The sequence below is a fragment of the Ruegeria intermedia genome (genome assembly GCF_900129345.1).
Classification (GTDB): Bacteria; Pseudomonadota; Alphaproteobacteria; order Rhodobacterales; family Rhodobacteraceae; genus Ruegeria; species Ruegeria intermedia.
This window is the reverse complement of the sequence record NZ_FQVK01000013.1, coordinates 1-54237: the sequence shown is the minus strand read 5'-3', so window position 1 is coordinate 54237 and position 54237 is coordinate 1. Positions and strand designations below refer to the sequence as shown.

Here is a 54237-nt window from a genome sequence, read left to right as displayed (position 1 = left end):
CAGGCGGGGCCGCGGGGAATCGTGCCCGAGGGGTCGCCGTTCGAGGATTTCTTTCGCGAATTCCAGGACCGCAATGGCGGCGAAGACAACCGCCCCCGCCGCAGCAATGCGCTGGGTTCGGGCTTCGTGATTTCCGAGGATGGTTTCATCGTCACCAACAACCACGTCATCGCCGAGGCGGATGAAATCCTGATCGAATTCTTCCCGGGTGACGGACAGCCAAAGAAAGAGCTGCCGGCCAAGGTCGTCGGCACCGACGAGAAGACCGACATTGCCCTGCTCAAGGTCGAGGCGTCGGGGCCGCTGAAATACGTCACCTTCGGTGACAGTGATACGGCGCGCGTCGGTGATTGGGTCATCGCGATGGGCAACCCGCTGGGGCAGGGGTTCTCGGTCTCGGCAGGGATCGTGTCGGCGCGCAATCGCGAACTCAGCGGCACCTATGACGATTACATCCAGACCGATGCAGCGATCAACCGGGGCAACTCGGGCGGGCCGCTGTTCAACATGGACGGTCAGGTGATCGGCGTGAACACCGCGATCCTGTCGCCCAACGGCGGCTCGATCGGCATCGGGTTTTCGATGGCATCGAACGTCGTGGTCAAGGTGGTCGACCAACTGCGCGAATTCGGCGAAACCCGCCGCGGTTGGCTGGGCGTGCGCATCCAGGACGTGACCGAGGACATGGCCGAGGCGATGGGGCTGGACAAGCCCGGCGGGGCGCTGATCAGCGATGTGCCGGACGGCCCCGCGAAAGAGGCGGGCCTGTTGCCGGGCGACGTGATCCTGAGCTTTGACGGAGTCGAAGTGAAGGACACGCGCGCGCTGGTGCGCCAGGTCGGGGAAACTCCGGTCGGCAAGGCGGTTCGCGTCGTGGTGATGCGCGACGGGGCGACCAAGACCGTGGTGGTCACGCTGGGCCGCCGCGAAGACGCCGAGCGGGCCGAGCAGGGCGCCGCTGACGAGTCTCAGGCGCCGGTCGAAGAGGACGCCACCGTTCTGGGCCTGACGATCGCTCCGCTGACGAATGCGCTGCGCGAGGATCTGGGGCTGGATGCGACCGCCGAAGGTCTTGTGATCATGGATGTCGACGAGGCGTCCGAGGCCTTTGACAAGGGCCTGCGGGCCGGTGACATCATCACCGAGGCCGGCCAGCAGAAGGTCAGCACCATCGCCGAGCTCGAGGCCCGTATGGACGAGGCCCGCGAGGCCGGGCGCAAGTCGCTGTTGCTGCTGGTACGGCGCGGCGGCGACCCACGTTTCGTGGCGCTGAGCCTCGAGGAGTAGGCGCGCCAAGATTGGACGGATTGGCCGGGGCTGCATGCTCCGGCCATTTTTTGTCGCAACCGAACGCAAAAAGAGCCACATTCCGGGGAGGCACATGGCTCTGGTGCAGGGACAGGCCAGTGGACAGATATCGGGGATGATACGCTGGCCCCCTACGTTAACGTCTATCGGTATAGTCTATGGTCCGTGCCCTGTATGTGATGCGGATCACATCGGCCGTGGTATTCCGAAACCTCAGATCAGATCGGATTCTGCAAGCTGTCGCAAGGCGTCGAAATCATGGATCTGTACCCCCCCGCGCGAGGCTTCGACCACGTTGTTGCGTTTCCAGGTGGCGATGGTCTTGGACACGGCCTCGCGTGTGGCGCCGACGAATTCGGCCAGTTCGCTTTGCGACAGGGCAATTCGGGCGCTGGGTAGCTCTTGCTGGTTTGCGAGGTGCAACAGCTTGCGCGCAAGGCGTACGGGCATCGGCAGGAAGACCTGCTCGTTCAGCTGCGCCCCCATCCAGCGCATCCGCAGCCCGGCCAGACGGATCATGTCCACCGCAAGGTCCGGGTGTTCACGGATCTGGTTCATCACGTCATTGCGGCGCACGCGCAGCACCCGCGACGGCTCGGCCGCCGTGATGGTGGCGGTGCGGGGGCCGCTGTCGAACAGGGCGATCTCGCCGAACACTTCGCCCGGCCGCATCAGGCTGAGCGCCAGTTTGCGGCCGCTCATGGCCAGGAACGAGACCTCGAGCATGCCTTCCATCAGCGCATAGAGCGCATCGCCCTCGTCGCCCTGTTCAAACAGCACTTCTCCTTGCGCCAGGGAAACGGGGGTTGCCAGGCTGGACAGCATGACGCGCAACCGTTCGGACGCTTCGGAAAGAAACCCGCTGTTGGGAAATGCTGTCATGGACGACACGAGGCCTCGGTCGGGAACTTGGTGGGTGGTGGTGTGTCAGCTTTCCACAGCTTGCGCGTCAAGCCAAGGATTTTGTGTGGTTTTCCGCCGATGTCGGCCCGCCGGCCGGTGTCTTAGTTCTGGTCCGGGTCGTCCATGTAGCTTTGCAGGATGCTGAATTGCAGCATCAGGAACCCCATCAAGGCGATCGGGAATCCAAAGGTTTCGATCTTGACCCACAGATCGGTGGAGAGGGTGCGCCAGACCAGTTCATTGGCCACTGCCAGCACGGCGAAACAGGCGCACAGGCGGCGCGTCAGGATCATCCAGCCTTCGTGGCGCATGGGCAGCATCTCGTCGAGAACATAGGCGAGGTAGGACTTGCCCTGCAGCAGACCGATGCCCAGCATCAGCGAGAAGAACCCGTAGACCAGCGTGGTCTTCATCTTGAAGAACCGCTCGTCGTTGAACCAGGCGGTCAGGCCACCGAAGAAGATGACCATGATGGCGGTGAAGATCTGCATCCGGCTGAGCTTGCCGGTCAGGTACCACAGGATGCCCATCGCCCCCAGCATCAGCGGAACGAAGATGATGGTGGCCACGATGAAGCCGGAATATTCGGTGCCGCCGATCGGAAAGCTGTCGTCGCGCAGGCGCAGGTAGATGAAGAAGAAAGCCAGCGGTGGTCCCAGTTCCAGCACTTGTTTCAGAAACGGATTGATCTCTTTCTTGTCTGCCATGCCTGTCGTCCTGCTGTTCACCCGCCCATTTCAACTATTACCGCGCCCAATGCAATCAATGCCATCAGGATTATGCGCCGAGGCCCCACGGTTTCTTTCAGGGCCAGCCAGCCGATCAGGGCGGCAAAGACGGTCGAGGTTTCGCGCAGTACCGCGGCTTCGCCGACCTTGTCCAGCCGGGTGGCCAGCATGATCGCTCCGAAAGACATGGGGGCGATCAGCCCGCCTGCAAGCCCCCGCAGCATCAACGGCCCGATCGCCGGGCGGTGAACCATCGCCCGCCAGCGCAGGAAGGCGTAGATCGGCATGGTCGCTCCGTCGATCATGAAGAACCAGGCCAGAAAGGTGAACGGATCGGCCGTGGCGCGGATGCCGTAGGCGTCATAGGTGGTGTAGAGCGCCACGAAGAGGCCGGTTGCAACCGCAAGGGCCAATGCGATGCCCAGGGTCTCGCGGTTGGTTTCCAGGAAGCGGAAATTGTAGGCGGCCAGCCCGAAGATGCCCGTCAGCAGCACGGCGACGCCCAGCCATTGGGTCAGCGAGAAGGTTTCTTTGAACAGAAGATAGGCGCCGATGACGGTGAACAGCGGGCCGGTGCCGCGCACCACCGGGTAGACCACGGTGTAGGACCCTTTGGTATATGCCATCGCCTGCAGCGTTTTGTAGGCGACATGGATCAGCCAGACCACGGCGAATATCGGCCACATGAAGGGCTCGGGCCAGGGCACGACGAAGAACGCAAAAGGCGCAGCCATCAGGCAATAGCAGGCGTCAATCGCCCCGCGCGACAGCCAAGGGTCGTGCCGACCCTTCTGCAGCGCGCCGAACACCGCGTGCAGGAAGGCCGCCATCAGGGCAAGGGCCAGGGCCAGCCTGTGTCCGGCCTCGGTGCCTTCGAGGGAGATCAGCCAGTCGCTCACTCTGCGGGTCTTTCGCTGGTGGAGAGGCTGGGGGTTTTCCACCCCCAGACCCCCGAGGATATTTGGGGCCAGATGAAGGTCAGTTGCTGTCGAGGCCGGTCAGGGCGGCGGCGAATTCCTCGGGGTCGAATGGGGCGAGATCGTCGATCTGTTCGCCGACGCCGATTGCGTGGATCGGCATGCCGAACTTGTCGGCCAGCGCCACCAGAACGCCGCCCTTGGCGGTGCCGTCGAGCTTGGTCATCACGAGGCCCGAGACATCGGCCAACTTGCGGAAGGTTTCCACCTGGCTGAGCGCGTTCTGGCCGGTGGTGGCATCGAGCACCAGGAGCGTGTTGTGCGGGGCGGTTTCGTCGATCTTGCGGATGACGCGGACGATCTTGGCCAGTTCCTCCATCAGGTCGGCGCGGTTCTGCAGGCGGCCGGCAGTGTCGATCATCAGCAGGTCGGCGCCGTCGGCCTGCGCCTTGGTCAGGGCGTCGAAGGCCAGCGAAGCGGGGTCGGAGCCTTCGGGCGCGGTCAGGACTGGAACTCCGGCGCGGTCGCCCCAGACCTGCAGCTGTTCCACGGCGGCGGCGCGGAAGGTGTCGCCCGCGGCGATGACCACCTTTTTGCCGGCCGCCTTGAACTGGCTGGCCAGCTTTCCGATCGTCGTGGTCTTGCCAGACCCGTTGACGCCCACCACCAGCACCACCTGCGGGCGCTTGGGGTAGAGGGGCATCGGTTTGGCGACCGGCTCCATCACGCGGGCGATTTCCTGCGCCAGCAGTTGCTTGATTTCCTGGGTCGAGAGTTTGCGGCCATAGCGCCCCTCGGCCATGTTGGCGGTGACGCGCAGGGCGGTGTCGACACCCATGTCCGACGCGATCAGCAGTTCCTCGAGCTGTTCGAGCATGTCGTCGTCCAGCGTGCGGCGCGCCACCGGCCCGGAATCGCCGCGACCGAAGAGACGCCCGATCAGGCCTTTGGATTGTGCCTGTTCCGGCAGTTCCGGCGGAGGCGGGGCGGGCGTTGGGTCGGCCGGCTCGGGTGATGGTGTCTCGACCGGCTGCGGTGTGGGCGCGGGTTCGGGGATTTCCGGAACGGGTTGCGGCTCGGGCTCGGGCTGGGGGATGACCGGGTCGGGGGTGGGGGCGGTTTCTTCGCCGCCGTCCTCGACGATTGCCTCAAGCCCCTGTTCGAGGCGGGACGAGGATTTGAACAGCCGGTCCTTGAGCTTGGTAAAAAACGCCATCTTGGTCTCCGCAGGTGTTCCCTTCACCTAATGCGGATTGGCGGCAGTTGCAAAGGGTCAGGTGAAGGCCAGGAAAAAGCCGAACTGCGCGCCCCAGTAGAGTGGCCAGACCAGATAGGGCGTCAGCCGCAGGGCCGGGTGGCCGGGCGGCAGCAGGAACCTTTCGGTCGCCAGGATCAGGTCCGAGGCGATGAAGGTCATCGCGGCCGGCAGTGCCCATCGCAGCGTTCCGGCCTCGGGCAGGGCCAGAACGGTGATGCCCATGCCCAGAATGATCGGGATATAGGCCAGGACCGGTCCGCGCAGATCACCGGCCCGAGGGGCCAGCAGCGTGGCCATCACGATGCCCAGAATGACCAGCGTCCAGGCGTATCCGGGTTTGTCCAGGATCAGGGCGGTGTCGCTTGACGGATGGGTCAGGAACAGGGCGATGTAAACCAGATGTCCGGCGGCGAACGCCCCGATGCCGGCCATGAAGGTGCCGATGGTTTCGCGCGACAGAAGGGCGTCGCCCAAGGCGCAGAGAGACAGCGCGAGGATCAGAAGCAGAGGTCCGGACTGCACCGCGGCCTCGACCGCCAACAGGGCGACGCTTGCGGTTTTCAGCGCCGTGCGCAGCAGGCTGGCCGGACGGGCCGTCAGGGCCAGGTAGGCCAGGGCACAGGCCAGCGCTGCGAGTACGAGGATGGTCATCTTTGGCCTCCGGGTTGCACCAGCACCGGCAAGTGTCGCCGCAAGCGGGGCAAATGCTCAACCCGTAACGTGGGGGCATGGCATGCGGTAGCCAAACGGGCGATGGCACAGGGCGGCGGCATCTGCCAGAATGCGACCATGTTCATGCGAACGGCGATTCTGTTTTCCGTGCTGGCCCCGTCGGTCGTGGCCCAGCCCTTGTCGGGCGCAGAATTCGATGCCTACACCCAGGGCAAGACCCTGTTTTACGGGTTCGATGGCGTTGCCTACGGGGTCGAGCGGTACCTGCCGGACCGGCGGGTGATCTGGTCATTTCTGGATGGCGACTGCAAGCAGGGCGTCTGGTACGAACAGGACGGCCAGATCTGTTTCGTCTACGAAGATCGCCCGGACCCGCAATGCTGGGTCTTTACGCAATCGGGGGGCGGGCTGGTCGCCCAGTTCGAAGGCGACCCCGAGGCAACCGAGCTGTATGAAGCGGGCGACATCGACGAAGAGATGGTCTGTCATGGCCCGGATGTCGGGGTCTGATCGCTCGGGTCTCTAGAACAGCGACCCTTGATCCGGGGCTGGCGGCTTGGACGGTTTTTTGGCGGCTGAGGCCGTTCCGGACAGCGGTGCGGTTTTCAGTTTTCCATCGGCGAACTCGATGGTCAGAGTGGCGTGTTTGCCGGCCTGTGCCTTTGTGGTGACCACGCCGCTGTCGGCATGCACAACGGCATAGCCGCGTTGAAGTGTGGCCTTGTAGCTGAGCGTCTCGCGCAACCGGTCGGTCGCATCCAGTTGCTGGCGGAGCCGGTCCACCCGCAGGGTCTGCGCGGCCGCCATGCGCTGGGCCAGTTGGTTGACTCGGTCGCGCTGCTGCTGGATGTCGCGTTGGATCGGGCGGATCGACAGGCGCGAGGACAGGTTGCGCAGCGTGTCCTGCCGCGCGGCCACGAGGTTGCGCAACGTTGACGGGCGCAGGTGCCCGGACAGTTCCACCACCTGCAGGCGGCGGTTCTGCACACCGCGTTGCAACGCAGGGGCCAGACGATCGGCAATCAGGTCCAGTCGCTGGCGCGGCCCGTCCAGCAGGGTCTCGGGGCGCGGCAGGGCGCGCGACAGATCGCGCAGGCGTTGCGCCCGGCGCTGTACCGCGTCGGTGGCCGCGCGGGACAGGCGCGCGCCCTGTTCGCCGGTCCAGGCCAGCAGTTCCATGCGCACGGGCACGGCCAGTTCGGCGGCGGCGGTGGGGGTGGGCGCGCGGCGGTCCGAGACATAGTCGATCAACGTGGTATCGGTTTCGTGCCCCACCGCCGAGATCAGCGGGATCTCGGACGCGGCGGCGGCGCGGGCCACGATTTCCTCGTTGAATCCCCACAGATCCTCGATCGAGCCGCCGCCGCGGGCGACGATGATCAGGTCGGGGCGAGGCAACGCGCCGCCGGGTGTCAGGCGGTTGAAACCCTGGATGGCGTTGGCGACCTCGGACGCGCAATTGGCGCCCTGCACGGCCACGGGCCAGATCAGAACCTTGCGCGGGAATCGGTCGCGCAGGCGGTGCAGGATGTCGCGGATCACCGCGCCCGAGGGCGAGGTGACGACGCCGATGATCCGCGGCAGAAAGGGCAGGGGCTTTTTGCGCTCGGGCGCGAACAGGCCCTCGGATTCGAGCTGTTTCTTGCGTTTTTCCAGCAGCGCCATCAGCGCGCCCTGACCGGCTACGGCCACCTCGTCGACGTTCAGGTTGTATTTCGACTGCGCGCCAAATGCGGTGAGGCGGCCCGTGACGACGACTTCGAGCCCCTCTTCCGGCACCACCGACAGGCCCGCGATCTGGCCTTTCCAGGTGGTGCAGGCCAGCACGTTCCGGTCGTCCTTGATGTCATAGTACAAGTGCCCCGAGCGCGCCTTGAACACACGCCCGACCTCGCCCCGTACGCGGATTCGGCCAAATGTGCCTTCCAGCGTGCGTTTCACCTCGCCCGAGATCTCGGACACGGTGTATTCGGGGGTATTCTGGCCGGGAATCGGATCGTCAAGCAGGTCGGACATTTCAGCGCCTTGTTTCGATTGCCCGCGCAGCTTAGAACGCCGCGCAGGCAAGGCCAAGCAGATCGGAGACTTTCATGAACATCCTCATTCTCGGCAGCGGCGGGCGCGAACACAGCCTGGCCTGGGCGGTGATGCAGAACCCCAAATGCGACCGCCTGATCGTGGCGCCGGGCAATGCCGGGATCGCGCAGATCGCCGATTGCGCGGCATTGGATATCGAGAATGGCGGCGCGGTGGTCAGCTTCGCCGAGGAAAACGCGATCGATTTCGTGATCATCGGCCCCGAGGCGCCCTTGGCCGCTGGGGTGGCCGACCGGCTGCGCGAGGCGGGCATTCTGGTGTTTGGCCCCTCGGCCGAGGCGGCGCGGCTGGAGGCCTCGAAGAGCTTCACCAAGGAAATCTGCGATGCGGCCGGTGCGCCCACTGCCGCCTATGCCCGGTTTACCGAGGCCGAGCCGGCCAAGGCCTATATCCGCCAGCAGGGTGCGCCGATCGTGGTCAAGGCCGACGGTCTGGCCGCGGGCAAGGGCGTGATCGTGGCGATGGACGAGGCGACCGCGCTGGAGGCCGTGGACGACATGTTCGGCGGCGCCTTCGGCGGGGCCGGGGCCGAGGTGGTGATCGAGGAGTTCATGGACGGTGAAGAGGCCTCGCTGTTCGTGCTGTGTGACGGTGAGAGCATCCTGTCGGTCGGCACCGCGCAGGACCACAAGCGCGTGGGCGAGGGCGATACCGGCCTGAACACTGGCGGCATGGGTGCCTATTCTCCGGCACCGGTTCTGAGCCCCGAGGTCGAGGCACGTGCGATGGATGAGATCGTGCGCCCGACGATGGCCGAGATGGCCCGGCGCGGCACGCCGTTCCAGGGGGTGCTGTATGCCGGTCTGATGATCAAGGACGGTCAGCCGAGGCTGGTGGAATACAACGTGCGCTTTGGCGACCCGGAATGTCAGGTGCTGATGATGCGGCTGGGGGCGCAGGCGCTGGACCTGATGCATGCGGCGGCCGAGGGACGACTGGGCGAGGCGCGGGTCAACTGGGCCGACGATCACGCCTTGACCGTGGTGATGGCCGCGCAGGGCTATCCTGGGGCGTATGAAAAAGGCAGCGTGATCAACGGGATGGATGACTTGCCCGAGGACGGCAACCACATGGTTTTTCACGCGGGCACCAAAGCGCAGGACGGGCTGATTGTGGCCGCAGGGGGCCGGGTTCTGAACGTGACGGCGCGTGGAGCGACACTGCACGAGGCGCGGGACAACGCTTATGCGATGGTCGAGGCCATCGATTGGCCGGGCGGCTTCTATCGCCGCGATATCGGGTGGCGGGCGCTTTGACCGCTTGAGGGCCTGCGGGGAAAGGGGGCTTTGCCCCCTCGGCCTGCGGCCTCACCCCCAGGATATTTGAGGCCAGATGAAGCGTGCGGTCAGCAGGTGAGCGCGCGTGCGAGGGAATTGTCGTCGGTCAGCGGGCCGAGGTCTCGGGTGCGCCAGCCGTCTTCGTGGTGGATGGCGATGATCCGCTGCCAGTCGGCGCTGGCGACGATCAACTCAGGCTGGCCGTCGCAGGTGCGAAGGCCGCCCGAGATGAAATCGTCGCCGATCCGGTGGTTGGTCAGGCCGGGGAGCGCGGAAATTTCCGACAGTTGGCCGCCGGCAAGGCGCCAGATTCGCAGGATTTTGGCCAAGTGGGGGCGATCAACATAGGCGATTTCGATATGTCCGTCGCCGTCGAGGTCAGCTGCGCTGACCGGGGCCAGCCAGCGGAAACGGGTGCCGATATGCGGTGTCGCCGCCATGCGGCCGTGCGGGCCGTAGATGGCAAGGCGCGCGCCGTGCTGCGCGTCGCTCTCCACCGTGATGACTTCGGGAAGCCCGTCGCCTGTGACGTCGACCACCCGCGGCGCGAGGTCTTCGAAGACGAGATGATCGGGCAACGTGAAGATGCGGCGCGTGCCGCCTGAAAGAGTGAGTTCAATCGACCCCCATTCGATCCGGTCGCCCAGAACGCCGTGGGGATAGCGGGTGGTCGGATCGGTGTAGCGGGCGGTCGCTATGGTTTCGGCGGCCAAGGCAGGACCCGCCAGCCACAGGCTCGCAACCATCAGCGCGCCGCGCACGCGGCATGGCCAAAAGCGCACCGCCGGACGCGGCGACTTGAATCCGCAGCGCATGCCGCCGGACGAGCGGGGCATGCGCCGTCGCATCAGATCTGCTTTTCCGGCATCTGCACGATCAGCCCGTCCAGTTCGTCCGTCACCTTGATCTGGCAGGTCAGGCGCGAACGGGCCGGGTCGGGCTCGTAGGCGAAATCCAGCATGTCCTCTTCCATGTCGTCCTTGGCGGGCAGTTTCTCGACCCAGTCGGGGTGGACATAGACATGGCAGGTCGAGCAGGCGCAGGCGCCGCCGCAATCGGCTTCGATGCCGGGAATGTTGTTGTCGCGGGCGCCTTCCATCACGGTCAGGCCGTTGGCGACTTCGACGGTATGCTCGGTGCCGCCGTGCTCGATGTAAGTGATCTTTGCCATTGCTCGCGTCTTCCTTTTGCGATGTTCCGCATCTTCCTAATCAAGCCATCTAGGCGTTTCCAGCCTCATTTGCGACTCGGCGTGGCGCGTCTGGACATTCCTGACAGATGTTCTATTTTTGTTCTCATGATCGTCGCCCCGGCATCCCCCACGGTTTCAGGCCAGGACTGGCCGCGCCCGCCCGCCTGCCTGCCCGCCAGCCGGCTGCAGGAACCGCCCGAGGGCGCGCGGGTGACGGTGGCGGGGCTGGTGATCCTGCGGCAGAGGCCGGGGACGGCCAAGGGGGTGATCTTCGTCACGCTCGAGGACGAGACCGGCATCGTGAACGTCATCGTCTGGCGCAAGATCTATGAACGGTTCCGCCGGGCGGTGATCTCGGGGCGGTTGCTGCGTGTCACCGGCCGGATGCAGCGGGCCCATTCGGTGACCCATGTGATCGCGGAAGAGATCGAGGACATCTCGGGGATGCTGGATCTGCTGGTGCGAGGCGATGGGCAGGCCGGCTTGCCCTGATGCCTGACCTGATGCAAACTTTTCCGTGGAGGAGTTTGTCATGGCATCCAAAGCCGAAGCGTCCACGCCGGGCAATCCGGCGCCGCAGCAGGGGACTGCGCCCAAGGTCAACAAGGTCACGGTGGATGATATCAAGGCGTCGCTGAAGGCGGGGTTTTCCGACTTTCTGGCACGCCCGGTCATGAGCGGCTTTTTCGGCCTGTTCTATGCGCTGTTCGGTATCCTGTTCGTGTGGGCCCTGGTCTGGCTGGGCGCGGTCTGGATGGTCATCCCCGCCGCGGTCGGGTTTCCGCTGGTCGCGCCCTTTGCCGCCGCCGGGCTGTATGAAATGTCGCGCCGGATGCAGAAGGGCGAAGACTTCGGCTGGCGTGACATCCTCGCCGTCATGGCCAATCAGCGCAAGCGCGAGATGGGTTGGATGGCCTTTGTCACCCTGTTCATTTGCTGGGTGTGGTTCTATCAGTTCCGGACCGTGATGGTGATCGTCCTGCAGCATTCCTCCTTCTCGGATCTGCAGGGGTTCCTGCACACCGTGTTCTTCACGCCCGAGGGCTGGATCTTTCTTGCGATCGGCACCTGCGTCGGCGCGTTTCTGTCGGCGGTGCTGTTCTCGGTGACGGTCGTCGCCATGCCCCTGCTGCTTGACCGCGAGGTCGATTTCATCACCGCCATGCTCACGTCCCTTCGGGTGGTCCGGGAAAACCCGGTGGTCATGCTGGGCTGGGCGGCGATCATCGTGGTCACCATGCTGCTGTCGCTGGTCCCGGCCTTTGTGGGCCTGATCTTTACCCTGCCGATCCTTGGGCACACCACCTGGCATCTGTATCAGCGGGCCGTGCAGCCGGTGGACGGGTGATCGTTGGGCAGTTTCGAGGCAATGCAATGAACTACGCAAGCGTGGGCCCGATTGGTGATTTCTCGAAAGGGGTGCATCTGTTGACGTGGGGAGAAAACAGCCGAAGGAAATCTTTGGCTTGCCCGTAACCAGAGGGGTTACACCCTGAAATTGACCAATCTAGGACAGCCCACGCGCAGTTGTGGGCACTTGCGGAAGAGACCAGATCAATTCAACGCCCCATGCCTTGGCCGCCGCCGCCTCATCCAAAACGGGGATGCCATAGTTCTTCGGTCTCCATTTTTCGGCATTGAAATTTTTCCACTCCGATTGTTCTTCGGCCCAACGATGCAGGTGGGTTTCACATTCATACCGGAGGTTTTCGTCCTTTGGACGTGGGTCAGTGGAAAGCACGAATGTTTCCAACCCCAGATCGCCCCAGTCTTTTGCATGGTTCGCATAAGGGCCTACGCGCCGAGCCCGAGAGCCCGAGCCTTTTTTCATGCTGCGCATCCAACTCGCAGCATTGCCGTGGCGAGCCCAAATGTTCTTTGAAATTCCAATACGAATTCCTCGAACTGGCCAGACGATCTCGCAATAAACACCATAGGCTTTGGGAAGTTTTTCGCGTGGGCTGGCTCCTTGGTGCCAATCCATGTTGAATTCGATGCCGTGAATTCTCATTGTGCAATTTGAATGCGTGTAAACGTTGCTGAGGATTAAATTTGAGTTTCACTCCAACATAGTCAATGCCTGATTTCCATTCTTATCTCTCCAATCTCTGTCACCTCTTGAACAAAACTCCCTGCGCCTCTTTGCTGCGGTGATCGCCGCGCAGTTCGGCGTGCAAGGGCTGCCCCGCCTGCACGCCGGGACGGGCGGCCATGGCCTCGAGCCACCGGGCCATGTGGGGTTTGTCCTCCAGCGTCTGCTGCTGGCCCTCCCACAGGCTGGCCCAGGGCCAGATCGCCATGTCGGCGATGGAGTAGAAGTCTCCGGCGACGTATTCGTGTTCCGCCAGCCGCCGGTCCAGCACGCCATAAAGACGGGCGACCTCGGTGCGGTAGCGGTCCTTGGCATAGGGGATGTCCTGCGGCGGGTCGAAGAAGGGCGCGTATTTCAGGAAATGATGCGCCTGTCCCGCCATCGGGCCGACGCCGCCCATCTGCCACATCAGCCATTCCTCGACCGCGATCCGCTGGCGCTCGGTATCGCCGTAGAACCGCCCGGTCTTGCGCGCAAGATACATCAGGATCGCGCCGCTTTCGAAGATCGAGACCGGCGCGCCGTCGGGGCCGTCGGGGTCGATGATGGTGGGCATCTTGTTGTTGGGGGCGATCTTGAGGAACTTCGGGTCGTACTGGTCGCCCTTGCCGATGTCGATCAGGTTAACGGTGTAGGGCAGTCCCATCTCCTCGAGCGCGATGGAGATTTTCCAGCCGTTCGGCGTGGGCCAGTAGTAAAGCTCGATCGGGTCCGCCATCGTGTCCTCCGTGGTCTGGGGATGATCTTGAGGCATTTGCGGCGAACGGCAAGGGGAAGACGGCGGTTCAGGTCTTGACGCAACGGGATACGGGACATATGGGCAACGCAGGAACCACGTGGCGATTTGTTACCGGATTGCGGGCCACGCTAAACAACACCGCTAAAAGGTCAGGATGAAAGCCCCCTTTCGCTTGACCGCGATTGGGGTTTTTTCTTTGCCCTCGGGTTCCGGGGCGGAAAGGGACGAGATGAGCGACAGCTGGAGCAAGCGCACCAAGGCCGTGCATGGTGGCATCCGCCGCAGTCAATACAAAGAGGTGAGCGAGGCGATCTTCCTGACACAGGGTTTCGTTTACGACACCGCCGAACAGGCCGAGGCGCGGTTCATCGAATCCGGGCCCGACGAGTTCATCTATGCCCGTTACGGCAACCCCACCGTGTCGATGTTCGAGCAGCGCATCGCTGCGCTGGAAGGGGCCGAGGACGCATTCGCCACCGCATCCGGCATGGCGGCGGTGAACGGGGCGCTGACCTCGATGCTCAAGGCCGGGGACCACGTGGTTTCGGCCAAGGCGCTGTTCGGGTCGTGCCTGTATATCCTGGAGAATATCCTGACCCGCTATGGTGTCGAGGTGACTTTCGTCGATGGCACCGATCTGGACCAGTGGAAGGCGGCGATTCGGCCCGACACCAAGGCGGTGTTCTTCGAATCCATGTCCAACCCGACGCTCGAGGTCATCGACATCGAGGCCGTGGCCGAGCTGGCCCACGCGGTGGGGGCCACGGTGATCGTCGACAATGTTTTCTCGACCCCGGTGTTCTCGCAAGCGATCGCGCAGGGCGCCGACGTGGTGGTCTATTCGGCGACCAAGCATATCGACGGGCAGGGCCGTGCGCTGGGCGGGGTGATCCTTGGTGGCAAGGAGTTCATCCGCGGCACGGTGGAGCCCTACCTGAAACACACCGGCGGCGCGCTGAGCCCCTTCAACGCCTGGGTCATGCTCAAGGGGCTGGAAACGTTGGCGCTGCGGGTCAATGCCCAGGCCGAGACGGCGCAAAAGCTGGCCGAAGCGCTGGAAGGCCACGAAACGCTGGAGCGGATCATGTATCCGGGTCTGAAATCTCATGCCCAGAACGCCTTGGTGCAAAGGCAACTGGGGGGCAAGGGCGGTACGGTCCTGTCGCTGGACATCAGGGGGGGCAAGGACGCGGCCTTCCGGTTCCTGAACGCGCTGACGATCCCGGTGATCTCGAACAATCTGGGCGATGCCAAGTCCATCGCAACCCATCCGGCGACGACCACGCACCAGCGGCTGAGCGATGCCCAGAAAGACGAATTGGGCATCACGCCGGGTCTGATCCGCTTTTCCGTCGGGCTCGAGGATGCCGACGATCTGCTGGCGGATATCCGGCAGGCGCTCGCGGCCGCTGCGGCCTGACGGCGCCCCGGCGAAAAGGGCGCAATCCGTTCGGAAACGGCGGTTTTGCGGTGGTTTTTTCAATCCGGGCTGCTATCTCACCCGTATCGGGTTAGACTGAGGCTTTCGCCGCGGTCAAAGATGGCCTGACGACACTGAGGATACGCAGCCGATGAACATTCATTCGCGCGACATGGACGAAAAACCGGATCGGGACGCGGCCGCCGAGGCTCTCAAGGTCCTGCGGAAATGGGCAAAAGGCGCAAGCGCGGCCGAGATCAGCCAGCTTGACCCAGCCGTGGCGCGCTTGGTGCCAGGGTTGATGCCGGACAACTACCCTTCGATGTCACGTGAATACCCCGAAGACTTCAAAGTCGACGAAGCCTACAAGGCTGCGTTGCCCGATCTCCAGAACGGCCCGTCCAGCCTGATCCGGGGTGCGAAACAGCAAATCCAGCACGTGGGCATCTCGAATTTCCGCCTGCCGATCCGCTTCCACAGCAAGAACGGTCCGGACCTGACGCTGGAAACCTCGGTCACGGGCACCGTCAGCCTGGAGGCCGAGAAAAAGGGCATCAACATGTCCCGGATCATGCGGTCCTTCTACAAACATGCCGAGCGTACGTTCAGTTTCGAGGTCATGGAAGCCGCGCTGAGCGACTATCTGACCGATCTCGACAGTTTCGACGCGCGGCTGCAGATGCGCTTTTCCTATCCCGAACGGGTCAAGAGCCTGCGATCGGGGCTGGAAGGATATCAGTATTACGACATCGCGCTTGAACTGGTCGAACAAGGCGGCGTGCGTCAGAAGATCATGCATCTCGACTATGTCTATTCCTCGACCTGTCCCTGTTCGCTGGAGCTCAGCGAACACGCCCGGTCGGTTCGGGGGCAGCTGGCGACGCCGCATTCGCAACGGTCGGTGGCGCGGGTCTCGGTCGTCGTCGACAGTGACGCCGATTGCTTGTGGTTCGAAGACCTGATCGCCTTGTGCCGCCGGGCCGTGCCTACCGAAACCCAGGTGATGGTCAAGCGCGAGGATGAGCAGGCCTTTGCCGAACTGAATGCCGCCAATCCGATTTTCGTCGAGGATGCCGCGCGTCTGTTCTGCGCGGAATTGCAGGCCAATCATCATGTGGGTGACTTCCGGGTGATCGCCAGCCATCAGGAAAGCCTGCACAGCCATGATGCGGTCTCGATCCTGACCGAAGGCCCGACTTTCGCCGCATCCAGCCTGGATCCGCGCCTGTTTTCGACGCTGTTCCACGTGGGGTGATCGGCGCAAGCTGCTGAAAAAATGCGCGGGATTTGACCGCTCAGCGCCTTTTCGCCGCATCGCAGCAGATTCTGCTGCGGCTGCGGCATTTCCGCGGTATCATTCTCTTGAATGCAGCATCGGCGCATCCGCACGGCTGGGTGCGCCATCCCGAAAGGAAGCCGAGACGTGCATCGCCTTGGACTGCACCCCGCCTCTGATCGCCCGATGGTTCGGTGCGGCAAGGGGTTTTGCCCCTCAGGTTTCCGGCTGCTTCGCATTTACAGGAGAGACATGTAATGAATCCGATTGCCCATCAGCTTGAGCTTCAAGCCGCTGCCATGCGCCTGGCGGGCCAAGTCGTGTCCAGCCAAATGAAGATTGTGGAACTTTTCGCCCGTTCAGCATTCGCGCTTCCGCAGGGCGCGCAGGCCGATGCGTCCGCAGCAAAGCCCGCCGCCCGGAAACCCGCACGCCAAACCAAACCCAAGCCGGTTGCCAGGGCAGAAAATGCCAAACCCGCGCCGAAAACCCGCACGCGGAAAGCGGCGAAGCCGGCTGTGGCTGTACGGTCGACCCCCAAGGCCGCCTCAAAGGCGCCCGTCCGGCCACCAGTGTCCAAACAGGCGGAACCTGCGCAGTCCAAGTCGGAAAAGAAACGAGCGAAACCTGCGTCGATGGTTCAGCCAGCCATGGCATCCGGACCTGCCGCCGGGACGAAGACGGCCGCGGCAACCCCATCCGCCAAGCCGGCGCCGCGCCGGACTCGAGCGCCGTCCAAGCCGCCGGCGATGCCTGAGCCAAAGGTCACAACCAAGGACTGATCGCGGGTCTTGCGCTTGACAGTTCCGGGTGGGCGCGCCAACCCTGCGCGCCATGATGGATCTTCGCCCTGTCGGATATGTGATTGGATTGCTGGTCGCCATTCTCGGGGCGACCATGGCGCTGCCCATGCTTGCCGACATCATCGAAGGCAGGGGCGAATGGACCGTTTTCTTTGAAAGCGGGATCATCACGATTCTGACAGGAACCGTTCTGGCCATGAGCTGCGCCAACGGCGTGGGCGAGGGGCTGACGATCCGTCAGACCTTTCTTCTGACCACTTCGGTCTGGATCGCGCTGCCTCTGTTCGGCGCGATCCCCTTCATCTTCGGCGCGACCGAACTGCGCTTCGTGGACGCCTATTTCGAGGCGATGTCCGGCCTGACCACCACCGGCTCGACCGTCATTTCCGGGCTGGACGACCTGCCGCGCGGATTGCTGTTGTGGCGCGGAATCCTGCAGTGGCTGGGCGGGATCGGCATCATCGTCGTCGCCATGGTGTTCCTGCCCGAGCTCAAGGTCGGCGGGATGCAGATCTTCCGCTCGGAAGGGTTCGAGACCATGGGAAAGATCCTGCCCCGCGCGCAGGAGATCGCGGGACAGATTTCTCTGATCTACGTCTTTCTGACCTTTGTCTGCGGTCTGGTCTATGCCGGGTTGGGGATGAGTTTCTTTGACGCGCTGGTGCATGCGTTGACGACGATATCGACCGGCGGGTTTTCGAACTATGACGCCTCTTTTGGCACCTTTTCGGGGCCTGCGGAATATGCGGCATCCGTTTTCATGATCCTCGCGGCGCTGCCCTTCGTGCGCTATGTGCAATTCGTGAACGGCCGGACCACCTCGTTGTGGGAGGACAGCCAGATCCGCGTTTTCCTGGCCACGATTGCCGTGCTGGTGGTGGTGATGGCGGTGTTCCTGACTTCGGTCTTTCCGCATCATTGGGAACAGGCGGTGCGCGAGTCGCTGTTCAACATCACCTCGATCATTTCTGGCACCGGCTATGCCAGCGTCGACTACATGGCCTGGGGCAGTTTTCCGATCATGATGTTCTTCATGATCGGGCTGATCGGCGGATGTGCGGGCTCGACCGCCTGTTCGATCAAGGTGTTCCGGTATCAGCTGCTGTTTGCCTCGATCAAGGCGCAGATTCAGCGCATCCGGTCACCGCATGGGGTGTTCATCCCCAAATATGACGGCCGCCCGATCAGCCGCGACGTGCTGACCTCGGTCATGAGCTTTTTCATGTTCTTCGCCCTGTCGCTGGGCGGGCTGTCATGGGCACTGGCGCTGACCGGGTTGGATTTCATCACCGCCGTCTCGGGCGCGGCCACGGCGCTGGCCAATGTCGGCCCCGGACTGGGCGATCAGATCGGCCCGGCCGGAAACTTTGCCGGGCTGAACGACACGGCCAAGTGGCTGCTGACCTTCGGCATGCTGACCGGGCGGCTGGAATTGATGGCCGTCTATGTCCTGTTCACCATAAGGTTCTGGAGGGGCTGATGAAAAGATCACTGGGCGCGCAGATTTCCCACATGCTCAGGGATCGGGGGGTCGAGGTCATCTTCGGCATTCCCGGCGTGCACAATCAGGAAATGTATCGCGGGATCGAAGAGGCGGGCATTGCCCATATCCTTGCCCGGCACGAACAGGGTGCCGGCTTCATGGCTGACGGCTATGCGCGTGCCACGGGCAAGCCGGGCGTGGCCTATGTGATCACCGGTCCGGGCCTGTGCAATATCCTGACACCGATGGGGCAGGGGTATACGGATTCGGTGCCGATGCTGGTTCTGTCCTCGTGCCTGGACGAAGCCCAGGCCCGGCGAGGCCAGTTGCACCAGATGAAGGATCAGCGCGCCGCCGCGGGCTGCGTGGCCGACTGGTCGTGCCAGGCCAACGACGCGCAAGCGGCCTATGGTCTGATCGAACGCGCCTTCGAGGAATTCGCGCTGCAGCGTCCGCGTCCCAAGCATATCCAGGTGCCGATCGGCCGGCTCGAGGCCGAGGCCGACCCCGCGCCGTTTCCCAACCAGGACGCGCAGCGGATGCGTGCGCTGGCGCCCGACATCGCCCCGGTCCTGTCGCTGCTGAACATCGCGCGCCGGCCTTTGTTCATTTTGGGGGGCGGTGCGCGGTCGAACCTGTGGCGCCAGATCCTGACCAATCTGGGCGCGGCCTGTTTCACCACCTATGCCGGCCGGGGGCTGGTCGGCACGGGATACGCGCTGGATTTCGGCGCCATGTTGCCGCGTCCGGGCAGCGCCGAGGTCATCGGGTCCGCCGATCTGGTGATTGCGGTCGGGGCCGAGTTGGGAGAGGTGGATCTGTGGCGCGATGATCTGGGCCACAAGGCAACGCTGGTGCGGGTCGATCTGGACCCCGAGGTGCTGTCGGATCGCCACCGGGCCGCGGTCAAGCTGCAGGCCGATGCCGAGAGCTTTGCGCAGGCCCTTTGGGCCGCCACCGAGGCCGCCAAGCCCGCAACCGGCTGGAGCCCCGACGAGGTGGCCGAGGCGCGTGCGCGCTGGCGGGCCGAGGTCGATGCCGAGCGCCCGGGTATCGTGCCCGTGGCCGATGCCCTGCGCGCGGCGATGCCGGCCGACACGATGATCTATTCCGACATGACCCAGTTCGCCTATGCGGCGAAAGAGGTCTGGGACATGGCCTTCCCGCGCCACTGGCATCATCCGACCGGGTTCGGAACCCTGGGCTATGCCTTGCCGGCGGGGATCGGCGGTGCGGTGGCGCGGCGCGGCAAGCCGACCGCGGTGATCGCGGGGGACTATGGCTTTCACTACACGATGCAGGAACTGGGCGTTGCGGTGGAACTGGGCCTGTCGCTGCCGATCATCCTGTGGGACAACGGCAAGCTGAAAGAGATCGAGGACAGCATGGTCAGCAGCCAGATTGCCCCCAACGCCGTGGTGGCGCGCAACCCCGATTTCTGCAAGTTGGCCGAGGCGTTCGGTGCCTTGTCGGCGGCACTGGCGTCATTGTCCGACATGCAGGATGCGGTGCGGGCGGCCTTTGACGCGCCGCGGCCCACGCTGATTCATGTGACGCCCGATATCCTGAACGGTTGACCGCAAAGGGCGCCGCATGAAATTGCGGCGCCCTCGGTCGGTTCACAAGGCCTGGATCAGTCCCAGCAATTCACCAGAACCGTCATGCCGGTCGCGCGTCGGTTCAGCTCGTCCGGCGAGACCTGTCCGGTTTCCTGCGCGGGCTGTGCCGTGGCGCCTGCTTTTGACAACAGGTCATGCAGGCGCGCGGCCGCGGCGGCCAGGCTGACATCGCGGGGCAGGGTGCGGCCTTCGGTCCGGGTGGGCAGCAACAGGCCCACCACATTGCCGTGATCGTCAAAGACCGGCCCGCCGGCGTCCCCCGGTTGCGCCGCAAGGCTCAGGCGGGTCACGCCGGACTCGCCGTTCAGGCCGCGCAGGTCGGCGACCTTGCCAAATGTCAGCGTCGGGGCACCCAGCGCGCCTTCATAGGAATACCCGGCGACGGCCACCTCGGACTGCAGTCGCGGCGGCGCGTCGTTCAGGGCTGCCACGGCCATCGGCGCCAGATCGCGTGCCGGTCGCAGAACCGCCACGCCCAGGTCGGGATCGCTGTGGGCCAGTTCCAGGTCCTGATCATCATCCAGAGTGATGCGGCCGCAGTTCTGGACGGCCTCGGCCACGGTCAGGACCAGCCCGCTGGGGTCGGCAAAGAAGCCCGACCGCGACAGGCGCGGCTTGCGGATGCGCAGGCCTGACATCAAATCGACGCTCTGGCTGGCCGTCACACCGGCGGACGAGTCCAGCACCGCGTCCAGCGGGGCAAAGCCGTTGGTCATGGCGGACAGAACGCGCGACCGGCGGGCCTCGTCCCCCTCGGGCCAGACTAGGGTGAAACCCTTGATTCGGCCATCCTTCAACTCGGCCTGGGTATGGGACACGATCCCGTTGCCGCGGCCTTCGATCGAGAAGCGGTTGCCACGGATCTCGCGCGGGCCGTTGAGCGGGACGATTTCCAGCGACTGCATCACCTCGTAGAGGGCGCGCAGCGTGTTCCTGTCGCCCTCCTGGCTGATCAACAACACGCGGGCGTCCAGATCGCCCGTGGGGTTGAAATGGGCGAACGGCGCCTCGTACCGGTCAAAGGCCACGACACCCAGCGGCAGGTCCATCGAGATCCCGGCGCGGTCATCGACATGGCGCTGCATGCCGACGCTGATGAGCGGCGCATCGTAGTCATCCATCAGCACCTTGCGCTGTGCGGTGGTCAGAACGCCGGTGGGCTCGAACCCGTTGAACCGCTGCCAGTCGGCCATCGACCGGCGAGTGCCCTGTCCGAATGCGCCGTCGATCGTGGCGTTGTAGAATCCGGCGGCCTGCAGGGCGGTCTGCAGGTCCTTGCGCTCCTGCGCGCTCAGTCGCCGTTCGGATTGCAGAGCCTGGGCGCGGGTTTCGTCCGACGCTTGCAGGGTCAGGCCGGCCTGAGGCTGTTCGGGTTCGGGCTGGACGGGGGCCGTGATGGCGCCCCGGTTCAGGACATTCGCGCCGATGGGCCAGAATTGCTGTCCCAGCGCGGTGGAAAAGGTGATGAAACTGTCCGACGGGATCTGACGCTCGGCGCGATAGACGCGCAGAACCTGTTCGGCATCCGCACGCAGATAGGGGCCGATCACGATGGCGTACCAGCCGCTGTTCAGGCGAAACCCGTTCACGTCGGGCAGGGCGCCGGCATAGGCCTGGGCGCGTTCCTGCGCCTCGCGCAGCGAGGGCTGCGCCTCGATCTGAACCCAGACGCCGGGGTCGGCGCCTTGCTGAGCGATCGCGGCCCGCAGGCCGAAAGAAATCGTGAAAAGAAATGCAACTAGAATACGTGTCATTTTCTGCCCGTTTGTGCGGTGTCCTGGCTGTGGAACAGATTACGCGATTCACGCCGGCGAAAGCCATGGCCCGGCCACGGGGAATTTCCAGTGTGGCGGCACAGTGACAGCCAGCGGCCATTGGCCCGTTGACGCCCTCTGGCCCCTTGCATAGGAAGGGCCAAACCGACCGGAACCGGGCACATCCGCGCCCAAAGGGAATGTCATGACCGAACCGTCCAGCGCACCACGTTCATTTCAGGAAATCATCCTGCGGCTTCAAAACTACTGGGCCTCGAAGGGCTGCGCCATTCTGCAGCCCTATGACATGGAGGTCGGAGCCGGCACCTTCCACCCTGCAACCACCTTGCGCGCACTGGGCGCCAAGCCTTGGGCCGCGGCCTATGTGCAGCCCTCGCGCCGCCCGACCGACGGCCGCTATGGCGAAAACCCCAACCGTCTGCAGCATTATTACCAGTACCAGGTGCTGATCAAACCCAGCCCGCCGGACCTGCAAGAGCTGTATCTGGGCAGCCTTCAGGCCATCGGCATCGACATGGACCTGCACGACATCCGGTTCGTCGAGGATGACTGGGAAAGCCCGACATTGGGCGCATGGGGCCTGGGCTGGGAGGTCTGGTGCGACGGCATGGAAGTCAGCCAGTTCACCTATTTCCAGCAGGTCGGCGGCCATGACTGTGCGCCGGTCTCGGGCGAATTGACCTATGGGCTGGAGCGTCTGGCGATGTATGTGCTGGGCATCGACCACGTGATGGACATGCCCTTCAACGATCCGCAATCGCCGATCCCGCTGACCTATGGCGACATCTTCAAGCAGACCGAGGAAGAATACGCCCGCTGGAATTTCGACGTGGCCAATACCGAGGTTCTGCTGCGCCATTTCGAGGAGGCCGAGGCCGAATGCGCCGCGATCCTGAGCCAGGAGCATGTGGACCCCAAGACGGGCAAGCGCATCATCATGGCGCATCCCGCCTATGACCAGTGCATCAAGGCCAGCCATATCTTCAACCTGCTGGACGCGCGCGGCGTGATCTCGGTGACGGAACGGCAGGCCTATATCGGGCGGGTGCGGGCGCTGGCCAAGCAATGTGCCGATGCCTTCGTGCAGACCGAGGCGGCCGGGTACCAGGCCTGATGGGCCGCTCAGGCCAATCCCGGCAGCAGGGCCTTCAGGCCGTCCGCGATCATGCCGACCGCGATGGCCGACAGGATCATGCCCATCAGGCGGCTCATGATGACGCGGGCGTTGTCCGACAGGCGCCGGCCAAGGGCCGCGGCATTCCAGAAGGTGACCAGCAACAGCAGCGTCACGCCCGAAAACACCCCGGCATAAAGCATGGCATCGGCAACGTTGCCGACATGATGGGCAAACAGGATGACCGTGGTGATGGTGCCCGGCCCCACGAGAATGGGAAAGGTCAGCGGATAGAAGGCGACGGTCTCGGGCGCAGGATAGGCCTGTTTTTCGCTGTCCGTCCCATGATGCGCGCTGGTTTCGCCGCCGTTCAGCATGTTCAGCCCGAACAGCAGAACCACAAGGCCGCCGGCGACCCGCAGATCATTGACGCTGATCCCGAACAACCCCAGAATCTGATTGCCGAGAATGGCGAAAAGCCCCCCGAGAACAAGGCAGTACAAGGCGGTCTTGACCGCAACCTTGCGCTGGTCGCCCAGATCCAGACCCTCGGTCACGCTCAGAAAAACGGGCAGGTTGGTGATCGGGTTCATGATCGCGAACAGCGCGCCGAAAAATCCGGTGGCCAGTGTCAGATCCATGCAAACTGCCCTATGATATCAGGTTCCGGTTCCGACCTTGTCTCATTTTCTTACGACTTGAAAGACGCTGCGTGAACAGGAGGCGCGATCTATGACCGGAAAGCTGCTGGCAATTCTCATTGTGGTCTGCGCGGTGGTCGCGGGCGCGGCCATGTATTACCTGCAGGTCTATGGGTATTATTACACCGTCACGCCGACCCCCGGCCGGGATGTCGTTCTGACCGACCGGCAAAGCGGCGCGACGGTGCCCATTTCCTATGACGGGTTTCAAGCCATCGACGCCGACAGCTCTCCGATCCGGTACCGCGCCTGTTTCACGACCGATCTGACACCGGACCAACTGGCCCAGCAGTTCGAACCCGCCCAAAAGGCCGAGCCGCTGACGGCGCCTGCCTGGTTCGACTGCTACGACGCCGAGGCGCTGGGCAATGCGCTGGAAAGCGGCACGGCCCGCGCGTTCATCGGGGTCAAGAACATCCACTATGGTGTGGACAGGGTGGTTGCGGTCACCCGGGACGGGCGCGGCTTTGCCTGGCACGTCCTGAACAACTGCGGCGAAAAGGCCTATGACGGCACCGTGATCGGCGAGGAATGTCCGCCGCGCTCCGAAAACTGAGGCCCGCGGTGGAATTTACCCTGGATATCCCCGGTTTCATGGCGGCAACGCTGGGCTTTGCGGTCTACCTGATGGGCGCCGAGATCAACGCCCGCGCCGAGGCCCTGCGCCGGTTCAACATCCCCGAACCCGTGACCGGAGGCCTGTTGGCCTCGCTGGTGGTTCTGGCGCTGTATCTGCTGTTCGGGATCGAACTGGAATTCGACCTGACCGCGCGGGATCTCCTGCTGGTGCTGTTCTTTGCCGGGATCGGCCTGAATGCCCGGCTGTCCGACCTGATCGCGGGCGGAAAGCCTCTGGTGCTGCTGCTGATCCTGACGTTGCTGACGATCGTGGCGCAGGACCTGATCGGCGCGGCGGGGGCGGCGGCCTTCGGCTATCCGGCGCAGTCCGGCGTTCTGTTTGGGTCGGCCGCGCTGATCGGCGGCCATGGCACCGCCATCGCCTGGGCGCCCGAGGTCGCGCAGGTGACCGGGCTTGAGGGCGCGACCGAACTGGGCGTGGCTGTCGCGACTCTGGGCCTGGTCCTGGCCGCGCTGGTCGGTGGCCCCATCGCGCGTCTGTTGATCGAGGGGCGCGACCTGTCGCCAAACCGCCCGGACGAGGAACACACGATCGGCGTGCCCGACGCGCCGTCCGAGGTCTCTGCGAAGATCGACCACCTGACGGTGATGCGGGTGCTGCTGTACCTGAACATGGCCATCATCGCTGGCTATGCTCTGTCTCAGGCGATCCTGGCCGCGGGTTTGAAACTGCCGCTATTCGTGCCGTGCCTGATCATGGGCATCGTGATCGGCAACCTGCGCCCTCTGCTGGCCCCGCGCGCCGCGCCGGTGTCGCGCACGCCGTCGCTGGCGCTGATCTCGGAATTCGCGCTGGGCGCGTTTCTGGCGATGTCTTTGATGAGCCTGCAACTTTGGACCATCGCCGATCTGGGCCTGTCCATCGTGGTGATCATGACGGCGCAGACGTTGTTTGCGGCGGCCTTCGTGATCTGGGTTCTGTTCCCGGTCATGGGCGCCAACTACCGCGCGGCCGTGCTGGCGGCGGGGTTCGGCGGCTTCGCGCTGGGCGCGACACCGACCGCAATTGCCAATATGACCGCCGTAACCAAGCGATACGGGCCTTCGCCTATTGCCTTTATCGTGCTCCCCCTTGTATCCGCATTCTTCGTGGATATCGCCAATGCCATCGTCATCCAGACGATCGTCAATTTCTAAGGATCGAAAATGCCCGACCTGCTGATCGAACTGTTTTCCGAGGAAATCCCCGCGCGCATGCAGACCCGCGCCGGCGAGGATCTGAAAAAACGGATCACCGACGGTCTGGTCGAGGCCGGTCTGACCTATGCCCATGCCCACGCCCTGACCACGCCGCGGCGCCTGACACTGGCGGTCGAGGGGCTGCTGGCCGAAAGCCCCACCATCCGCGAGGAGCGCAAGGGCCCCAAGGTCGGCGCGCCGGACACGGCCATCGAGGGGTTCCTGCGTGGCGCAGGGATCAGCCGCGACCAACTCGAGGAACGCGACACGCCCAAAGGCGCGGTCTATTTCGCCACGATCGAGAAACCGGGCCGTCCGGCGGCCGAGATCGTGGCCGAGGTTCTGGCCGACACGATCCGCAACTTCCCCTGGCCGAAATCCATGCGCTGGGGCAGTGGGGCCTTGCGCTGGGTGCGGCCGCTGCATTCGATTTTGTGCATCCTCAGCGATGAATCCGGCGCGCAGGTCGTGCCGATGGAGATCGACGGGATCACCGCCGGCGACACCACCGAGGGCCACCGCTTTATGGCGCCGGGCCGGTTTGCCGTGACCGGGTTCGAGGATTACGCCGCCAAGCTGAAACGCGCCTTTGTCGTGCTGTCGGCCGAGGAACGCGCCGAGCACATCTGGAACGATGCGCAGAACCTGGCCTTTGCCGCCGGTCTGGAGGTGGTCGAGGACAAGGGCCTGCTGGCCGAGGTGGCCGGGCTGGTCGAATGGCCCGTGGTGCTGATGGGGCAGATCGACGACGAATTCCTCGACCTGCCGCCCGAGGTGCTGCAGACCTCGATGAAAGAGCACCAGAAATTCTTCTCGGTCCGCAATCCCGCAACGGGGCGGATCGAACGGTTCGTCACCGTGGCCAACCGCGAGACCACCGACAATGGCGCGACCATTCTGGCCGGGAACCAGAAGGTTCTGTCGGCGCGTCTGGCCGATGCGAAATTCTTCTGGGAGAACGACCTGCGCGTCGCCAAATCGGACATCACGCAATGGACCCGCGCGCTGGAGAACGTGACATTCCACAACAAGCTGGGCACCCAGGCGCAGCGAATCGACCGCATCGCCGCACTGGTCCGCGAACTGGCCCCGGTGACGGGCGCCGACTCGGACCAGGCCGAGAAGGCCGCGCGACTGGCCAAGGCCGATCTAAGCTCGGAAATGGTCTATGAATTCCCGGAACTTCAGGGGCTTATGGGGCGGTATTACATCGAAGCCGCCGGCGAAGACGCCGCCGTGGCCGCCGTGGCGCAAGAGCATTACTCGCCGCTGGGCCCGTCGGATGACGTGCCCACCGCACCGTTGTCGGTGACGGTGGCGCTGGCCGACAAGCTGGACACGTTGACCGGGTTCTGGGCGATCGACGAAAAGCCCACCGGTTCGAAAGACCCGTTCGCGCTGCGCCGCGCGGCGTTGGGGGTGATCCGGTTGATCCTGAACAATGACCTGCGGCTGAAGCTGGGCGGCATTCTGAACGCACAGCTCGTCCGGGCCGAGGTCGCCTCGAACGACGCGGTGCATGACGAGCATGTCGCGGATCTGCTGGAAGAAATCGCCCAGCACGGGGTCTTTGGCGCGGCGTTCCGGGTTGTGAAAGAGAAGCTGGCCGGAAAACGCCTGTCCGATATTCTGCACATGGAACGGAAGGTGCCGGAAGCCACCCAGGATCTGTTGAACTTCTTCCACGACCGGCTCAAGGTGTTCTTGCGCGACGAGGGCATCCGCCATGACGTGATCGATGCCTGCATCGCGATGGACGGCAATGATGACATCAACCTGCTGGTCAAACGCGCCCGCGCGTTGAATGCGGTGATCGCGACCGAAGATGGCGAAAACCTGGTGCAGGGGTTCAAGCGCGCCAACAACATCCTGACCCAGGCCGAGGAAAAGGACGGGGTCGAATACTCCTTCGGGGCGGATCCGAAATTCGCCGAAACCGACAGCGAAAAGGCCCTGTTCGCCGCGCTGGACGAGGCGCAGGCCAAGATCGCGCCGGCGCTTGCGGCCGAGGATTTCCCGGCGGCGATGGCGGCGATGGCCGCGCTGCGCGGGCCGATCGACGCGTTCTTCGAGGACGTTCAGGTCAATGCCGACAACCCGGTTCTGCGCCGCAACCGTCTGAATCTGCTGAGCCAGATCCGCCAGATCTGTTCCAGCGTCGCGGACCTGACAAAGATCGAAGGCTGAGTCCAACGGGCGCGCCGCGGCGCGCCCACTCGGCCCTTGCGTGACCGGCACAGGCGCTTATGCTGCGGTGAAACCAAAAGGTGCCGCAGTGCAGAATAATCCGCATACAACGCTTGTCACACCCGATGCGCCCATCGCCGCGAATACGCATGGCGGGCGGGCGAAATGCCTGCAACGCCTGGTGCGGCTGGACCTGCCGGTGCCGCGCACCGTGGCGCTGTCTTTCGACGCCGTCCAGCGGATCGCCGATGGCGAGCTGCCCGACATTTCGGCGGTGCTGGAACAGTTCGATTCCTCGGCCCTGCTGTGCGTCCGGCCCAGTTCCGAGGACCCCGACTGGGGCGGGCCGGGCGCGGTGCTGAACATCGGCATGAACGACGCGCGCTATGTCGAGCTGTCCGACAAGATGGGGGCCGAGGCCGCCGCCGCCCTGTATCTGCGGTTCGTGCAAAGCTATGCGATCCACGTCGCCCGGCTGGATCCGGATGTGTTCGACGACATCGAAGGGGACGGCCGCAGCGGGCTGCGCCAGACCCTGCGCGCCTACGAGGACGAGACCGACGAGGAATTCCCGCAGGACCGGGGCGAGCAGCTGATCGGGGTGCTGCGCTCGATGGCGCGGGCGTGGGACGGCACCTCGGCGCGGTTGCTGCGTCAGGCCAAGGGGGCGCCGGCCGATGCCGGGCTGGGCCTGGTGATCCAGGAGATGATTCCGGGGGTCGGGCAGGGCGAGTGCGGCTCGGGCGTTCTGCAGCTGGTGGACCCCACGACGGGCCTGCCGCAGATCACGGGCCGCTATCTGAGCCAGAGCCAGGGCCGCGACGCGCTGGGCGAAGGTGTTTCGGCGCTGTATCTGGAAAAAGACCCTCGCGGACCGTCGCTCGAGGATGTGGCGCCGCAAGCCTTTGCCGACCTCAAGGCCCATGCCGCGTTGATGCGGAAGAAACTGCGTGAGGAAATGCAGGTCGAATTCGTGATCGAAAACGGCACGGTGCATATCCTGGACGGTGTGCGCGTGCCGCGCAGCGCCCGCGCCGCGATGCGCATCGCCGTGCGGCTGGCCGAAGACGGAATCATCCCCCCGCAAGAGGCGGTGATGCGGATCGATCCGCATTCTCTCAACGAGTTGCTGCACCGGCAGGTCCATCCCGAGGCCGAGCGCGATGTGCTCACCACCGGGATTGGGGCCAGCCCGGGGGCGGCCAGTGGGCGGATCGTGTTCACCTCGGCCGAGGCACAGGCCAGCGCCGCGCGGGGCGAGCCCTGCATCCTGGTGCGCCGCGAAACCTCGCCCGAGGATGTGCGGGGCATGCATGCGGCCGTGGCCGTTTTGACCGAAAAGGGCGGGATGACCAGCCACGCCGCCGTGATTGGCCGCGGTCTGGGGCTGCCCTGCATCGTCGGTGCGTCCGAGATGCGGTTCCAGACCAAGAAAAAACAACTGGTGGCGCCGGACGGCCGCGTGTTCAAGACCGGCGACATTCTGACCATCGACGGCACGTCCGGGCAGGTGCTGGCGGGCCAGCCGGCGATGCTCGAGCCTGCGCTGGACGACTGTTTCCAGACCCTGATGGGCTGGGCCGATGCCGAACGCGACATCGCCATCCGCGCCAATGCCGACACGCCTGCGGATGCGCAGGTCGCGCGTCGGTTCCAGGCCGAAGGGATCGGCCTGTGCCGGACCGAGCACATGTTCTTCGAGCCCGGTCGTCTGATCGTGATGCGCGAGATGATCTTTGCCGAGACGCCCGCCGGGCGCGCGGCGGTGCTGGAACGCCTGTTGCCGATGCAGCGCGACGACTTCGTTCAGCTTTTCGAGATCATGGAAGGGCAGCCCGTCTGCATCCGCCTGTTCGACCCGCCGCTGCACGAATTCCTGCCCACCACCCGCAGCGGCCAGCGTGAACTGGCCGAGGCGCTGGACCTGCCGGTTTCGGATGTCGAGCGCCGGGTCGAGGCGATGAGCGAATACAACCCCATGCTGGGCCTGCGCGGCGTCCGCCTTGGCGTGACGGTGCCCGAAATCTATGACATGCAGGCCCGCGCGATTTTCGAGGCGACGCTCGAGGCCAGCAAGAACGGCGCCCCGGTGGTGCCCGAGGTGATGATCCCGCTGGTGTCGGCCAAGCGCGAGGTCGAGCTGGTCAAGGCCCGCATCGACTCGGTGGCCGCGGCCGTCGCGGCCGAGCGGGGTCAGGATTTCGAGTACCGCCTGGGCGTGATGGTCGAAACGCCGCGCGCCTGCCTGCGCGCCGAAGAGATCGCGCCCCATGTGTCGTTCCTGAGCTTTGGCACCAACGACCTGACCCAGATGACCTATGGCCTGTCGCGGGACGATGCCGGACGGTTCATGTCGGCCTATGTCCAGCAAGGCGTGTTTTCCGAGGATCCGTTTCATGTCCTGGATGCCGACGGGGTGGGAGAGCTGCTGAAACTGGGCGCGGAACGCGGGCGTGCGGCCCGGCCGGATGTGACGCTGTCGGTCTGCGGTGAACATGGCGGCAACCCCGAATCAATCGCCCTGTGCCGGGACCTGGGTTTCGACTACGTGTCCTGCTCTCCGTTCCGGGTTCCGGTCGCTCGGCTGGCTTCCGCTCAGTTGGCGATTGCGTCAAAACTTGGGGGTTGACAGTCGGCTTGGGCCCTAAGAATAGTGGGTTTGGGATGGTGTTCGGCCCGATCCGTTCGGGCTGCGCAGGCGGGAAATTTCCTGCTGCTCTATCGCATATGGACCTTCGCCCCCTTTTGGGCTAAACCCCCGGTCGCGCCCGCCGGGGGAGGGTTTGGCGCGTGAAGTGCCTGTGCGAGGTTATCTGATGATACGTTTCATACTGGCTGTTGCCATTTCGGCGGCAACCGTGCTGCCGAGCGCGTCTGTTGCCGATCGGGACGGTACCGATGGTGCCAAGCGCGAACTGGTGACCCGCAACGAGTTGCCGGGCCAGAGTTTCCGCGACTATTTCAAGCTGTTTCAGCCCAGAAAAAAGTCTGCGCCCGTCGAGGTGAAATACTCGAAGGCGTGGTTGGATCAACTGCCCGAGGCGACCGGTGGCGAAGATCTGAAATGCCTGGCCGAGGCCTTGTATTTCGAGGCTCGCGGCGAAAGCGTGCGGGGCCAATTCGCCGTGGCCGAGGTGATCATGAACCGGGTTGAGAGCAGCCGCTTTCCCGACACGGTGTGCGGCGTCATCCGGCAGGGTACGGGCAAGAAGTATCAATGTCAGTTCACCTATACTTGCGACGGCCACAAGGAAGTGATCCGGGAAAAGAAAGCCTATGAGCGCGTTTCCAAGGTGGCCCGTCTGGTTCTGGACGGCGCCGGAAAACCGCTGACGTCCGGGGCCACGCATTACCACACAACGGCGGTTCGCCCGTCCTGGGCGCGGGTCTACAAAGAAACCGCACGGATCGGGGTTCACATCTTCTACCGTCACAATTACCGCACGGCGAGCAACTAGCGCGCATTGACGCACCCGCGCGGGATTCTTGGTGGCGCGGGGGTGAGGGCAGGCTATGTCGCGGGAAAGGAGACCCGCAATGAAACCAAGCCGCCGAGACCTTCTGAAATCCGCCGCTGCGCTTGCGGCTTCTCCGACATAGGCCTTGGCTGCTCCGACGACACCGCCTTTGCGCACGCCATGCACCTGCATGGCCACAACTTTCGGCTGATCTTGTCGGACGGAAGTCTTGGCCCGTGGCGCGACACGGTTCTGGTCGAACGGGGCGAAACCCGCGAGATCGCGCGGGTCACCGACAACCCGGGCAACTGGTTGCTGCATTGCCGCATGCTGGACCATGCCATGTCTGGTAAGATGAGCTGGTACCGCGTCACCTGACGCCGCTTTCGGCGGCTGGAATGGCGTTTGTTTGAGTGCTATAGCCGCGCCCAACGAATAATTTGGGCAAATCTGTCCAAGCTGCCCGAAAAGGCCCGTGCCATGAGTTCTGAAATCCGTCTTGCCTTTGCGCACCCGTCGGAGCGGTCCGAAGCGACCGCGCCACGCGGACCGCTGGATCGCATTTCGCTGCGCGATCACATCGTCGAGGTCGAGATCGGTGCATTTCAGGCCGAACGGGGCACTACCCAGCGTATCTGCTTCAACATCGTGGTCGAGGTGCGCCCGCTGACCGAGCAGATCGATGATGACGTCGACCGCATCCTGTCCTACGACCGGGTGACCGAGGCCATCGCCTATGAGCTGGCGGCCGAGCGTCTGAACCTTCTGGAAACGCTGGCCGAACGGGTCGCCGAGCGGATTCTGCTTGAGCCTCAGGCGGTAAGGGCTTTTGTCCGCATCGAAAAATTGGACCGGGGCCCCGGCGCATTGGGGGTCGAGATCGTACGTGGCAAGGATGCAGTCCACCACGATGTCATCGAGGAAGAGCGCCCCCATCCCAGGCTGGTCTTTCTGTCGAACGCGGCGATTGCCTCGGACAACCTGTCGGGCTGGATCGACCAGTTGGAGAGCCGGCAGCGGCCTCTGATCCTGTGCGTGGGCGCCTCGGATCTGCCGGTGCCGCAGACCGGGCACGCCATGACCCAGCGCCGGATCGACCTGCTGGCGATCGAGCAGAACGCCTGGGTGCTGGCCGCGCGTGATCATCGCTGTGTCGTCGTCTCGACCCGGACCGAGTTGGACTGGGCCATGAAGAACGGGCAGATCTGTGTCTGGGCACCGTCCAAGATCGTTCTGGATGCGGTCGATGGGCCTTCGGCGGCGCCCTCGGATGCGGTCGTGCTGGCCGCCTGGTTCGCCGCCACGTTCGAGGCCAGCGAAATGCTGGTGATCGGTGGACAACTGCCCGAGGCGCCCAAAACACCGCTGCGTGCGGTCCCGGTGGAGCAGGCGCAACTGTGACCCGCTATTACCGCCCACTGGTGCAACACGGGCCTGTGCGCCCGGACGGGGCCTTGCCGCTGGCCGGGCAGAGCCTGTGGTTCACCCATGCCGAATGTCTGCAGCGTGACGCGACCCCCCGGGTCGTTGCGGTCGCCGATATCCCTGAAACGTGGCTCGACCGGCTGACGCAACCGCGCGCCGCGATTGCCGGGTTGGACATGACGCAGCCGCAGATCATGGGCATCCTGAACGCCACGCCCGACAGCTTTTCCGACGGTGGCAAGCACAACACGCCTGATGCCGCGTGTGCAGCGGCCCGGGAAATGGTCGCGCACGGTGCGACCATTCTGGACATCGGCGGTGAATCCACGCGCCCCGGTGCGGATTTCGTGCCCGAGGACGAAGAGATCGCGCGCACCCAGCCCTTGATCCGCGCGATCCGGGCCGAAACACCGGCGCTGATCTCGATCGACACGCGCAAATCCTCTGTGGCCAGGGCCGCGGCCGAGGCCGGGGCGGGGCTGATCAACGATGTTTCGGGCTTTACATACGATCCCGCACTTGGCGCTTTCTGCGCCGAGATCAACGCGCCGGTCTGCGTGATGCACATGCAGGGCGATCCGGCCACGATGCAGGACAACCCGACCTATGACGACGTTCTGCTGGACGTCTACGATTTCCTGTCCGGGCAGGTGGCCTGGCTGGAAGGCCTCGGGCTGGATCGGGGCCGGATCATCGTCGATCCGGGCATCGGGTTCGGCAAGACCGAGGAGCACAACCTGACCCTGTTGCGCAGTCTCAGCCTGTTTCACGGGTTGGGCTGCCCGATCCTACTGGGCGTGTCGCGCAAGGGTTTCATCGGCCGGATCGGCAAGGAGCCGCGCAAGGATGCCCGCGCGCCGGGATCAATCGCCGTGGCGTTGGCCGGATTGTCGCAAGGTGTGCAGATCATCCGGGTGCATGACGTGGCCGAGACCGCTCAGGCCTTGCGTCTGTGGGCCGCTGTCCGGTAATCGGGTCGCAGGCAGGACCAACCGGAGAAAGCAGAAATGCGCAAGCTGTTCGGAACCGACGGGGTGCGGGGCACCGCGAACACCTATCCCATGACGGCCGAGATGGCGTTGCGGATCGGCGCGGCGGTAGGGCGGTACTTTCGCCGCGACCGTACCGGCGTTCACCGGGTGGTGATCGGCAAGGATACGCGCCTGTCGGGCTATATGCTGGAAAGCGCGCTGACGGCGGGGCTGACCTCGACCGGCATGAACGTGCTGCTGCTGGGGCCGGTGCCGACACCGGCGGTCGGGCTGATGACCCGGTCGATGCGGGCCGATCTGGGCGTGATGATTTCGGCCAGCCACAACCCGGCCGAGGACAACGGGATCAAGTTCTTCGGCCCCGATGGGTTCAAACTGTCCGATCAGGCCGAACTTGAGATCGAAGAGTTGATCGAAGCGGGTGTCGAACCCGCGCAGGCGCAGAATATCGGTCGCGCCCGGCGTGTCGATGACGCGCGGTTCCGCTATGGCGAGCGGGTCAAGTCATCTCTGCCGCGCAATCTGCGGCTGGACGGGCTGAAGGTGGTGATCGACTGCGCCAATGGCGCCGCGCACCGGACCGCACCCGAGGTGCTGTGGGAACTGGGGGCCGAGGTGATCCCGGTGGGAACCGCGCCCGACGGCAAGAACATCAACCTGGGTTGCGGCTCGACCCAGCCGCGCGTTGCGGCCGAGGCCGTCGTGGCGCATGGGGCGGATGTGGGCATTTGCCTTGATGGTGACGCCGACCGGGTGGTGATCGTGGATGAGACCGGGCAGGTCGCCGATGGTGATCAACTCATGGCCCTTCTGGCCACCGCCTGGGCCTCTTCCGAACGGCTGAAAGGCGGCGCGCTTGTTGCGACCGTCATGTCGAACCTGGGGCTCGAGCGGTTCCTGGGCGCGCGCGGGCTGCGGCTGGAACGGACGGCGGTCGGTGACCGCTATGTGGTCGAGCGTATGCGGGAAGGCGGGTTCAACCTTGGCGGCGAGCAATCCGGCCATATCGTCATGAGCGACTATGCCACCACCGGCGATGGCCTGATGGCGGGGCTGCATTTCCTGGCCGAGATGGTGAATTCGGGGCGCAAAGCCTCGGATCTGGCGCAGCAGTTCGAGACGGTGCCGCAACTGTTGAAGAACGTGCGCTATGGTGAGGGGCAGGCCCCGCTGGAAACGGACACGGTCAAGGCCGCGATCGCCGATGCCGAGGCGCGGCTGAACGGGCAGGGGCGGTTGCTGATCCGCAAGTCGGGCACCGAGCCCCTGATCCGCGTGATGGCGGAATGCGAGGACGACGCCCTTTTGACGCAGGTCGTTGATGGGATCGTGGCCGAAGTCGAAGCCGCCGCGCGTCAGTAGCCCAACAGCATCTTGCGCAGACTGAACCATTGGCTGATGGCCATTCCGGTCAGGATCAGCGCCAACGCGATGTAGAACCGCAGCGGCAGTGCCTCGGACAGGATCCACGCGCCGAAGATCATCGACCAGATCGGAACCTGGTAATTCACCAGCGTCATGAAGACCGACCCGGCGCTGCGAATGATCGACACGCGTAGCAGGGTCGCAAAGGCCGTTGGCACAAGCCCCAGCACGATCAGCGCCAGCGTGGGGCGCAGGCCCTGTGGGGAGGGCACGCCCTCGGTCGTCAGCATGATCGGCAGCAGGATCGCCGCGCCCACCGCCAATGTCAGCGCGGCCAGAACCACCGGGTCGATCGGCGGGCAGCGGCGGGTCAGGATCGACGCCACCGAGTAGCATAACGCCGCCCCGATGCAGGCCAGTTGGGCCAGCGGCTCGGCCCCGCTGCCCAGTTGCGCAAGCCCCGGGCCGATAAGCACCAGCGCTCCGGTGAAGCCCAACGATACCCCCACGAAACGACGAGCGTTCAGGGGTTCATCCGAGAAGAAATGCGCCAGCGGAAGAACCATCAGCGGAATCGCCGCCATGGACAGCCCGGCAAAGGCCGAGGGTACATATTGCTGCCCCCAGCTGAGCAGCACGAAAGGCAGCGCGGTGGACAGGATGCCGATCAGGATCACCGACCACGCCAGACCTGGTGTCAGGCTGGGGATACTCCGCCCGGACAGCCCCATCAAGGCCAGCAGCATCACCGCGCCCAGCGTCGTTCGCGCCGTGGCCACCGTGATCGGGCCATAGCCTTCCAACGCCATCGCGACGACCATGAAGGTGCCGCCCCAGATCAGGCCCAGGGCTATGACGCCGCTCCAGTCGCGTATGTCGGGTTGAGGCACCATCCGTGCGCGTTCATCCGTTCTGCATGAAAAGGGCGGCCACCGGGGCCGCCCTTGGGTCCAAGCCGTTCGGGGCTCAGTTCTTTTCCTGATCGACCAGCTTGCCGGCCGAGATCCAGGGCATCATGCCCCGCAGCTTTTTACCGACTTCTTCGATCTGGTGTTCGTCGTTGGCCCGGCGCGAAGCCTTGATCGTGGGCTGACCGACCTGGTTTTCCAGCATGAAGTCGCGAACGAACTTGCCCTGCTGGATGTCGTTCAGAACCTCTTTCATCGCCTTCTTGGTCTGCTCATAGGGCAGGATGCGGGGGCCGGTGACGTATTGACCGTATTCCGCGGTGTTCGAGATCGAGTAGTCCATGTTGGCGATGCCGCCTTCATAGATCAGATCCACGATCAGCTTCACCTCGTGCAGACACTCGAAATAGGCCATCTCGGGCGCATAGCCGGCCTCGACCAGGGTTTCAAAGCCGCAGCGGATCAGTTCGACCAGACCGCCGCACAGAACGGCCTGCTCGCCGAACAGGTCGGTTTCGCATTCCTCGCGGAAGCTGGTCTCGATGATGCCCGAACGGCCGCCGCCAATGGCCGAGCAATAGGACAGCGCGGTTTCCAGCGCCTTGCCGGTCGCGTCGGTGTGAACGGCCACCAGGCAGGGCACGCCGCCGCCCTTGACGTATTCGCCGCGCACGGTGTGGCCGGGGCCCTTGGGGGCCATCATGATGACGTCCACGCCCTCTTTCGGCTCGATCAGGCCGAAATGCACGTTCAGGCCGTGGGCAAAGGCGATGGCCGCGCCGGGCTTGATGTTGTCATGCACATATTTCTTGTAGGTCTCGGCCTGAAGCTCGTCGGGCATGGTGAACATGATGACGTCGCACCAGGCCGCGGCCTCGGCGATGCCCATCACCTGCAGGCCTTCGGCTTCGGCTTTCTTGGCCGAGGGCGAGCCTTCGCGCAGGGCGACGACCAGGTTCTTGGCGCCCGAGTCGCGCAGGTTCAGCGCGTGGGCGTGGCCTTGGGAGCCATAGCCCAGGATGGCCACTTTCTTGTCCTTGATCAGGTTGATGTCGCAATCGCGATCGTAGTAGACGCGCATTTTGCCGGTCCTTTCTGTTTCGATTGCTGCGTTTCTATCTGCGGCGATTGCTATTGGCGAGAGCATTGGAGTTGAGTATTTGGGAAAAACGTGAAGACTAATTCGTAAGAATGAAGAAAAGTGAAAAATTCATGCTGGACGACATAGATCGCCGCATCCTGCGCCATTTCCAGGCCGACCCAAGCCTGAGCACCGCCGAACTGGCCGAGCGCTGCCGGATCAGCAACGGCGTCTGCTGGCGCCGGATCGAAAAGATGCAGGCCGCCGGGATCATTCAGGGGCAGGAGGCCGTGATCGACTGGGCCGCCATGGGCTATGCGGTCGAGGTGTCGTTGCGGGTGACGCTGGACAAGACCCAGCCGCGCGCCTTCGACGAATTCACCGAAGCCGCCCGCAAGGTGCCCGAGGTGATCGAGATCCAGACCTTTCTGGGCCGGGTCGATGTCCGTCTGTCCGTCATCGCGCGGGACATGGCGCATTATCAACAGGTCTATCGCGACCGAATCCTGACCCTGCCGCATATCGCCGATATCGAGGCCCTGATGCACATAGCGCGGGTCAAGCGGGACGAGGTGCTGCCGGTATGATCCAACTGGATGAACTGGACCGCAAACTGCTGCGCGCCCTCGCGCAGGACGCCACGCAGAGCGCAGGGGCGCTGGGGCGCCGGTTCGGGCTGTCGCAACCCGCCACCTGGCGCCGGATCCGGCGGCTGGAACAGGCGGGCGTCATCAAGGGGCGCCGGCTGCGCCTGAACGCCGAGGCGCTGGGGTTCGGCGTCATCGTATTTCTGGGCGTCAAGCTGGCGCGCAAAGGCCAGGTCAGCCTCGAGGACTTCGAACGCGCCGTCAGCGCCATCCCCGAGGTGCAGACCGTGGAACACGTTCTGGGCCTGTATGATTATCGGCTGCGCGTGGTGGCGCGTGACCTAGCGGATTTCGAGCGCGTTCTGCGCCGCCGCATCATGACGCTGCCCGGGGCCGGGGATGTCGAAGCCAACGTGCTTCTGAGCGAAGAACGTCGGCCGGGGCCAATCGGCTAGGTTTCAGTACCGGGTGCGGATGCAGTATCCGGGGTGGAAGGTCATGCGGGCAAAGGACAATGGCACCCCGTCCTTCCAGGTGGTCCGCTCCAGTTGCATCATCGCCGCTGCGGTCGTTGTGCCCATGTAATCAGTCAGGCTGCTGTCGGCGGAAATGGCGCTGAAGGCGATTTCGGCAACCGAAAACGGCGCGGCGTCCAGCAACCATTCATGCGGCGATGTCTGCTCCAGGTCGGCCGTTTCGATCTCGGGGACGGCGGCGATGTTGACCCACCGTTCTTCGTGCTGAAAGGGGCGGTTGTCCGCATAGTGCATGCAGACCACATGCAGGACCCGCGCATCCGCCTGCAGGCGGAGCTGAGAGCTGAGCCAACCGGGGCTGGGCTCCACATTCCGTTCCACAAGCGAATAGCGGTAGGCGGCATTCTGGTCTTCCACGACCTGCCGGACCAGAGACAGCTCGAGCTTGGCCTGTTTGCTGGGCAGTTTCTTGACCCGGGTTCCACTTTTGCGTTTGCGTTCGACAAAGCCCTGTTCGGCAAGTTCGCGCAGCGCCCGGTTCACGGTTGCCCGCGCGCAGTTGAATTCCTCGGCCAGTTGGGTCTCGGTCGGCAGCAATGTGCCTTGTGGCCAGACACGGGTTTCGATCCGCCTTTTGACTTCGTCACGAACAAACTGAAAACTTATGCGTTTGTGAGCATTCACTGTCTGGAAATTCCTGTTCAGGTTCCGGCTGAGCGTATCTGTTCAGAAACACGCCAGAGTGTAAAGATCACCTGACACTGGTTGGCGTCATTTTTGCCGTTCTGGCCGATCCTGCCGCACACAAAAGTGTCAAAGTGACATTTACCTTGCGTCAATCGTTGATAACGACCAGCGTATCCCCATAGTTTGCTTCTTGTTTCGAAAAAATCAAAACTGGAAAGGAACCTCCATGCCCGCAGTGTTGGAAGCCGTCGATCCGCAAGGGCTCGAGGAGTTTTCGGTCGTGTTCACCGATCGTTCTCTCAACCACATGTCGCAGGCGTTCCAGCAGGTGATGCGCGACATTTCAGGGATGCTGCGCGAGGTCTATGGCGCGGATGGCGTGGCCGTGGTGCCGGGTGGCGGAACCTATGCGATGGAGGCCGTGGCCCGTCAGTTCGCCCGCGGAGCCAACGTGCTGGTGGTGCGCAACGGCTGGTTCTCGTATCGCTGGAGCCAGATCATCGAAACCGGGGGGCTGACGGCCTCGGCCACCGTGTTGAAGGCCCGCCCAACCGGAAATTCCAGCCCGTCGCCCTTTGCGCCCGCGCCGATCGACGAGGTGGTTGAAACCATTCGCAGCCAGCGACCCGGCGTGGTGTTCGCGCCGCATGTGGAAACCTCGGCCGGGGTCATTCTGCCGGATGACTATGTCACCGCGATGGCCGCCGCCGCGCACGAGGTCGGCGCGCTGATGGTGCTCGACTGCATCGCCTCGGGCTGTGCCTGGATCGACATGAAGGCCACCGGCGTGGACGTTCTGATCTCGGCCCCACAAAAGGGTTGGAGCGCCTCGCCCTGTGCCGGTCTGGTCATGCTGTCCGACCGCGCCGAGGCACGGCTGGCCGAGACCACCTCGGACAGTTTCGCGCTGGACCTGAAGAAATGGCGCCAGATCATGCAGGCCTATGAGGGCGGCGGCCATGCCTATCACGCCACCATGCCCACCGATGCGCTGCGGGCGTTCCGCGATACGATGCAGGAGACCCGTGACTATGGGTTCGACAAGCTGCGCGATGCGCAATGGCGGCTGGGCAATGCGGTGCGGGCGATGCTGCGCGACAAGGGGGTCGTTTCGGTCGCGGCCGAAGGTTTTGGCGCGCCGGGGGTGGTGGTCAGCTATACCGACGACCCCGAGGTGCAGAACGGCAAGAAATTCGCCGCGCTGGGCATGCAGATCGCCGCCGGCGTGCCGCTGCAATGTGACGAGCCCGAAGGGTTCAGCACCTTCCGTCTGGGCCTGTTCGGGCTGGACAAGCTGTATGATGTCGATGGCACGGTGGCCCGGCTGAAGCGGGTGCTGGATCAGGTGCTGTAGGCCGGTATGGGCCTCAGCGCACGCCGAGGCCCATCTGCATCAACGTCTTGCGCACCACCGGCATCGAATAGAGCGCGTTCAGCCCCACAGCGCGCGCATCGCGCAACGGCCGTGCCTCGACCATCGAGGCGCGGTTCAGCAGGTCGATCCCCTTGACGCGCAGTTCGATCTCGGCATGGCGGGCCTTGTGATAGGCCTCCAGCATCTGGGCATCTCCCAGACCCTCGGGTCGGGCCTGGGCCAGGTCCAGCAGGCTGCGCAGATCCCCCAATGACATGTTCAGCCCCTGTGCGCCGATCGGGGGCACCACATGGGCGGCCTCGGCCATCAGGGCCACGCGCTGGGCCGACAGGCGCTCGGCCGATTGGCTGATGATCGGCCAGATCGTCCGGCGCGAGGCCAGTTTCAGCGGTCCGAACAGGCCGCAGGACCGCTCGGTCATCGCGGCCTCGAACTCGGCCTCGGGCAGGTTCAGCAAGTCGACCGCGCGCGGGCCGCGCTCCATCCACACGATCGCCGACGAGGGCTGGCCCTGCCAGTCGGGCAGGGGGACCAGAGTGAACGGCCCGCCGGACCGGTGGATCTCGGTCGAGACGTTTTCATGGGCAATCGGATGCGTCACCGCAAAGGCCAGTGCTTTCTGCCCGTACCGCGTGGTGTGGACCTTGATCCCCGCAGCCTCGCGCATGGGCGAGTTGCGGCCGTCGGCGGCGATCACCAGCTTGGTGCGGATGCGGGTGCCGTCGGACAGGCCGACACGCGCCTCGGCGGTGCGGGTGAACAGGCTGACGGTGCCGGTGCCGGGGCGGAAATCGACATTCGGCAGTTCGTGCAGCCGGGCCACCATCTCGCGCCGCAGCAGCCAGTTGGGCAGGTTCCAGCCAAAGGGTTGATCCGAGATATCGGCGGCGTTGAAATCGCGCACCACGCGCGGCTCGGGGATGTCGCCGCCTGCGTCCACGATGCGCATGATCTGCAGCGGCGCGGCGTGGGGTTCCAGCCGGTCCCACAACCCGCAGTGCTGCAGAAGGCCGTGCGCCGGTTGCAGAAACGCGGTGGTGCGCAGGTCGGATCCGTCGGCGTCTCGGTCGGTGACGGGCGGGGTCGGGTCCACGCAGATCACGTCGAACCCCGCGGCGCCAAATACGGCCGCCGCGGTCAAACCGGCGATGCCGCCGCCGGAAATCAGGATGTCACAACTGTCGGTCATCGCGTCACTCTCCGTTGCCTGCGGACCCTAGTGCGGTTCTGGGGCCTGCGCCAAGTGACATCCTGTCCCGTGGTCTAGCCGCGTGAAATCAGGACCAGAATCAGGAACATCACCGGCACCATCGCCAGGGCCGGCAGATACAGGCCCGGCAGGCCGAACAACAGGGCCGAACAGCCCCACATGCTGACCAGCGCCGCAGCGGTATAGCCCAGATCCTCGGGCTTGCCATTGGCCGCATCGCGGGCCAGCCAGCCAAACAGGGGAATTGCAAAAAGCAGGCGCTGCCAAAAGGGCAGGCGGCCGGGCATCTCGATCGCGGTCATCGGGGTCTCCGTTTCTGTTCGTCGCTGGGCCTGATGTAGGAATGATTTAGCACCTGCAGAATGCGCGGATCGTCGCAGTTTCGGGCTGCGCGCAGGCGCATTTCGTCGCAGCCTCGGGTGGTTCAGATCAGGCGTGCGAGAAAGGCGGTCAGGTCATCGGTGTGGTGGTGGATGTGATCCGCGTCATGCGGATCGGGGGCGACATGCACCGTGCGCATGCCCATGTCATGCGGGGCCTTCAGGTTGCGCGGCTCGTCCTCGAACATGGCGGCGCGGTCGGGGCGGATGCCGTCGCGGGCAAAGACCGTTTCGAACGCGGCCTTGTCCGGTTTGGGCCGATACCCCGCATGTTCGACCCCATAGATCGCGTCGAACAAACCGTCCAACCCGCGTGAGGCCAGAACCCGCTCGGCATAAGGCGCGCTGCCGTTGGTGTAGACGATGCGCCGCCCGGGCAGGGCCCCGACATGCGCGGCCAGCGCGGGGTCGGGCTCCATGTGGCTCAGGTCGACCTGATGAACCGCGTGCAGATAGGGCTCGGGGTCCAGATCATGTTCAGCCATCAGTCCGGCCAGCGTGGTGCCGTGTTCGCGCCAATAGTGCTGGCGCAGCCGGTCGGCCTCGGCCCGGTCGACGCGCAGGGCTTCGACCACGTATTCGGTCATCAGCACCTCGATCTGATCGAACAGGCGCATGTGCGGCGGATACAGGGTGTTGTCCAGATCGAACACCCATTGAGTGACATGTGAAAACGCAGCCTTGACCATGGGCTTGGGTTTAGGCCGCGGCCACCCGGTTTTCAATGGCGCACTTGATTGCGGACCCATGGCCCGGATAGACATGTCCGAACGAGGAGAGACAGCACCCGATGAACCAGACGAAACAGCCGCAGACCGATGCCTACAACCTGATCCTCGAAGCCATCGACGTGGGGGTGTACAAGCCCGGCGACCGGCTGGTGGAAAGCGAACTGGCCGAGCGGTTCGGCGTGTCGCGCACCCCGATCCGCGAGGCGTTGCAGCGGCTCGAGACGCAGTCGCTGCTGGAGCGTGACGGGCGGTCGCTGATCGTGGCCTCGCTGGACCACAACCAGATGGCCGAGCTCTATGTCGTGCGGCGTGAGTTGGAAGGGCTGGCGGCCCGGCTGGCCGCGCGGCATGCGACCGAAGAAGAAATCAAGGTGTTGCAGGACATGGTCGCGGCCGACGATGCGCTTGTGGATGACCCGGTCGCCCTGTCGCGCGCCAATCGGCGGTTCCACGAGCAGATCCATCTGGCCTCGCACAACCGTTACCTCGTGCAGCAGCTGGACCTTGTGCACCGCACGATGGCGCTGATGGCCACCACGTCGCTGGCGGCGCAAGGTCGGGGCGAAATCGCCCAGAACGAGCACAAGGCGATCGTGGACGCCATCGCGGCCCGCGACGAGGAGGCCGCGGACCGGGCGCTGAAAGAGCATATCTCGGTCGCGTTCATGACCCGTCTGAAACAGGACGCAATCCGGCGCGAAAAGTAGGCTCGGGCAGGGTTTCCTCGACCGCCTGGCCATGTTGGGTCTTGTCCCAGAAGAACGGGTTGGCCGCCAGTTCCCACAACGCCTTGTAGGCGGCTATCACGCCCAGCGGATAGTACAGCGCCATGGTCGGTACCCATGGGATCAGAAACCGGCGGCCGCCCGCGACCACGCCCAGTGTGCCGACGATGATGTTAGCGGCCTCGGCGGTCAGGAACAGATAGACGCAACCGCGCAGGATTTCCGGCGCTACGACTCCCTGGAAAGGATGCGGCCACCCGGCCGTGGCCAGCCAGAAGGCCCAGAGCACCGGTGCAAGCAGAAATTGCCCGACCGTGCCCAGAAAAAAGGCCTGAACGCCGAAGAACCGCCACGCCCCTAGGTCGCGCAGCAGCCGCGCCGGAGACCGCATGTGCACCAGGTAGGTGACCATGAAGCCCTTGAGCCAGCGCGAGCGTTGTTTCACCCAAGGCCAGGCGCGGAAATTCGCTTCCTCATAGGTGGCGGTATCCACGATCTCGGTGCGATAACCGGCGCGGGTCAGGCGCAGGCCGAGATCCGCGTCCTCGGTGACGTTGTGTGCGTCCCAACCGCCAAGCTCGATCAGCTTGTCGCGGCGGAAGAAGAACGTCGTTCCTCCCAACGGTACGACCAGCCCCAGCCGCGCGATGCCGGGCAGGATCACCCGGAACCAGCCGCTGTATTCGATGGTGAAGCAGCGGGCTCGCCAGTTGGTGCGGGGGTTGTAGAAATCCAGTGCGCCCTGCAGGCAGACCACGTCCTCGGGCACCTGTGCGAAATGGCGAACCACGGTCTCGAGCTGGTCCGGCGCGGGGGCGTCTTCGGCATCCCAGACGCCCACGATCTCGCCCCGACAGAAATCCAGCGCATAATTCATTGCGCGGGGCTTGGTGGTCAGATCGCCCAGGGCCGGCACCTCGAGCGTGCGCATCCAGCTTGGCAGATCGGCTTTTTCCAGCGCTGCGCGCGTGACGCCATCCTTCTCCTCCAGCACGAGGACGACATCCAGAAGCGCCTTGGGGTATGTCAGACGTTGAAGACGCTGGACCAGGGCGCCAGCGATTTCCCGTTCCTTGTACAATGGAACCATGATCGAAACGCTGGGAAGCCGGGCGGGCGTTTCCAACGGTTCGGTCTGGCGCGTCCTGCGTGGGGCGATATAGGCCGCCAAGCCAGCCAGACGCAGGACCAGAAACAAGGTTAGCGTACCGACCGCGGCCCAGAACAGCAGCGAAAGACCAAGCTGCGGAATGGCGGCAAGCCCGGCGACGGCCGCCAGAAACGCAACAGCCGGCTTGAACCGCGAACCGAGATTCCATCCACGGCAACTCTGGCTCAGCGGGGCGCGGGTTTCTGCAGCCTGGGCCAGCTGCGTCTTGTACCGGTCCGCGATCGCCTTGTCGATCTGGTCCGTCTGGGCCAGGACCGGCAGCACCGTTTGCGCGCAGTCGCGCAGGCGATCGGCCACCATGTCGAACCGGTCGGGGCGGGCGGTGGCCACCAGAAGGATCGGCCCGACCCGCATCCACGGAACGACGTTTTGTTCGATCCAAAAGTCCACCGGGCGCAGGGCGCACAGCTCGGCGGGCGGTGGAGCGGTCTCGAGATCGGCGAACTGCAACTGGCGTTGATGCCCCAGCGCGCACAGAACATCTTTGCGCGTGGCCCAGTTTTCGCTGACGAGAATCTCGCCCAACGGTGCGTTCTGCCGCTGTTGCGCTTGCAACGCCGCGTCCAGTTGTTGGGGCGTGATCGTTCCCGCATCGACCAAACAGGCGCCAAGAGGCTTGCACGGATCCGATCCCGCCACTGCGGTGGCGGGCCCCTGATCCGAAAAACTCAGCTCAACCATAGTGATACTCTGCCCGAAGTCACTCGGGCAGAGTTGCTCAATCAAGGTTAATCTCGGGTTAACGGCTGCGCATATCGCGGCCGGCGAGGGTTAAGCGTGCGCTTTTTTGTCCGCCATGGCCTGCGCGAACCGTTCGAACAGGTAGAAACTGTCCTGCGGGCCGGGGGACGCCTCGGGATGGTACTGAACCGAATAGACGGGACGGTCGGTCATGCGGATGCCGCAGTTTGATCCGTCGAACAGGGACCGGTGGGTTTCGATCACGCCTTCGGGCAGCGATTGCGCGTCCACGGCGAACCCGTGGTTCATCGATGTGATCTCGACCTTGCCGGTTTCCAGATCCTTGACCGGGTGGTTCGCGCCATGGTGGCCGTGGTTCATCTTGACCGTTCGGCCGCCCAGCGCCAGCGCCAACATCTGGTGGCCGAGGCAGATCCCGAAGACCGGAAGGTCTGTGGTGTCGAGAATTTCGCGGATCATCGGCACCGCGTATTCCCCCGTGGCGGCCGGATCGCCCGGACCGTTGGACAGGAACACGCCGTCGGGGTCATGGGCCAGAACTTCGGCCGCGGTGGCGGTTGCGGGCAGAACAGTGACGTCGCATCCGGCCGAGGCCAGACAGCGCAGGATGTTCCGTTTGGCGCCGTAATCCAGGGCGACGACCTTGTGCGCGGGGGCCTGTTGCCGCTGATAGCCGTCGGGCCAGGCCCAGCGCATCTCGTCCCAGCGGTAGCTTTGGGCGCAGGTCACCTCCTTGGCCAGGTCCATGCCTTCCAGCCCGGCAAAACCGCGCGCCGCGGCGATCAGCGATTCGATGTCGAAATTGCCGTCGGGGTTGTGGGCCAGGGCCACATGCGGGGCGCCCTGCTGACGGATCGCACGGGTCAGCCGGCGGGTATCGACCCCACCGATGGCGATCCGGCCACGGCGGGCCAGCCAGTCGGTCAGCCGTTCGGCCGAGCGCCAGTTCGACGGCTCGGTCGGGTCCCATTTCACGACCATGCCCGCCGCCACCGGATCGGCGGTTTCGTCATCTTCGGGATTGACGCCGACATTGCCGATATGCGGGAAGGTGAAGGTCACGATCTGCCCGGCATAGGACGGGTCGGTCATGATCTCCTGATAGCCGGTCATCGCGGTGTTGAAACACAGCTCGGCCACGGTCTGGCCGGTGGCGCCGAACCCGGTTCCGAAGAAGAGCGTTCCGTCGGCCAGTGCCAGACATGCGGTGGGCTTGGACGTGGCGTTGTGGGCCATGGCGCGACTCTCCTTTTGGGTAAATCGGCGCATAACTAAGGGGGTTGGTGCCTCGGGTCAACCCTGTTCGATTTTCGGGCTTTCGTTGTTTTTCAAATACTTAACAAAAGTTTAAGGGTGTTGTGTCGTGAAAACTGTTTGGATATGTTCGGGGTTCCGTTGCCATGGGGATGAATTGAGCAGATGGATATGCGAACGCGGATCACCACCGCCCTGAAGCAAGCAATGAAAGACAAGGACACCGAGCGCCTGTCGACCCTGCGGCTGATCAACGCCGCCATCAAGGATCGCGACATTGCCAAGCGCGCCGAGGTCAACGAAGAGGCCACCGGCTGCGGCGATGCGGATGTGCTTGAGATCCTTGGAAAAATGAGCAAGCAGCGCAAAGAGAGCGCCCGCGCCTACGAGGAGGGCGGCCGCCTCGACCTGGCTGAACGCGAACTGCGCGAGGTCGAGGTGATCGAGGAGTTCCTGCCCAAGCAGCTGGATGACGACGAGGTCGCGGCCGCGATTCAGGCGGCAATCAGCGCGACCGGAGCCGGTTCGATCCGCGACATGGGCAAGGTGATGGGCGCGCTGAAGTCGCGCTATGCCGGCCGGATGGATTTCGGCAAGGTCGGGCCGCTGGTCAAAGACCACCTGTGCAGCGCGTCGAACGGCGGCTGAGGCTGTTTCAGCCGACTGTCGGATCGCGCAAGCGTTTCACCAGATCGTCATAGAGGGAAACGCGTTCGTCCTCGGACAGGAAGGCGCCGATTTCGACGACGCGGCCTTCGCCCGCCAGGGTGACATAATTCGGCACCGGCCCGCCAACCGGGTGAATCTCGGGGCGGGCCCAGTATCGGTTGCACTGCCATTCCTGCCGGGGCGCGCGCGGGGCAAGGCGCACCAGATGGGCCTGGGTATCGGACAGGGTCAGAACCTCGTGAACGCTGCGGGCGCGGTAATTGGCCTCGAACGCCAGCCACAGCCCGGCCACGGTCAGCAGCAGAAACGGCAGCAGCCCCCACAGAAGAACCGACCCCAGAACGGCCAGCAGGGGGATCAGGCCGAACAGAAAGACCGCCAGAACGACCGCCATCGCCCCACGCGGCGGCAACGAATTGTGCGGCCACAGGCGCAGGCGCTGCTCGGCATCGGAAGTGTTTTCCCAGTGATACGGCATCACGACAAAAAATAGCGGCCTTGCCCGTGTTGTCGATGGGCAATTTCACACGACATGCCCGACCCGCGCCCACGAGAGCGCGTCTTCCAGCCGGTCGTCGCCCCAGAACACTTCGCCGCCGACGACAAAGCTTGGGGCGCCGAAAATGCCCAGGCGGATGGCAGTGTCGGTTTCGGCCTTCAGCGCGGCCTCGGCCCGCGGGGTGCGGGCGCGGGCCAGTACCGGCATCGGGTCCTGCTGACAGCGGAACAGGGCCTCGGAGATGGCCTGCTCGCTGCCGGCCTCGACCCCCTCTTCGAACCAGATCCGGTACAGGGCCTGGGTAAAGCCCTTGCCCCAGCCCTCGGACATGCCCAGCAGCGCGACCTGATTGGCCAGCTCGAGATCCGAGATCGGATAGGGCGCGGGCAGGCGGGCATGGATGTGGTACTTGGACGCCCGGCGCTGGATGTCGCGCCACATATAGGCCGATTTCACGGGTTTGCCGGCAAAGGGGATGTTGCGCTGTTCGGACATCACGGCCCGCACGTTGAACGGGCGCCATGTGACCGTCGCGCTGTTTTCCTCGCACCACGCGTCCAGGCGCATGATGGTCAGAAAACTGTAGGTGCTGCCGATCGAGTACCAGAAATCAATATCGGGCATGGCATCCCCCGAGGTTGCCGCAGGTGTCGGGCTGGGGTCCAGAGTACCCGATTTTTGCCGATCTGGCGATGGCGACCATGCCGCCAAAGAAAAACCCCGCCGTAAAGGCGGGGTTTCGTTTCTTGAAACCGGGATCAGTGCGCGTGGCTCTTGTCCCAGTCTTCCGGCTTGGGCAGCTGCTCGAACGTGTGTTCGGGCGGCGGCGAGGGCAGGGTCCATTCCAGCGTATCCGCGTATTCGTTCCACGGGTTCGGACGCGTTTCCTTGGCGCCACGCAGCAGCGCGTAGATCACGATGCCGAAGAACAGCAGGAACGAAGCGAACGAGATGAACGCACCGATCGACGACACGAAGTTCCACTGAGCGAAAGCTTCGGGGTAGTCGATGTAGCGGCGCGGCATGCCCTGACGGCCCAGGAAGTGCTGCGGGAAGAAGGTCAGGTTGGCGCCGATGAAGAACAGCCAGAAGTGAACCTTGCCCCAGAACTCGGAATACTGACGGCCCGTCATCTTCGAGAAGTAGAAGTAGATACCGGCGAAGATCGCGAAGACAGCACCCAGCGACATCACGTAGTGGAAGTGTGCCACCACATAGTAGGTGTCGTGGTAGGCGCGGTCGATGCCGGCCTGCGACAGAACCACACCGGTCACACCGCCGACGGTGAACAGGAACAGGAAGCCGAAGGCGAACAGCATCGGCGTCTTGAACTCGATCGAGCCGCCCCACATGGTGGCGATCCACGAGAACACCTTGACCCCCGTCGGAACCGCGATGACCATCGTGGCCAGCATGAAATAGGCCTGCTGACGCAGTGACATGCCGACGGTGTACATGTGGTGCGCCCACACGACGAAGCCCAGCACGCCGATTGCGATGATCGCCCAGACCATCGGCAGATAGCCGAAGATCGGCTTGCGCGAGAAGGTGGCGATCACGTGGCTGATGATGCCGAAACCGGGCAGGATCACGATGTACACTTCGGGGTGACCGAAGAACCACAGGATGTGCTGGTACAGAACGGGGTCGCCGCCACCGGCCGGGTCAAAGAAGGTGAAGCCGAAGTTGCGATCCATCAGCAGCATGGTGATTGCGCCCGCCAGAACCGGCAGCGACAGCAGAATCAGCCACGAGGTGACGAAGATCGACCAGCTGAACAGCGGCACCTTGAACAGGGTCATGCCCGGGGCGCGCATGTTCAGGAAGGTGGTGATCATGTTGATCGCGCCGAGGATCGAGGAGGCGCCCGATACGTGCACGGCAAAGATCGCCAGGTCCATGGACATGCCGCCTTCGGTCGTCGACAGCGGCGGGTACAGAACCCAGCCCACGCCCGAGCCGGCCTGGTCGTTGCCGCCGGGGGCCAGCAGCGAGGCGATGCCCAGCGAGGTACCGGCGACGTACAGCCAGAAGGACAGGTTGTTCATCCGCGGGAACGCCATGTCCGGCGCACCGATCTGCAACGGCATGAAATAGTTGCCGAAACCGCCGAACAGCGCGGGGATGACCACGAAGAACATCATCAGAACACCGTGATAGGTGATCATCACGTTCCAAAGGTGCCCGTTCGGGGTACAGGGATCGGCCATGAAACCTTCCAGGCACATGTACTGAACGCCCGGATGCATCAGTTCAAGCCGCATGTAGACGGTCATCATGACCGAGATCAGCCCGGCAAAGGCCGAGAAGATCAGGTAAAGGATCCCGATATCCTTGTGGTTGGTCGACATGAACCACCGGGTAAAGAACCCGCGCTGGTCTTCATGATCGTGACCATGAATGGCTGCGTCTGCCATTTAGGTGCCTCCTGTTGCAAATAGACCGCGCAGCCGGACCTCTCCGGCGCGCGGGATTCCTGCTGGTTTTAGAATGCAAGGGGGCGGCCTTCAATGGCCGAGTTTGATCTGGATCAAGATTAATTGTCGCGGGGCAGGAGGTCACCCACGCGAAATCGGCCCTGATGCGGTGGTATTTGGGGATGACCGGGCGAATTGCAAGAACTGGGGCTGCCCAAGGGCGGATTCACGCCTTGACCCGCCGCGGGCTTGGCCGCAGAACAGCACGCAGCGCCTTTGCCGGAGACCTGTCATGACCGCTTATGATCCCGAAAATATCTTTGCCAAGATCCTGCGGGGCGAGATCCCCTCGACCCGTGTGTACGAAGATGACGAAACGCTGGCTTTCATGGACATCATGCCGCGTGGCGACGGGCATCTGCTGGTGATCCCCAAGACCCCCTGCCGCAACATCCTTGACGCCACCCCCGAACAGCTGGCCGCAGTCATGGCCACCGTGCAGAAACTGGCGCGCGCCGTCATGAAAGCCTTTGATGCCGACGGAGTGACCGTCCAGCAATTCAACGAGGCCGCAGGCGGGCAGGAGGTGTTCCACCTGCATTTCCATGTTCTGCCGCGCCGCGAAGGCCTGCCCCTGCGGCCGCCGGGCAAGATGGGCGACCTGGACGAAATCGCCGCGCATGCCGAACGGATCCGGGCGGCGCTGGACTGATCCGGCGCTCAGTGCGGCCCTGAACAGTCGTCATGCGCGCCAAAGGCGTGCAGAACCGCGCAGACATGATCGTGCTGCCCGTCACAGGCGGTGGCGATCCGGGCCAGCTCGGACTCCAGCCGTTGCAGCTTGCCGATGCGTTCCCGCAGATCATGCAACTGCCGCCGTGCGATCTCGTGCGCCCGGTTCAGGTCGTCGCCCTGCGCGCCCTCGAGCGACAGCAGCGCCTCGACATCGGCCAGCGGCAGTCCAAGGTCGCGCGTGTGGCGGATGAACCGCAGGCGGTCCAGCGCCGCCTGGTCATAGCGCCGCTGATTGCCCGCCGTGCGCTCGGGTTGCGGCAGCAGGCCCTTGTCTTCGTAGAACCGGATGGTGGGCACCTTGACGCCCGTACGGCGCGACAGCTCTCCGATCGTGTACATTTTCGAGAAAACACCCCTTGAACCTCTAGCCACTAGAGGAATTAGGTGTTGGTCGTGACCCAGACAAGGACCGGATTCCATGGCGCATGAACACGACCACGGGCATCATCATCACCAGATCGACCCAAGCACGGGGGATGCGCGGGTGGCCTGGGCCATCGCCGTCAACATGGCCTTGACGCTGGCACAGATCGTCGGCGGCATTCTGTCGGGGTCGCTGGCGCTGATCGCCGATGCGCTGCACAACTTCTCGGACGCGGTCGCCCTGATCATCGCGTTCTTCGCGCGCAGGATCGCGCGCCGCCCGTCAGACCCCCGCATGAGTTTCGGCTATGGTCGGGCCGAGGTGGTGGCGACTCTGGTCAACTATACTACGCTGGTCGTGCTGGCCATCTACCTGATGTACGAAGGCGTGATGCGCATCGTTCAGCCCGAGCCGATCGACGGCTGGATCGTGGTCTGGATCGCGGTGCTGGCCTTGATCGTCGATGCGGTCACCGCGCTTTTGACCTTTTCGATGGCCAAGGCCAGCATGAACATACGGGCGGCGTTTCTGCACAACCTTGCCGATGCGCTGGGTTCGGTGGCGGTGATCGTGGCCGGCAGCGCCGTGATCCTGTTCGGCTGGACCTGGGTCGACCCGGCCGTGACGATCGTGATCGCGTTTTACATCCTGTGGCACGTCAGGGCGGAAATCACCGGCGCGATCCGCGTTCTGATGTTGGGCGCGCCGCCCGGGCTGGACCCCGAGCAGGTCGCCGCCGCCATCGAGCAGGCCGAGGGCGTCGACAGCGTGCACCATGTCCATCTGTGGAGCATGCAGGAGCGCGAGCCGGCCCTGACCGCGCATCTGGTCATCGCGGCCGACGCCTGGCCCGCGGCCGAGCGCATCCGCGTCGCGGTCGGGCAGGTCTTGCAGGACCGCTTTGCCATCGGCCACACGACGCTCGAGATGGAACGGGCCGGGCAGGGGTGCAAGGCCCCGGCGCGGTTCGGGCATGATTGAAGGGTCGGCCTGAAACGAGAATTGCCGTTCCGATTTGGGGTCGGAACGGCAGACTCGTAACCAAACACTTGATCGATTTTCGCGGGCTGGCCGCGATCACCGGTTAACATACCACTCACTCTTGAACGGTCTCTTCATAATACCTCAGACTGAGGCCGTAGTGTGAACCTAAAATGGTGTTTGGGTTAATTAACCCTGATTTTTAGACACATTTTGGAAAAAGCCGCCTGCTTTGCGAAACAGCGGCTGGGTGGCGACGGCATTGTTGTTACCTTGCGTCACTATCCGACAAGCCTGTGTCGGGAATCACCTGGCGGGCGCGGCCCCGAAAACCTCGTCGAAGGTCTTGCGCAAGGCGACATCAACATCGGCCATCGTTACGGGCAGCCCCAGATCCACAAGCGATGTCACGCCATATTCGCGGATGCCGCAGGGCACGATGCCCGAAAAATGCTCCAGGTCCGGTTCGACATTGATCGAGACCCCGTGGAAACTGATCCATTTGCGCAGGCGGATTCCGATGGCCGCGATCTTGTCCTCGGCCGGTTTTCCTGACGCGGTCAGGGGCTTGTCCTTGCGCGGCACCCAAACGCCGACGCGGCCCTCGCGGATCTCGCCGTGGACGTTGAACTCGGCCAAGGCGGCGATCACCCAGGCCTCCAGCTGCTTGACAAAGCGGCGCACGTCGCGCCCCCGCCTGCCCACATCCAGCATGACATAGACCACCCGCTGGCCGGGCCCGTGATAGGTGTATTCGCCCCCGCGCTTGCTGGGATAGACCGGAAAACGGTCGGGGTCCGTCAGGTCTTCGGGCTTGGCCGAAGTGCCGGCGGTGTACAGCGGCGGGTGTTCCAGCAGCCAGATGCACTCGTCCGCCTGTCCGGCGGCGATTTCGGCCACGCGCGCCTCCATGAAGGCGACGGCGGCGTCATAGTCGGTCAGCCCGTCTGTGATCTTCCATTCCATGCGTGCCTCTTACCCCGGTTCCCGGCGAAGGGAAAGCGTCAGGCGGCCTCGGACAGGCAGCGTCGCAGCACCTGGGCGTAGGTGTCCGGGCCTTGCGCGCCGGTCAGCAGGTATTTCCCGCCGAAGACCATGGCGGGAACGCCGCTGATGCCGTGGCTTGTCCAGAATTGCTGTTTCTGACGGACGGGCCCCGCATGCGCGCCCGAGGCCAGCGCCGCCCGTGCCGCATCGCCATCCAGCCCGACGGCCCGGGCCGCGTCCACCAGAACCTCGGTGTCCGAGACATCCCTCTGATCGGTGAAATAGGCGGTGAACAATGCCAGCTTCAGCGGGTGCTGGCGCCCTTGCTCTTCGGCCCAGTCCAGCAGCTGGTGAGCGGCAAAGGTGTTCACGATGCGGCTCTCATCGGTGAAATTGAAGGCAAAGCCCAGATCGGCGCCCAGCGCCGTCAGCTGCGCGCGCGCCTGCTGGCTTTGCTCGACGGTGGTGCCGTATTTTTCGATGATGTGTTCGCGCAGGTTCTGGCCCTCGGGCCCCATCGCCGGGTTCAGCTCGAACGGATGCCAGCGCAACCGGGCTTGGACGCCCTCGCGCGTCAGGGCCTGATCCAGTTGCAGAAATCCGACGATGCACCAGGGGCACACGACGTCCGACACGATGTCGATCTGTAGAGTGGGGCGAGGGTCGGGCGAAGTCATGGCAAGCTCCTGTCGGGCTGGGCGTCGGTTTCCAGAAGTCACAGATATGGTCGAAGCAGAGGATTTCCAATGCGGTCGTTTTTGCCTCTTCACATCCATTTGCCAAACGTCTATACGCCGCTCTACCAAGTCATTGGCAGTGCGGTCGTGGCGGAATTGGTAGACGCGCAGCGTTGAGGTCGCTGTGGGGTAACTCCCGTGGAAGTTCGAGTCTTCTCGACCGCACCAAGTCCTTTATTTCAAACAGGTTTCTTCGCCGAATGTAACGGCAAAAGGAGCCTTTTGAGATGGATGTAACGGTACCCAAGGGCCTCTTTAAGAGGGGCAAAGGATACGCCGTAAGAGTCGCTATCCCGACCGAATATCAAGCGATCATCGGCAAGAAAGAGATCGTCAGGGGTCTTGGAACACAGGATCTTGCTGAGGCTTTGGTCAGACGAAAACAGGTCATGCAGGAAATCCTTTCCTCTATCGGAGAGGGGGAAACACCTGAACCGGTGACACCAAAGACGAACAAGAAACCTTCCCCGCTCGAAGGCGCAACCATTCGGGACACAGCCCACCGCTGGCTTGCTGAGGCAGACGGTATCAAGAACTCGACCAAGGCGAGGTACCGTCAGCACCTTGAGGGCTTCGAGGCATACGCGGGTAATCTCGAAGTCACCCAAATCAACAGAGGGCTTGCTCTGGCCTTCATGGATCATCTCAAGCGGACACCCTCGGAACGAACCGGGGATGTCTGAAGTCAGCGCCAATGGGACAGTTTAGGGGTTTGAGCAACGGAGGATTTCTGGTTCATCGAAGCCATCAAGGAGCGAAGATGAACAAGAAATCCGGAACAAGCAAGGATGCCGCTGACAAGCTGGTCAGAGGCATCAAGCGGAAGACCCGTAAACAGTATTCAGCGGAAGAGAAGATCAGGATTGTCCTGGCTGGCCTGCG

The 54237-nt window shown here is 64.0% G+C and carries 55 protein-coding genes, 1 tRNA gene and 1 riboswitch (1 of these 57 only partly in view); of the genes, 30 read left to right on the top strand and 26 right to left on the bottom strand.

The genetic code is table 11. The features are described 5' to 3' along the window. Window positions 1-1287, top strand: the 3' portion of a protein-coding gene (locus F3H26_RS10805; RefSeq protein WP_223162482.1) for a DegQ family serine endoprotease. The gene continues 153 nt to the left of window position 1, outside the view; only the last 1287 of its 1440 coding nucleotides appear in the window; its start codon lies off the left edge, out of view; its stop codon occupies window positions 1285-1287. Between the two features lie 234 nt (window positions 1288-1521). On the opposite strand, the gene F3H26_RS10800 is transcribed toward F3H26_RS10805, so the two are convergent. The 5 genes from F3H26_RS10800 to F3H26_RS10780 form a co-directional block, all read right to left on the bottom strand. Continuing rightward, entirely contained in the window at window positions 1522-2190 is a 669-nt protein-coding gene (locus F3H26_RS10800) for a Crp/Fnr family transcriptional regulator (protein WP_149776066.1), read from the bottom strand. A gap of 122 nt (window positions 2191-2312) precedes the next feature. Continuing rightward, window positions 2313-2918 carry an inner membrane-spanning protein YciB gene (locus F3H26_RS10795; RefSeq protein ID WP_149776065.1) on the bottom strand — a complete coding sequence of 202 codons (606 nt, stop codon included), beginning with the start codon at window positions 2916-2918 and terminating at the stop codon, window positions 2313-2315. Between the two features lie 17 nt (window positions 2919-2935). After that, the gene (locus F3H26_RS10790; RefSeq protein ID WP_149776064.1) at window positions 2936-3838 is read right to left on the bottom strand and encodes an EamA family transporter; all 903 of its coding nucleotides are present in this window, start codon (window positions 3836-3838) and stop codon (window positions 2936-2938) included. A 79-nt stretch (window positions 3839-3917) separates the two neighbouring features. After that, complete coding sequence (gene ftsY / locus F3H26_RS10785; RefSeq protein WP_149776063.1) at window positions 3918-5072, bottom strand: signal recognition particle-docking protein FtsY; 1155 nt, start codon at window positions 5070-5072, stop codon at window positions 3918-3920. A 57-nt stretch (window positions 5073-5129) separates the two neighbouring features. Further along, entirely contained in the window at window positions 5130-5765 is a 636-nt protein-coding gene (locus F3H26_RS10780; RefSeq protein WP_149776062.1) for a lysoplasmalogenase, read from the bottom strand. A 138-nt stretch (window positions 5766-5903) separates the two neighbouring features. Between F3H26_RS10780 and F3H26_RS10775 the strand changes: the two genes are divergently transcribed. Further along, window positions 5904-6296 carry a hypothetical protein gene (locus F3H26_RS10775; RefSeq protein ID WP_149776061.1) on the top strand — a complete coding sequence of 131 codons (393 nt, stop codon included), beginning with the start codon at window positions 5904-5906 and terminating at the stop codon, window positions 6294-6296. A 12-nt stretch (window positions 6297-6308) separates the two neighbouring features. Here the strand turns inward: F3H26_RS10775 and xseA are convergent, their stop codons facing one another. Next, complete coding sequence (gene xseA, locus F3H26_RS10770; RefSeq protein ID WP_149776060.1) at window positions 6309-7802, bottom strand: exodeoxyribonuclease VII large subunit; 1494 nt, start codon at window positions 7800-7802, stop codon at window positions 6309-6311. Window positions 7803-7876: 74 nt separating this feature from the next. Here xseA and purD point away from each other — a divergent pair, with 74 nt between their 5' ends. After that, entirely contained in the window at window positions 7877-9139 is a 1263-nt protein-coding gene (gene purD / locus F3H26_RS10765; protein WP_149776059.1) for a phosphoribosylamine--glycine ligase, read from the top strand. A gap of 89 nt (window positions 9140-9228) precedes the next feature. Here purD and F3H26_RS10760 read toward each other — a convergent pair whose 3' ends face one another. Further along, entirely contained in the window at window positions 9229-9975 is a 747-nt protein-coding gene (locus F3H26_RS10760; RefSeq protein ID WP_394349772.1) for an FG-GAP repeat domain-containing protein, read from the bottom strand. A 32-nt stretch (window positions 9976-10007) separates the two neighbouring features. After that, complete coding sequence (locus F3H26_RS10755) at window positions 10008-10331, bottom strand: 2Fe-2S iron-sulfur cluster-binding protein (RefSeq protein ID WP_149776058.1); 324 nt, start codon at window positions 10329-10331, stop codon at window positions 10008-10010. Window positions 10332-10457: 126 nt separating this feature from the next. Here F3H26_RS10755 and F3H26_RS10750 point away from each other — a divergent pair, with 126 nt between their 5' ends. Beyond that, window positions 10458-10844, top strand: a complete 387-nt coding sequence (locus tag F3H26_RS10750) for an OB-fold nucleic acid binding domain-containing protein (RefSeq protein WP_149776057.1) — start codon at window positions 10458-10460, stop codon at window positions 10842-10844. Between the two features lie 40 nt (window positions 10845-10884). Continuing rightward, window positions 10885-11700, top strand: a complete 816-nt coding sequence (locus tag F3H26_RS10745; RefSeq protein ID WP_149776056.1) for a DUF2189 domain-containing protein — start codon at window positions 10885-10887, stop codon at window positions 11698-11700. Window positions 11701-11859: 159 nt separating this feature from the next. Here F3H26_RS10745 and F3H26_RS10740 read toward each other — a convergent pair whose 3' ends face one another. Both F3H26_RS10740 and F3H26_RS10735 read right to left on the bottom strand, forming a co-directional pair. After that, window positions 11860-12336 (bottom strand): hypothetical protein, encoded by a 477-nt coding sequence (locus F3H26_RS10740; protein ID WP_188127745.1) that lies wholly within the window; start codon window positions 12334-12336, stop codon window positions 11860-11862. Between the two features lie 127 nt (window positions 12337-12463). Continuing rightward, window positions 12464-13162 (bottom strand): glutathione S-transferase N-terminal domain-containing protein, encoded by a 699-nt coding sequence (locus F3H26_RS10735; protein ID WP_149776054.1) that lies wholly within the window; start codon window positions 13160-13162, stop codon window positions 12464-12466. A 108-nt stretch (window positions 13163-13270) separates the two neighbouring features. Further along, window positions 13271-13348, top strand: a riboswitch (SAM riboswitch). A 64-nt stretch (window positions 13349-13412) separates the two neighbouring features. On the opposite strand from F3H26_RS10735, the gene metZ reads away from it, so the two are divergent. From metZ to F3H26_RS10710, 5 genes are all read left to right on the top strand, one after another. Then, a complete protein-coding gene (gene metZ / locus F3H26_RS10730) occupies window positions 13413-14603 on the top strand; it encodes an O-succinylhomoserine sulfhydrylase (protein WP_149776053.1) in 1191 nt (396 codons plus the stop codon). 151 nt (window positions 14604-14754) lie between these two features. After that, window positions 14755-15858 (top strand): GTP cyclohydrolase FolE2, encoded by a 1104-nt coding sequence (gene folE2, locus F3H26_RS10725; protein ID WP_149776052.1) that lies wholly within the window; start codon window positions 14755-14757, stop codon window positions 15856-15858. 278 nt (window positions 15859-16136) lie between these two features. Further along, the gene (locus F3H26_RS10720; RefSeq protein ID WP_149776051.1) at window positions 16137-16661 is read left to right on the top strand and encodes a hypothetical protein; all 525 of its coding nucleotides are present in this window, start codon (window positions 16137-16139) and stop codon (window positions 16659-16661) included. 52 nt (window positions 16662-16713) lie between these two features. Then, the gene (locus tag F3H26_RS10715) at window positions 16714-18162 is read left to right on the top strand and encodes a TrkH family potassium uptake protein (protein ID WP_149776126.1); all 1449 of its coding nucleotides are present in this window, start codon (window positions 16714-16716) and stop codon (window positions 18160-18162) included. After that, on the top strand, window positions 18162-19742 hold the full coding sequence (locus F3H26_RS10710) for a thiamine pyrophosphate-binding protein (RefSeq protein ID WP_149776050.1): 1581 nt from the start codon (window positions 18162-18164) through the stop codon (window positions 19740-19742). Before F3H26_RS10715 ends, F3H26_RS10710 begins: the two co-directional genes overlap by 1 nt. A gap of 56 nt (window positions 19743-19798) precedes the next feature. Here F3H26_RS10710 and F3H26_RS10705 read toward each other — a convergent pair whose 3' ends face one another. After that, window positions 19799-21538: a serine protease gene (locus tag F3H26_RS10705; RefSeq protein WP_149776049.1), complete on the bottom strand. Its 1740-nt coding sequence runs from the start codon at window positions 21536-21538 to the stop codon at window positions 19799-19801. A gap of 205 nt (window positions 21539-21743) precedes the next feature. Between F3H26_RS10705 and F3H26_RS10700 the strand changes: the two genes are divergently transcribed. Next, window positions 21744-22673, top strand: coding sequence for a glycine--tRNA ligase subunit alpha (locus F3H26_RS10700; protein WP_005982253.1), 930 nt, complete (start codon window positions 21744-21746; stop codon window positions 22671-22673). Between the two features lie 8 nt (window positions 22674-22681). Here the strand turns inward: F3H26_RS10700 and F3H26_RS10695 are convergent, their stop codons facing one another. Continuing rightward, on the bottom strand, window positions 22682-23314 hold the full coding sequence (locus tag F3H26_RS10695) for a MarC family protein (RefSeq protein ID WP_149776048.1): 633 nt from the start codon (window positions 23312-23314) through the stop codon (window positions 22682-22684). A gap of 91 nt (window positions 23315-23405) precedes the next feature. Here F3H26_RS10695 and F3H26_RS10690 point away from each other — a divergent pair, with 91 nt between their 5' ends. The 10 genes from F3H26_RS10690 to glmM all read left to right on the top strand — a co-directional run bounded on the left by F3H26_RS10690 (window position 23406) and on the right by glmM (window position 34616). Further along, on the top strand, window positions 23406-23930 hold the full coding sequence (locus F3H26_RS10690; protein ID WP_149776047.1) for a DUF6446 family protein: 525 nt from the start codon (window positions 23406-23408) through the stop codon (window positions 23928-23930). A 38-nt stretch (window positions 23931-23968) separates the two neighbouring features. Beyond that, on the top strand, window positions 23969-25150 hold the full coding sequence (gene gltS, locus F3H26_RS10685; protein WP_394349771.1) for a sodium/glutamate symporter: 1182 nt from the start codon (window positions 23969-23971) through the stop codon (window positions 25148-25150). A gap of 9 nt (window positions 25151-25159) precedes the next feature. Continuing rightward, window positions 25160-27379 (top strand): glycine--tRNA ligase subunit beta, encoded by a 2220-nt coding sequence (glyS, locus tag F3H26_RS10680; RefSeq protein WP_149776045.1) that lies wholly within the window; start codon window positions 25160-25162, stop codon window positions 27377-27379. A 67-nt stretch (window positions 27380-27446) separates the two neighbouring features. Beyond that, entirely contained in the window at window positions 27447-30008 is a 2562-nt protein-coding gene (locus F3H26_RS10675; RefSeq protein ID WP_149776044.1) for a putative PEP-binding protein, read from the top strand. 187 nt (window positions 30009-30195) lie between these two features. After that, window positions 30196-30837 (top strand): cell wall hydrolase, encoded by a 642-nt coding sequence (locus F3H26_RS10670; protein ID WP_188127744.1) that lies wholly within the window; start codon window positions 30196-30198, stop codon window positions 30835-30837. A 55-nt stretch (window positions 30838-30892) separates the two neighbouring features. Continuing rightward, window positions 30893-30979 carry a twin-arginine translocation signal domain-containing protein gene (locus F3H26_RS19995; protein WP_149776124.1) on the top strand — a complete coding sequence of 29 codons (87 nt, stop codon included), beginning with the start codon at window positions 30893-30895 and terminating at the stop codon, window positions 30977-30979. After that, on the top strand, window positions 30946-31215 hold the full coding sequence (locus F3H26_RS10660) for a multicopper oxidase domain-containing protein (RefSeq protein WP_394349770.1): 270 nt from the start codon (window positions 30946-30948) through the stop codon (window positions 31213-31215). Before F3H26_RS19995 ends, F3H26_RS10660 begins: the two co-directional genes overlap by 34 nt. 102 nt (window positions 31216-31317) lie before the next feature. Next, on the top strand, window positions 31318-32238 hold the full coding sequence (locus F3H26_RS10655) for a dihydroneopterin aldolase (protein WP_149776043.1): 921 nt from the start codon (window positions 31318-31320) through the stop codon (window positions 32236-32238). After that, on the top strand, window positions 32235-33233 hold the full coding sequence (gene folP, locus F3H26_RS10650) for a dihydropteroate synthase (protein ID WP_149776042.1): 999 nt from the start codon (window positions 32235-32237) through the stop codon (window positions 33231-33233). The genes F3H26_RS10655 and folP overlap by 4 nt, the downstream gene beginning before the upstream one ends. A gap of 36 nt (window positions 33234-33269) precedes the next feature. Then, window positions 33270-34616, top strand: coding sequence for a phosphoglucosamine mutase (glmM, locus tag F3H26_RS10645; RefSeq protein ID WP_149776041.1), 1347 nt, complete (start codon window positions 33270-33272; stop codon window positions 34614-34616). Here glmM and F3H26_RS10640 read toward each other — a convergent pair. Beyond that, the gene (locus F3H26_RS10640; protein WP_149776040.1) at window positions 34610-35512 is read right to left on the bottom strand and encodes a DMT family transporter; all 903 of its coding nucleotides are present in this window, start codon (window positions 35510-35512) and stop codon (window positions 34610-34612) included. The genes glmM and F3H26_RS10640 overlap by 7 nt on opposite strands. A gap of 73 nt (window positions 35513-35585) precedes the next feature. Beyond that, window positions 35586-36608, bottom strand: coding sequence for a ketol-acid reductoisomerase (ilvC, locus tag F3H26_RS10635; RefSeq protein ID WP_149776039.1), 1023 nt, complete (start codon window positions 36606-36608; stop codon window positions 35586-35588). A 131-nt stretch (window positions 36609-36739) separates the two neighbouring features. On the opposite strand from ilvC, the gene F3H26_RS10630 reads away from it, so the two are divergent. Next, window positions 36740-37195, top strand: a complete 456-nt coding sequence (locus F3H26_RS10630; protein ID WP_149776038.1) for an Lrp/AsnC family transcriptional regulator — start codon at window positions 36740-36742, stop codon at window positions 37193-37195. After that, window positions 37192-37650, top strand: a complete 459-nt coding sequence (locus F3H26_RS10625; RefSeq protein ID WP_149776037.1) for an Lrp/AsnC family transcriptional regulator — start codon at window positions 37192-37194, stop codon at window positions 37648-37650. Before F3H26_RS10630 ends, F3H26_RS10625 begins: the two co-directional genes overlap by 4 nt. A 3-nt stretch (window positions 37651-37653) precedes the next feature. Here the strand turns inward: F3H26_RS10625 and F3H26_RS10620 are convergent, their stop codons facing one another. Further along, a complete protein-coding gene (locus F3H26_RS10620; RefSeq protein ID WP_316635381.1) occupies window positions 37654-38268 on the bottom strand; it encodes a UTRA domain-containing protein in 615 nt (204 codons plus the stop codon). 316 nt (window positions 38269-38584) lie between these two features. Here F3H26_RS10620 and F3H26_RS10615 point away from each other — a divergent pair, with 316 nt between their 5' ends. After that, on the top strand, window positions 38585-39712 hold the full coding sequence (locus F3H26_RS10615; RefSeq protein ID WP_149776035.1) for an aminotransferase class V-fold PLP-dependent enzyme: 1128 nt from the start codon (window positions 38585-38587) through the stop codon (window positions 39710-39712). Window positions 39713-39725: 13 nt separating this feature from the next. Here F3H26_RS10615 and F3H26_RS10610 read toward each other — a convergent pair whose 3' ends face one another. The 3 genes from F3H26_RS10610 to F3H26_RS10600 form a co-directional block, all read right to left on the bottom strand. Then, complete coding sequence (locus F3H26_RS10610; RefSeq protein ID WP_149776034.1) at window positions 39726-40922, bottom strand: UbiH/UbiF family hydroxylase; 1197 nt, start codon at window positions 40920-40922, stop codon at window positions 39726-39728. A 74-nt stretch (window positions 40923-40996) separates the two neighbouring features. Next, window positions 40997-41245: a hypothetical protein gene (locus F3H26_RS10605; RefSeq protein ID WP_149776033.1), complete on the bottom strand. Its 249-nt coding sequence runs from the start codon at window positions 41243-41245 to the stop codon at window positions 40997-40999. Window positions 41246-41367: 122 nt separating this feature from the next. Beyond that, window positions 41368-42012 carry a pyrimidine 5'-nucleotidase gene (locus F3H26_RS10600; protein WP_149776032.1) on the bottom strand — a complete coding sequence of 215 codons (645 nt, stop codon included), beginning with the start codon at window positions 42010-42012 and terminating at the stop codon, window positions 41368-41370. Between the two features lie 101 nt (window positions 42013-42113). Between F3H26_RS10600 and F3H26_RS10595 the strand changes: the two genes are divergently transcribed. Continuing rightward, window positions 42114-42761, top strand: coding sequence for a GntR family transcriptional regulator (locus F3H26_RS10595; RefSeq protein ID WP_149776031.1), 648 nt, complete (start codon window positions 42114-42116; stop codon window positions 42759-42761). Here F3H26_RS10595 and F3H26_RS10590 read toward each other — a convergent pair. Further along, window positions 42718-44475, bottom strand: coding sequence for a glycosyltransferase family 2 protein (locus tag F3H26_RS10590; protein WP_316635375.1), 1758 nt, complete (start codon window positions 44473-44475; stop codon window positions 42718-42720). The two genes, F3H26_RS10595 and F3H26_RS10590, sit on opposite strands and share 44 nt — an antisense overlap. 246 nt (window positions 44476-44721) lie before the next feature. Next, window positions 44722-45888 carry a glutamine-hydrolyzing carbamoyl-phosphate synthase small subunit gene (gene carA, locus F3H26_RS10585; RefSeq protein WP_149776029.1) on the bottom strand — a complete coding sequence of 389 codons (1167 nt, stop codon included), beginning with the start codon at window positions 45886-45888 and terminating at the stop codon, window positions 44722-44724. Between the two features lie 183 nt (window positions 45889-46071). Here carA and F3H26_RS10580 point away from each other — a divergent pair, with 183 nt between their 5' ends. Beyond that, window positions 46072-46554 carry a GatB/YqeY domain-containing protein gene (locus F3H26_RS10580; RefSeq protein ID WP_149776028.1) on the top strand — a complete coding sequence of 161 codons (483 nt, stop codon included), beginning with the start codon at window positions 46072-46074 and terminating at the stop codon, window positions 46552-46554. Window positions 46555-46561: 7 nt separating this feature from the next. Here the strand turns inward: F3H26_RS10580 and F3H26_RS10575 are convergent, their stop codons facing one another. From F3H26_RS10575 to ctaD, 3 genes are all read right to left on the bottom strand, one after another. After that, window positions 46562-47053 carry a DUF2244 domain-containing protein gene (locus F3H26_RS10575; RefSeq protein ID WP_149776027.1) on the bottom strand — a complete coding sequence of 164 codons (492 nt, stop codon included), beginning with the start codon at window positions 47051-47053 and terminating at the stop codon, window positions 46562-46564. Between the two features lie 45 nt (window positions 47054-47098). Beyond that, on the bottom strand, window positions 47099-47698 hold the full coding sequence (locus F3H26_RS10570; RefSeq protein WP_149776026.1) for a 2-hydroxychromene-2-carboxylate isomerase: 600 nt from the start codon (window positions 47696-47698) through the stop codon (window positions 47099-47101). A 134-nt stretch (window positions 47699-47832) separates the two neighbouring features. After that, on the bottom strand, window positions 47833-49491 hold the full coding sequence (ctaD, locus tag F3H26_RS10565; protein WP_149776025.1) for a cytochrome c oxidase subunit I: 1659 nt from the start codon (window positions 49489-49491) through the stop codon (window positions 47833-47835). A 292-nt stretch (window positions 49492-49783) separates the two neighbouring features. On the opposite strand from ctaD, the gene F3H26_RS10560 reads away from it, so the two are divergent. Beyond that, on the top strand, window positions 49784-50203 hold the full coding sequence (locus F3H26_RS10560; RefSeq protein WP_149776024.1) for an HIT family protein: 420 nt from the start codon (window positions 49784-49786) through the stop codon (window positions 50201-50203). An 8-nt stretch (window positions 50204-50211) separates the two neighbouring features. On the opposite strand, the gene F3H26_RS10555 is transcribed toward F3H26_RS10560, so the two are convergent. After that, complete coding sequence (locus F3H26_RS10555) at window positions 50212-50625, bottom strand: MerR family transcriptional regulator (protein WP_149776023.1); 414 nt, start codon at window positions 50623-50625, stop codon at window positions 50212-50214. 79 nt (window positions 50626-50704) lie between these two features. Between F3H26_RS10555 and F3H26_RS10550 the strand changes: the two genes are divergently transcribed. Then, window positions 50705-51631 carry a cation diffusion facilitator family transporter gene (locus tag F3H26_RS10550; protein ID WP_149776022.1) on the top strand — a complete coding sequence of 309 codons (927 nt, stop codon included), beginning with the start codon at window positions 50705-50707 and terminating at the stop codon, window positions 51629-51631. 306 nt (window positions 51632-51937) lie between these two features. On the opposite strand, the gene lipB is transcribed toward F3H26_RS10550, so the two are convergent. Then, complete coding sequence (gene lipB, locus F3H26_RS10545; protein WP_149776021.1) at window positions 51938-52597, bottom strand: lipoyl(octanoyl) transferase LipB; 660 nt, start codon at window positions 52595-52597, stop codon at window positions 51938-51940. Between the two features lie 38 nt (window positions 52598-52635). After that, window positions 52636-53295 carry a DsbA family oxidoreductase gene (locus F3H26_RS10540; protein WP_149776020.1) on the bottom strand — a complete coding sequence of 220 codons (660 nt, stop codon included), beginning with the start codon at window positions 53293-53295 and terminating at the stop codon, window positions 52636-52638. A gap of 141 nt (window positions 53296-53436) precedes the next feature. Between F3H26_RS10540 and F3H26_RS10535 the strand changes: the two genes are divergently transcribed. Both F3H26_RS10535 and F3H26_RS10530 read left to right on the top strand, forming a co-directional pair. Next, a tRNA-Leu gene (locus tag F3H26_RS10535) sits at window positions 53437-53523 on the top strand. Between the two features lie 59 nt (window positions 53524-53582). Further along, window positions 53583-54038 (top strand): DUF6538 domain-containing protein, encoded by a 456-nt coding sequence (locus F3H26_RS10530; protein ID WP_149776019.1) that lies wholly within the window; start codon window positions 53583-53585, stop codon window positions 54036-54038. Window positions 54039-54237 lie beyond the last annotated feature (199 nt).

Excerpts from the sequence above, each read along its gene's own strand:
- F3H26_RS10625 (WP_149776037.1), top strand. The coding sequence starts at position 37,192 with ATGATCCAACTGGATGAACTGGACCGCAAACTGCTGCGCGCCCTCGCG.
- F3H26_RS10580 (WP_149776028.1), top strand. The coding sequence starts at position 46,072 with ATGGATATGCGAACGCGGATCACCACCGCCCTGAAGCAAGCAATGAAA.
- F3H26_RS10735 (WP_149776054.1), bottom strand. The coding sequence starts at position 13,162 with ATGGCGGACCCGATCGAGCTTTACTACTGGCCCACGCCGAACGGCTGG.
- glmM (WP_149776041.1), top strand. The coding sequence starts at position 33,270 with ATGCGCAAGCTGTTCGGAACCGACGGGGTGCGGGGCACCGCGAACACC.
- purD (WP_149776059.1), top strand. The coding sequence starts at position 7,877 with ATGAACATCCTCATTCTCGGCAGCGGCGGGCGCGAACACAGCCTGGCC.
- carA (WP_149776029.1), bottom strand. The coding sequence starts at position 45,888 with ATGGCCCACAACGCCACGTCCAAGCCCACCGCATGTCTGGCACTGGCC.
- F3H26_RS10600 (WP_149776032.1), bottom strand. The coding sequence starts at position 42,012 with ATGGTCAAGGCTGCGTTTTCACATGTCACTCAATGGGTGTTCGATCTG.
- F3H26_RS10670 (WP_188127744.1), top strand. The coding sequence starts at position 30,196 with ATGATACGTTTCATACTGGCTGTTGCCATTTCGGCGGCAACCGTGCTG.
- lipB (WP_149776021.1), bottom strand. The coding sequence starts at position 52,597 with ATGGAATGGAAGATCACAGACGGGCTGACCGACTATGACGCCGCCGTC.
- F3H26_RS10760 (WP_394349772.1), bottom strand. The coding sequence starts at position 9,975 with ATGCGCTGCGGATTCAAGTCGCCGCGTCCGGCGGTGCGCTTTTGGCCA.
- F3H26_RS10610 (WP_149776034.1), bottom strand. The coding sequence starts at position 40,922 with ATGACCGACAGTTGTGACATCCTGATTTCCGGCGGCGGCATCGCCGGT.
- F3H26_RS10640 (WP_149776040.1), bottom strand. The coding sequence starts at position 35,512 with ATGGTGCCTCAACCCGACATACGCGACTGGAGCGGCGTCATAGCCCTG.
- F3H26_RS10795 (WP_149776065.1), bottom strand. The coding sequence starts at position 2,918 with ATGGCAGACAAGAAAGAGATCAATCCGTTTCTGAAACAAGTGCTGGAA.
- F3H26_RS10800 (WP_149776066.1), bottom strand. The coding sequence starts at position 2,190 with ATGACAGCATTTCCCAACAGCGGGTTTCTTTCCGAAGCGTCCGAACGG.
- F3H26_RS10690 (WP_149776047.1), top strand. The coding sequence starts at position 23,406 with ATGACCGGAAAGCTGCTGGCAATTCTCATTGTGGTCTGCGCGGTGGTC.
- F3H26_RS10740 (WP_188127745.1), bottom strand. The coding sequence starts at position 12,336 with ATGGATTGGCACCAAGGAGCCAGCCCACGCGAAAAACTTCCCAAAGCC.
- F3H26_RS10540 (WP_149776020.1), bottom strand. The coding sequence starts at position 53,295 with ATGACTTCGCCCGACCCTCGCCCCACTCTACAGATCGACATCGTGTCG.
- F3H26_RS10705 (WP_149776049.1), bottom strand. The coding sequence starts at position 21,538 with ATGACACGTATTCTAGTTGCATTTCTTTTCACGATTTCTTTCGGCCTG.
- xseA (WP_149776060.1), bottom strand. The coding sequence starts at position 7,802 with ATGTCCGACCTGCTTGACGATCCGATTCCCGGCCAGAATACCCCCGAA.
- F3H26_RS10615 (WP_149776035.1), top strand. The coding sequence starts at position 38,585 with ATGCCCGCAGTGTTGGAAGCCGTCGATCCGCAAGGGCTCGAGGAGTTT.
- F3H26_RS10755 (WP_149776058.1), bottom strand. The coding sequence starts at position 10,331 with ATGGCAAAGATCACTTACATCGAGCACGGCGGCACCGAGCATACCGTC.
- F3H26_RS10530 (WP_149776019.1), top strand. The coding sequence starts at position 53,583 with ATGGATGTAACGGTACCCAAGGGCCTCTTTAAGAGGGGCAAAGGATAC.
- F3H26_RS10605 (WP_149776033.1), bottom strand. The coding sequence starts at position 41,245 with ATGACCGCGATCGAGATGCCCGGCCGCCTGCCCTTTTGGCAGCGCCTG.
- F3H26_RS10595 (WP_149776031.1), top strand. The coding sequence starts at position 42,114 with ATGAACCAGACGAAACAGCCGCAGACCGATGCCTACAACCTGATCCTC.
- F3H26_RS10550 (WP_149776022.1), top strand. The coding sequence starts at position 50,705 with ATGGCGCATGAACACGACCACGGGCATCATCATCACCAGATCGACCCA.
- F3H26_RS10570 (WP_149776026.1), bottom strand. The coding sequence starts at position 47,698 with ATGCCCGATATTGATTTCTGGTACTCGATCGGCAGCACCTACAGTTTT.
- F3H26_RS10710 (WP_149776050.1), top strand. The coding sequence starts at position 18,162 with ATGAAAAGATCACTGGGCGCGCAGATTTCCCACATGCTCAGGGATCGG.
- F3H26_RS10750 (WP_149776057.1), top strand. The coding sequence starts at position 10,458 with ATGATCGTCGCCCCGGCATCCCCCACGGTTTCAGGCCAGGACTGGCCG.
- F3H26_RS10745 (WP_149776056.1), top strand. The coding sequence starts at position 10,885 with ATGGCATCCAAAGCCGAAGCGTCCACGCCGGGCAATCCGGCGCCGCAG.
- F3H26_RS10715 (WP_149776126.1), top strand. The coding sequence starts at position 16,714 with ATGATGGATCTTCGCCCTGTCGGATATGTGATTGGATTGCTGGTCGCC.
- F3H26_RS19995 (WP_149776124.1), top strand. The coding sequence starts at position 30,893 with ATGTCGCGGGAAAGGAGACCCGCAATGAAACCAAGCCGCCGAGACCTT.
- glyS (WP_149776045.1), top strand. The coding sequence starts at position 25,160 with ATGCCCGACCTGCTGATCGAACTGTTTTCCGAGGAAATCCCCGCGCGC.
- F3H26_RS10780 (WP_149776062.1), bottom strand. The coding sequence starts at position 5,765 with ATGACCATCCTCGTACTCGCAGCGCTGGCCTGTGCCCTGGCCTACCTG.
- F3H26_RS10695 (WP_149776048.1), bottom strand. The coding sequence starts at position 23,314 with ATGGATCTGACACTGGCCACCGGATTTTTCGGCGCGCTGTTCGCGATC.
- F3H26_RS10575 (WP_149776027.1), bottom strand. The coding sequence starts at position 47,053 with ATGCCGTATCACTGGGAAAACACTTCCGATGCCGAGCAGCGCCTGCGC.
- F3H26_RS10630 (WP_149776038.1), top strand. The coding sequence starts at position 36,740 with ATGCTGGACGACATAGATCGCCGCATCCTGCGCCATTTCCAGGCCGAC.
- F3H26_RS10775 (WP_149776061.1), top strand. The coding sequence starts at position 5,904 with ATGTTCATGCGAACGGCGATTCTGTTTTCCGTGCTGGCCCCGTCGGTC.
- gltS (WP_394349771.1), top strand. The coding sequence starts at position 23,969 with ATGGCGGCAACGCTGGGCTTTGCGGTCTACCTGATGGGCGCCGAGATC.
- F3H26_RS10655 (WP_149776043.1), top strand. The coding sequence starts at position 31,318 with ATGAGTTCTGAAATCCGTCTTGCCTTTGCGCACCCGTCGGAGCGGTCC.
- metZ (WP_149776053.1), top strand. The coding sequence starts at position 13,413 with ATGAGCGACAGCTGGAGCAAGCGCACCAAGGCCGTGCATGGTGGCATC.
- F3H26_RS10700 (WP_005982253.1), top strand. The coding sequence starts at position 21,744 with ATGACCGAACCGTCCAGCGCACCACGTTCATTTCAGGAAATCATCCTG.
- ilvC (WP_149776039.1), bottom strand. The coding sequence starts at position 36,608 with ATGCGCGTCTACTACGATCGCGATTGCGACATCAACCTGATCAAGGAC.
- folE2 (WP_149776052.1), top strand. The coding sequence starts at position 14,755 with ATGAACATTCATTCGCGCGACATGGACGAAAAACCGGATCGGGACGCG.
- F3H26_RS10560 (WP_149776024.1), top strand. The coding sequence starts at position 49,784 with ATGACCGCTTATGATCCCGAAAATATCTTTGCCAAGATCCTGCGGGGC.
- F3H26_RS10555 (WP_149776023.1), bottom strand. The coding sequence starts at position 50,625 with ATGTACACGATCGGAGAGCTGTCGCGCCGTACGGGCGTCAAGGTGCCC.
- ftsY (WP_149776063.1), bottom strand. The coding sequence starts at position 5,072 with ATGGCGTTTTTTACCAAGCTCAAGGACCGGCTGTTCAAATCCTCGTCC.
- ctaD (WP_149776025.1), bottom strand. The coding sequence starts at position 49,491 with ATGGCAGACGCAGCCATTCATGGTCACGATCATGAAGACCAGCGCGGG.
- F3H26_RS10720 (WP_149776051.1), top strand. The coding sequence starts at position 16,137 with ATGAATCCGATTGCCCATCAGCTTGAGCTTCAAGCCGCTGCCATGCGC.